The following is a 55181-nucleotide window of genomic DNA, read 5'->3' as shown; positions in this document are numbered from 1 at the left end:
GACCTCGGCGAGGACGGTGCCGGCGAGCTCGGCGCGTGCCGCCAGGATCGGCCCCAGTTTCCGCGTGGCCTTGTCGTAGAGATAGTAGGTGCCCGGATCCTTGTCGCTTCCGGCGAAGAGCAGCAGCTTGCTCTCGTCCGCGCTCGCATCGACAAAGGTGATCAGCGGCTGACCGGGCAGCGCCTTGTTGAGTGCCAGGCCCAGCTTCTTCAGTTCGGGATCGAAGAACTCGGTTTCGCGGCGCTCGGTCACCCATGAAACGCCGACCACGCGCTGCTGCCGGCCGACCCGAATGAGGGAATCGACGTCGACGTCCGGCCGCGCGAGGACCAACTCCCGCTTAAGACTGCCGTCCAGCGCGACCTTGTAGAGCGCAGTCCGGCCATTTGCCGCGGCGAAGCCGTAAGCGACGTTCAACGTCGGATCGACCGCATGGGGATCGAACCCCGTCGACCCGGAGGCCCCCTGTTTGACGGTCGCGAGCGGCAGCCAGTCGCGCTCCGTTCCCCTGGAATATTGGTAGGTCACCGTATTGCCCAACTGACCATCGTCAAGCTGCGCGCGCAGGCCGATGATCCGCACGTTGCCGCGGCCGTCTGAGATATACTCCTGCGCGGTCGCGCGCGGTCGCTCGATCACGCTGCGCTTCATCGTCACGGTGTCGATCCGCTCGACAGCGAGGCCGTTTCGTGTGTTCGCCAGGAGTGTGCCTGTTGTTTCCTGCGGCACGAACTCGCGCGTCATCAGCACGCTGCCGGGTGAGCCGTCGCCGGTCCAGTCGATGATGGTGCCGCCGTTCTGGTTGAGACCCAGTGCGCTGGAGCGCTGGTTCGCGCTCAGCATCTTCATGTCGGAGCCGTCGCTGTTCAGCGCGAGCATCCGGGTGAAGCCGATGAGTTTGGTATCGCGCTGCACCGTGCGCATCGAGCAGACGAGCCGCGTGTTGCTCGTCCAGCCGCAACGTGTGAGCTTTTCCGGATCGCCGGACGCGGCCAGGATCGGCTTCGGCACGATGCCCGTGACCAGATCGGCGACGATCAGCCTGGAGGACCGACCGTCCCCTGCAACGATCAGCGCCGCATGGGCACCGTCCGGGGAAAGGCTGACCTGCTGGATCGTCTCGCGCGCACCGAATTGCATCGCCTGTTTGTTCTGCGCCGCCGCCGGCCACGCAACCACGGCCGCCATGCAGACGACCGCCCACTTCTTTCCCGCCATTCCCGTATTCTCCCCCGGCGATCCAGTCTAACGGGACCGTTCCGCCACGCAAGGGACGCGGCGGGGAAATCCGGGGTCGAGAACCGAGACTACCGGGAGATGATTTCGGTATGGACGCTCAAAATCGCGCCCTGTCGCCTCACCACCGGTGGGTAATCCGACGCGGCACGACAAGAGGTGCAGGAACTGCCCTGAAAGCGTGGCGCGCCCGGGTGGATTCGAACCACCGACCACAAGCTTAGAAGGCTAGTGCTCTATCCGACTGAGCTACGGGCGCCCGGACGGAGGCATAGGCGAAAAGCGCCTGTTCGGGAAGGCTGCGTGGGGCAGCGGAACATCCGGTGGCGACGCCGTGCGCCGCCACCGTGCTCGTCGGATCAGAGCGCCAGGCGCGCGCCGATCGTGAAGTTGTGGAACTGACGCTGGTTGTCGAACTGCGCATCATAGTCGGCGACCAGCGAGAGCGGGCCGTTGCCCGAGATGTTGAGCGACGCGCCGGCGTTGTAGTAATCCTGGTACAACGGCGTCGTGACGAAGTTGAACTGCGACCCGATGCCGGGCTGCTGGAAGCCGGCGACGATGTTACGGCGCTGGTTGCGGAACTCGTACATATACCCGCCGCGGACCTGCGGACGGATGGTGGCGCCGCCCACTTCGAACTTCGTGCCAAGCCGTGCGCCGACGTTCGAGCGGATCGAGACGCGGTTCATGTCGTTCGGCACGACCAGCGCGAACGCCGCACCGTTTGTTTCGGTGAAACCGTCGATCTTCAGATCGGCATAACGAACCTGCGCGAACGGCTCGATTTCAAAGTTGCGGATCTGGAAGCTCAGGCCGGTGGCAGCACCGCCGGTGATGATGCGGCCGCTGGTGCGCGCGAAGGTGGACCCGGAATAGTTGCCGAACGAGAGGTTGCGGTAAAGCTTCCAGTCGAGGTCTGTATAGCTGCCCCAGGCATCGACGTAGAACGGGCCGATGCCGGCGGTGGCGTAAGCGCCGGCAAACCAGCTTTCCAGCGTGCCGTTGGCGGTATTGCCGGGCGCGAGGTCTGCATCGGTGTTGCTGTAGCCGCCGAACAGACCGATCGCGGTCTTCGGCGTCAGGCGGTAATCGGCGCCGCCGAGGAAGTGATACTCATCGGTCTTCGTACGGTAGCGATCCTGCGCCGCGTCAACCGAGCCAAACCGGCTGCCGCCGCTGACCCAGGCGCCGACCTTGCCGGCTTCATCGAGCGTCACGCGGCTTCCGTCGGTGTTGACGGCGTTGCCGCGCAGGTCGCGCGTGTAGCGCAGCACGGTCGATTCCTGCGATTCAAGCGCGCCGTAGGAGATGTCGGGCAGCGACTGGAACGCCGCCGGGGTCAGCGACTGGAGCAGACCGGACTGCGCCGCGGCATTGCCGGTCTGCGCATCGATGCCGTTGAAAATGCCGATCGTGCCGTCGTTCGGCGTGCCGGTGAAGTTGTCGAGCACGGTGCCGACATTCTGCTGGTTCTGGGTCAGGCCCATCGACTGGAACGACGCCAGTTCGGCGGCGAGGCCGTTATAGGTGGTGTTGCCCGAGATCGCGCCGAGTGCGGTCGCGGTGCCGTTCGCCAGGTTGATTGCGTAGAGCGAGGTGACGCCGGTCGTCGGGTTGGTCAGCGTGGCATAGGCCTGGCCCGAGCGGGTGATGTCGAAGCCGACATTGCCGTTGGTCGCGATGCCCGTGCTGGTGCCAACCGAGAACAGCGTGCCGGTGTTTGGACCGACGGTTGCGTTGCCCTGCGTCGCGAGGCGCGCGGTGCCGCCCGACGTGTCGAGCACGTAGAGCGTGGTGGTCGTCGCGCCTGCGACATTGTTGGTGTAGGCGGCGCCGGCGAGCACGGGTGCGGTGCCGAAACGCGCGTCGCCCGCGGCATAGGTGAGCGTGCCGTCGGTGGCGGCGAGCGTGCCATTGGTCTGGTTCAGACGCAGATCGGTGCGGTTGCCGTTGACGTAGCGGATCCGGTCGACGGTCGGGTTGAAGTCGAGACCCGCGGCGGCACCGGTCGGGTTGGCGGCCTGCGTGATGGGCGAACCCACGGCGGCGGCGACGCCGGTGCGGCCGTTGATCGAATAAAGCTGCCCGACATTATCGAGCGCGTAGAGGATGCGCGGGCTGGCCGGGCGATAGTCGAAACCCTGCAACGTGCGGCCGGCGGCGATGCCGGTGATCGCGGTGGTGCGGGTGATCGTGCCCGGGCTGGACGCGTTGACCGAGACGAGGGCGTTGGTGCCGCTGCGCAAGGTCTGGACCGACTGTGCCGAAGCGGCACCCGCCAGGACGGTGACGCCCGCCCCGAAAAGGATCGCGCGCTTAGTGTTCTTGTGCATGATTTTTGCCTCCCTTGACCATCAACCGGTTCCGCGGTCGGGTGAGTTACGGGGGGCAAAGCGTCAATGATGCAAAAGAACTACAAGACCTGCAATAAACTGAAACTGTTGCTTCGACGCATCAGTTTTGTCGTTACTTAGCGGGCAAGAAATGCTTCGAACAGGCGGCGGCCGTCCTGCCCGCCATGCGCCACTTCGACGGCGCGTTCGGGGTGCGGCATCATGCCGAGCACGTTGCCGGATGCGTTGACGATGCCGGCGATGGCGCGGGCCGATCCGTTGACATGGTCGGCGTAACGGAACGCGACGCGCCCTTCGCCCTCGATCCGGTCGAGCGTTTCGGTGTCGGCGGCATAATTGCCGTCATGGTGCGCGACCGGGATGGTGACGGTTTCGCCGGCGGCATAGCCTTTCAGGAACGGACTGTCCGCATCGCCGACGGTCAGCGCGGCGTCGCGGCAGACGAAGCCGAGGCCGGCGTTGCGCATGAGGGCGCCGGGCAGGAGCCCTGCCTCGGTCAGCACCTGGAACCCGTTGCAGACGCCGAGCACGCCGACGCCGCGATCGGCCGCATCGGCGACCGCGCGCATGATCGGGCTGCGCGCGGCCATCGCGCCGGAGCGGAGATAGTCGCCGTAGGAAAAGCCGCCGGGGACGCCGACCAGGTCGATCCCGTCCGGCAGTTCGGTGTCGCGGTGCCAGACCATGACGGGCGCGGTGCCGGTCACGTCGCGCAGCGCCACGGCCAGATCGCGGTCGCAGTTGGACCCGGGGAAGACGATGACGGCGGTCTTCATGGCGTCAGGCCCGCTCGATCCGGTAATTTTCGATCACCGTGTTGGCGAGCAGCTTGCGGCACATCGCGTCAATGTCCGCATCGCTGGTGCCGTCGGCGAGTTCGAGCTCGATCAGCTTGCCGACGCGGACGTCGCCGATACCGGCGAACCCGAGCCCTTCGAGTGCGTGGGCGATGGCGCGTCCCTGCGGATCGAGGACACCGGTCTTGAGCGTGACGTGGATACGGGTTTTCATGGCCTGCCTTCGGGCGGTTTCGCGCGCTCTATGACGGGACGCGCGGTTTGGGGCAAGATGCTTGGCACCGATCGTTGCGATGGATGACGTGGGAAAGGCGGACGGGATGCGCAGACTGGATTGGATGGGGCGGACGGTGGCGCCGCCGCGGTTTGTGTTGTTCGGCGTGCTGGCGGCGGTGGCGGTGCCCGCGGCGACGCTGATGTTCGGATGGCGGCTGGGGATGATGGCGGGGTTCGACGTGGCGGGGGCGGCGTTCCTGCTGTCGGCCGTGCCGCTGTTCGGGATGCGCGCCGGGGGCATGCGCGCGACGGCCAAGGTGAACGACGCGAACCGCGCGGCGCTACTGGCGATCACGCTGCTTGTCATGCTGGTGGTGCTGGTGTCGGTGGCGGCGGAGCTGGCGCAGAAGGGCAGGCCGGACAGTGGGACGGTGTGGCTGATCCTGGGCACGCTGGCGCTGGTCTGGACGTTCAGCAACCTGGTGTTCGCGCTGCATTATGCGCATCTATTCTATTTGGCGGGTGCCGATGGGCGTGATCGGCAGGGGTTGCGCTTTCCGGACACGGAGGAGCCGGATTATGGCGACTTCATGTATTTTTCCTGCACGCTGGGCATGACGTTCCAGACGTCGGACGTGGAGATCGGCGCGCGGGCGATGCGGCGGGTGGTGTTGTTCCACTCGATCGCGGCGTTCGCGTTCAACCTGGGCGTGGTGGCGTTTACGATCAACGTGCTGGGGAGTGGGTAGGGGTTCTTTTTAGCCTCTCTCCCTAGGGAAGGGGCTGGGGTGGGGCTGACCTCTTTACAGCCATAAGGGTGGGGGTGAGGTGCTGTTGCCCCCACCCCAACCCCTCCCCTGAAGGAGAGGGACTAAGAGAGAAGCAGCCCTACTTCTCCTGCTTGCTCGTTCCCGACGTGGCGGGAGCGGCTTCGCCGGCGATGTTGCCCTTGGGGCTCTTGGCGGCCTGCGCTTCGGTCTGGACGGTCGAGGCGCCGCCTTCCGGGGTGCTGGGGGCGGCAGACGTGCCGGCGGCGGGGGCGGCCGCGGGGGCTTCGGCCGGGGCGGCGGGCATCGGCAGCGGGCTGTCGCTGGTCGAGTTCAGATAGGCGATTACGTTGGCGCGGTCCTCGGGTTTGCTGAGGCCGGCGAAGGTCATCTTGGTGCCGGGGGCATAGGCCTTCGGACTGGTCAGCCAGGCGTTGAGGTTCGCCCAGTCCCAGACGCCGGGCTTGCCCTTCAGCGCGTCGGAATAGGGGAAGCCGGCGACGTGGCCGTGCGCCTTGCCGACCGAACCGTAGAGGTTGGGGCCGACGCCGTTGGGTCCGCCCTTCGCATCGGTGTGGCAGGCGGCGCATTTCTTGAAGACTTCGGCGCCCTTTTCGGGGCTAGCCGAGGCGAGATAGAATTCGATCGGCTTTTCGGCGACGGCCGGGCCGGCACCTTCCTCGGCCTCGACGCCTTCGACGACGTAACCCATCTTCTCGGGGCGTTCGGCGTGGAAATATTCACCGGTCACGATCGACAGGCCAAGGGCGGCGATGCCCCCGAAGAGCACCCAGCCCGCGATGGTATTGCCGCGATCGTCCATGCCGTGTGAAACTCCCCTGCGTCGTGCCGTGCCCGATCGTGACCGCGCCGGACCGCCGACCTTTAAGTGGCGAACCGCCGCATCGCAAGCATGCTTGCCGCTTGGCCGCCCGGACCCTAAACGCGGGGGCGCCCATGGAAAACTACCCCGCCCCCGCCCGTGCCCGCGTTGCCGCGATGACCGCCGATGCCGCCGCCGCCCCCGACCGGACGGTCGCATTCCAGGGCGCGCCGGGGGCCAATTCGCATATTGCGGCGATGACGGCGTTTCCGGACGGGCTGCCGCTGCCGTGTTTTTCGTTCGAGGATGCGATCGACGCGGTGCGCGAGGGGCGGGCCGACTGCGCGATGATCCCGATCGAAAATTCGCTGCACGGGCGGGTGGCGGACATCCATTTCCTGCTGCCCGAATCGGGGCTGGTCATCACCGGCGAGCATTTCATGCCGATCCGCTACAGCCTGATGGCGCAGGCTGGCACCACGATCGATGCGGTGCGCGAGGCGGTGAGCCATCCGCAAGCGCTGGGCCAGTGCCGCGACTGGTTGCGCACGCGCGGCATCCGGCCGGTCAGCTATCCCGATACGGCGGGTGCGGCGGCGCTGGTGGCGGAAGAGGGGAAGCCGGGCCAGGCGGCGATCGCGCCCGAGATGGCGGCGGGGCTGTACGGGCTGGAGGTGATCGCGCGCGGGCTGGAGGATGCGGACCACAACATGACGCGGTTCGTGGTGCTGGCGCGGGGGGCGCCCGCGGAGGCGGACCTCGGCGGGCCGTGCATGACGACCCTGGTGTTCGAGGTGCGGAACGTGCCCGCGGCGCTGTACAAGGCGATGGGCGGGTTCGCGACCAACGGGATCAACATGACCAAGCTGGAGAGTTACCAGCGTGGCGGGAGCTTTGCGGCGACCGAATTCTATTGCGACGTCGATGGGCGGCCGGACGATCCGGCGCTGGGGCGGGCGCTGGAGGAACTGGCGTTCCATACCAAGTGGATGCGGGTGCTGGGGACCTATCCTCAGGCGCGGGCCCGGGGGGATTAGGGGCGGTTTGTGGCCAGGGTTCGTGGGACCTTTGATTGGCCCGCGCACCAACCCGTTTGGTTCGAGCCTGTCGAGAACCCTGCGCAAGGCTCTCGACAGGCTCGAACCAAACGGGTTGGGGTAGACTGACCAAAAGCGATCAAAACAGCGTTTAGTCCGCTTGTTCCGCCAGCCAGCGCGCGAACAGGGTGTGCGCCACGGCATAGGGCGGCGGCGCGATAAAGCGGGCGTCGGGTTCGGCGGCGAGGGCGGCGCGGATGTCTTCTCGGGTGGCCCAGAAGGCGTCTTCCAGTTCATGCTGGTCGAGGTGGAGGGCGGCGTCGGCGACGGGGGCGATGCAAGCGACCATGAGTTGCGAGGGGAAGGGCCAGGGCTGGCTGACGAGGTAGCGCACGCTGGTGGCGACGACGCCGGCTTCCTCGGCCAGTTCGCGGGCGACGGCTTCCTCGATCGATTCGCCAACCTCCACGAAGCCGGCGAGTGCGGAGTAGCGACCGGTGGGCCAGCTGCGCTGGCGGCCGACGAGCACGCAGCCGGCATGTTCGGCCAGCATGATCACGACCGGGTCGGTGCGCGGGAAATGTTCGGCGCGGCAGCCGGGGCAGCGGCGGCCCCAGCCGGCGCGGTAGAGCGTGGTGGGCGTGCCGCAGTTCGCGCAGAAGCGGTGGCGGGCGTGCCAGTCGATCAGGCTGCGTGCCGCCGCGTAGGTGGCGGCCTGCGCGGGCTCGAGGTAATCGAGCATGCCGTTCAGCGCGGGGCTGCGCCGTGCGGCGTGGGGGACGGCCGGGGTGAGCGCGACGAAGCGCGGGATGCCGCCGATCAGGCCGAGCAGCGCGAGTTCGGCGTCCCAGGCGGCCTCCGCCAGATGGCCCCAGTCGAGCGCGCCATCGGCGTCGAGCAGCGGATCGAGCCCCTCCATGCGCAGCAGGCAGGCGCGCGGGTCGTTGAGCGCCTTCATGATCGCGGCCGGATCCTGCCGCCAGGCATCGACGCGGTCGAGCGGGGAGCCGGTGAAGCCGGGAACGAGGCTGCCGTCAAGGTGGGAGGGGCGGCGATCGGGGGGAATGTCGGTCATCGCGGCGACTCCATGGCCAAAGTGGCGGCCTTTGCGAACAGGGTGGGCAGGCCGGCGTCGGCGAGGGTGGCGCGCGGCCACCAGACGCCGTCCAGCTCGGGCGCGATATCGCGGATCACGACCGTGCGGAAGACGGTGAGCGTCAGGCGGAAATGCGTGAAGACGTGCGTGACGGTGCCGGGCAGCGCGGTCCAGTCCGCCTGGAGCGGGGGCGGATCGTCGGGCGGCGTGTCGGTCCAGTCGCCGGTCGGCAGCGCACGCATGCCGCCGAGCAGGCCGCGCGCGGGGCGGCGGACGAGCAGGACGGCGTCGCCGCGTTCGATCCACCAGATCGCGCCGTGGCGTTCGGGGCGGGCGGTCTTGGCGGCCTTGACCGGGAAGCGTGCGGGGTCGGCGGTGCGGACCGCGGCGCATCCGATGCGCAGCGGGCAGATCGCGCAGGCCGGGCGGCGCGGGGTGCAGATGGTGGCGCCGAGGTCCATCATCGCCTGCGCGAAATCGCCGGCGCGGGTGTCCGGGGTGATGATGTCGGTGGCGGCGCGGATCGCGGGGCGGGCGGCGGGTAGCGGCTGTTCGATCGCGAACAAGCGGGTGACGACGCGTTCGACATTGCCGTCGACCACCACCGCGCGCCGGCCGAACGCGATCGCGGCGACCGCGGCGGCGGTATAGGCGCCCACGCCGGGTAGTGCGCGGAGAGTAGCTTCGGTATCGGGGAAGCGGCCGCCATGGTCGGCGACGACGGCGCGGGCGCAGGCGAGCAGGTTGCGGGCGCGGGCATAATAGCCGAGCCCGGCCCAGGCGGCCATCAGGTCGGCATCGTCGGCCGCCGCCAGATCGGCCACGGTCGGCCAGCGTGTGGTGAAGCGCAGGAATGCGGCCTTTACCGCGGCGACCGTTGTCTGTTGCAGCATCACCTCCGACAGCCAGACGCGATAGGGAGCGGGCGCGGGCGTGCCGGGGGCCGCGCGCCAGGGGAGCGTGCGGTGATGCGCGTCGTACCAGGCGAGGAGGGTGGCGGAAATATCGACGCCGCTATCGACGGGCGGAACGACGGACATATCGACGGGCATGGGGCCGCTATGGCATGGAGCGGGGGATGACGGAACCAGAGACCAATCCCACGCCGAAAGCCGCGAAGCCGCGTGCCGCCGCCAAACCGAAGCCGCCCGCCGTGCCGGAGCGGAAGCGCGGCGGGGCGGCGCGTGCGGTGGCGGACATGCTGCCCGACGTAGGCCGTGCCGCGTTCCGGCGGTTCGGGTTCGTGCAGTCGTCGGTCGTGACGCGCTGGCCCGAGATCGTCGGCGAACGCTATGCCGGGGTGTCGAGCCCCGAATCGATCCGGTTTCCGCACGGTGCGCGGTCCGAAGGCGTGCTGACCCTCGTCGTCGAGGGTGCGCATGCGGTGATGATGCAGCATGTCGCGCCGGCGATCGTGGAGCGCGTGAACCGGTTCTTCGGATATCCCGCGGTGGCGCGGATCGCGATCCGCCAGGGTGCGGCGGTGCGGCGGCCGGCGCCGGCGAAGCTGCGGCCGGCGGTGGCGGTGTCCACCGAGATCGGCGACAGCCTGCGGGCGATCGCGGATCCGGAGTTGCGCGCGTGCCTCGCCGGGCTGGCCGGTGCGCTGGCAACGTCGAACGGGCCGCCGGTGATGGACATTCCGGTGATGGGAAAGGTGCGGTGAGCATGGAGAGTGGGCGATCTCGGGGACGATCCGCGATGCGCGGGGCGGCGGCCGGGCTGGCGATGCTCGCGGCCGTCGGGGCCGGTGCACTCGCGGCGGGTGCGAGCGCGACTCCCGCGAAACGTGCGGCGACCGACTGGACCCGGACGATCGCGACGACGCCGGCCGGCACCTATGTGATGGGCAATCCGCGCGCGAAGGTGAAGCTGGTCGAGTATCTGTCGCTGACCTGTTCGCACTGCGCGGCGTTCGCGGCGGAGGGGATGCCGGCGTTGAAGCGCGACTATATCGCGCGCGGGCTGGTGAGCCTGGAGGTGCGCAATTCGGTGCGCGACGGGTTCGATTTCGCGGGCGTGCTGCTGAGCCGTTGTGCGGGGCCGGCGGGCTATTTCCCGGCGAGCGAGCGGATTCTGGCGACGCAGGCGGACTGGCTGCCCAAGGCGCAGGTCTATTTCGATACGCAGGTCGGGCGGCCGGCGGACCCCAACGGCGCCGCGACGCTGACCGCGATGGCGCGGGCCGCCGGGTTCGACCGCCAAGCGCAGGCGCGCGGCATGGCTCCGGCGCGGGTCTCGGCGTGCCTGGCGGACCGGAAACAGACCGCGATCGTCGCGGCGATGACCGACGAGGCGTTCAACAAGCGGCGCATCACCGGCACGCCGACATTCCTGATCAACGGCACGATCGTGCCGGCGACGAGCAACTGGGCCACGTTGCAGCCCAGGCTCGCCGCCGCGGTCCGCTGACATTCCCTTTCTTCGGAGAACCAAGATGATGACCCGTACCCTCCTCGCCCTCGGGCTTTCCACGCTGGCGCTGACCGCATGCGGCAGCAAGGACGCCGGCAACAGCGCCGGCAGCGCGACCGCTTCGGTCGAGGCGCCTGCGTCGCCGGTCGCGCCCGTCGCTGCACCGGCCGGTGGCGACTGGACGCAGACCGTGTCCAAGACGGCCGACGGCGGGTTCCGGATGGGCAACCCGGACGCGCCGGTGAAGCTGGTCGAATATGGCGCGCTCAGCTGTTCGCATTGTGCGGTGTTCGAGAAGGAGGGCCTGCCCGAGCTGAAGTCGCAGTTCATCGCGCCGGGCAAGGTGAGCTACGAGTTCCGCAACTACATGCTGAACGTGCTCGACGTGCCGGCCGCGTTGCTGACGCGGTGCCGCGGGGCGGAGCCGTATTTCCAGCTCAGCCAGCAGATGTTCGAGAACCAGATGATGCTGTTCGACGCGGTGAAGGGCATGACCGAGGCGGAGCAGACCCAGATGCAGGCGATGCCGCCGCAGACGCAGTTCCTGGCATGGGGCAAGAAGCTGGGCCTGATCGACTTCTTCCGCGCGCGCGGCATTCCGGAAGCGGCGGCGACCAAGTGCCTGACCGATACCGCCGCGGTCGACGAACTGGGCAAGATGAGCGCGCGCGCGACGAGCGAGTATAATCTGCAGGGCACGCCGACGTTCCTGATCGCGAACAAGCCGGTGCCGAACGTGGCGGATTGGGCTGCTTTGAAGCCGGTGTTGGCTAAGGCTGTTGGCGCCTGAGGGCTTGGGGGGCTTTGCGGGCCCCCCTTTCTGATCTGCTCACTCATACCGCCGTTCGGCCTGAGTAGGGGCTGAGCGGAGGCGAAGACCGGTATCGAAGGCTGGGTGCGGTGCTTCGATGCGCGCCCTCGATACGCGCCGAGGGGCGCTACTCGGTCGCTACTCAGCACGAACGGGTGGGGTGCGGTGGAGGTGTGGGCTTGCCGCCGGACTGACCTTTCTTCTTCCCCCCGTTCGGTTCGAGCTTGTCGAGAACTGCGCCGGGTTCTCGACAAGCTCGAACCGAACGGGGAGGGGGTGGGGGTTTCCTCCACGTCGTCCTGTGCAGATGCGTTGGCGTCTTGGCTGTGCTCGACGGGTCCCTCGACTTCGCTCGGGATGGACGGGTTTGGTGTTTGAGGTTCGGGTGCGGTGCATACCATTGTTCGGGCGGGGCGTTTGACCGGTAACCGAACAGGAGCATCCGTGATGACCGAGCAGCCCAGCATTTCCCTGAACGACGGACGGTCGATGCCGCAGATCGGGTTGGGGACGTATCAGATCCCGGACGAGGACACCGCGGGCGTGGTGCAGGCGGCGATCGATGCGGGGTATCGCGCGGTCGATACCGCCGCGATCTATGGCAACGAAGCGGGTACGGGGGCGGGCGTGCGGGCGCGGGACGAGACGATCTTCGTGACGTCGAAGCTGTGGCGCGACGATTTCGGCTATGACGCGGCGTTGAAGGGGTTCGAGAAGAGCTTCGACCGGCTGGGGCTCGACTGGGTCGACCTCTATCTGCTGCACTGGCCGTTCGTCGAGGAGACGCGGTTCGTCGAGACGTGGAAGGCGCTGGTGCGGTTGCGCGAAGAAGGGCGCGTGAAGTCGATCGGGGTGTCGAACTTCACGATGGATCATCTGGAACGGATCATTCACGACACGGGCGTGGTGCCGGCGGTGAACCAGATCGAGCTGCATCCGAGTTTCCAGCAGGTCGAACTGCGCGCCTATCATGACGAGAACCACATCGTGACGACGAGCTGGAGCCCGCTGGGGCAGGGCGCGGCGCTGGCCGATCCGGCGATCACCGCGATCGCGGCGAAGCACGGCAAGACGCCGGCGCAGGTCGTGCTGCGCTGGCATATCGAGGCGGGGCTGACGGTGATCCCGAAGACCACCAACCCGGCGCGGCTGGCGGAGAATTTCGCGATCTTCGACTTCGCGCTGGATGCCGACGACGAGCGGGCGATCGCGGCGCTGGATCGGCGCGACGGGCGGATCGGGCCGGATCCGACGACGTTTGCCGGATGATGGGTTCGGGCCTGGCGGGGGGTTCTCGACAGGCCCAAACCAAACGGGTGGACTGAGAAAAGGCGTGCCTCAGGCGGTCGCCGTGACCCGGGCCTGCGCCACCTTCAGGTCCTCGACGAAGCGGGCATATTCCTCCTCGGCCTGGACCTTGTCGGGGAGGCGGAGGAGGTAGCTCGGGTGGACGGTGATCCACGCCTCGCCGCCGTCGGGGAGGGTAATCGGCTTGCCGCGGGTACCGGAGATGGTGACGACCTTGCCGAGCAGCGAGCGGGCGGCGGTGACGCCGAGGGCCACCGTGACAGCGGGGCGGACCAGGACGCGTTCCTGGTCGATCCACCAGCGGCAGGCATCGATCTCCGGCGCGCCGGGCTTGGCGTGGATGCGGCGGCGGCCGCGTTCCTCGAACTTGAAATGCTTGACCGCGTTGGTGACGTAGACCTGCGTGCGGTCGATGCCCGCGGCGGCGATCGCGCGGTCGAACAACTGGCCGGCGGGGCCGACGAACGGTCGGCCGGCAATGTCCTCCTGATCGCCCGGCTGTTCGCCGACGAACATGAGCCGCGCATCGACGGGGCCCTCGCCGAACACGGTCTGCGTCGCGGGGCCGTAGAGCGGGCAGCGTGTGCAGCCGGCGGCCTCGCCGGCGAGCGCCTCCCAGGCGGCTCGGGCATTGTCGCCGATGTCGGCATGGGCGGTCTCGATCATACCACTCTCCCTTTTCTGTGCGCCGGCGAGCAGATCGGGGATCAGCGCGGTTTCGGGCATGTTCTTCCAATATTTGCGCGGCATTTCCTTGGTCATCGCGCCGACCTTCACCCGCGCCGGATTGAAGATCGCGGCATAGTAGGTCTTCCACATCTCCTCGAGCGGATCGCCGTCGGGGGCGTCGGTCTTGCGCGCGCCGGGGGCGAAGGCGAGGGCCGTGCCGTCCCAGTGGACCGACAATCCGGGGGTGAGGATCGACCAGTGCATCGTGGCGAAACGGCGCGCGAAAAAGTCCGCATTGATCCGGACGATGTGATTGTCGGGTTCGAACCAGGCGACGTAGCGCGTTTCGCCGCCGTCGACCGCCAGTTCGCGGAACCGGACGAAGGCGCGCATCTTGTGCATGTCGCGCCGGACGTCCTTGGCCATCAGTTCGATGCGCTGGACGAGCGGATCGGCGCGGTCGTCGAGCAGGCCCTGCTGCGCGCGGACGCGGATGAGCAGCGTGTAGAGCAAAGCGAACCGTTCGGGATCGCGGTGGCAGAGCGCGGTGCGGGCGAGATCGACGAACGGGCGGGGGACCGAGAACGCGCCGGGCGCGGCGTCGGGCGAAGCTTCGTCGCCGAACAGATCCGCGGGGCGTTCGCCGACCTGCCAGACGACGTCGTGCGGTGCGACCTGCGCCAGCGCCAAAGTGCGGGCGGCGGCGCGCCACCCGTCGAAATCATCCTCCGATGCCAGGGTCGCGACGCGCATGGGGTGCAAGACGCATGAACGGGCCGCGGGTTGCCGCGACCCGTCAGGTAATGATCAGAAACGCAGGCCGATGCCGCCGAGGATCTGATGACGATCGAGGCTGAGATCGACGCGGTCGGACGATCCGTCCGAGTAGTTCGCGGTCAGCGAGTAGTTGTTGTAGTCGGTGTAGCGATATTCGCCCTTGAGATAGAGGTTGGGCGTCACCGCGGCCTCGAACCCGGCGCCGAGCCGGATACCGTCGACATTGGCCTTGGCGGACTGATTGTCGAGGATGCCTTCGAAATCGACATAGTTCGCCTTGACCCGGGAATTGACGTACGCGGCGCGCGCATAGACCATGACCCGGCTGCTGAGCGCCTGGCCAATGCGGCCGCCGACTTCGACGCTGCGCCCGGCCTTGATGCAGGCTTCGTCGAGGCCGTAAACTTCGGCGCATTCGCGGATCGAGCTGTCTTCGATCCCGGCTTCGACGCCCGCGATCAGCGTGCTGCTGAGCGCGATGTCCCAGCCGAGGCTGCCGCCATAGGTGAAGCCGTCGTCGGGTGCCTGGAGCGCGGCGCTCTCCGCGTTGCCGGCGGCGTCGGTGGACGTGGCCTTCAGGCGCAGGCCGACATGATCCCAGCCGCCGTGGATTTCCATGCGCGGGCCGGCGAACACGTCGGCGGGCGCGTCGTCATAGACGGGCGCGTAGGCGAGCATGGGCGATTGCGGCGCGGGGCTGGCGGGGTAGTCCTGGGCCGCGGCGGGGGCGGCGAGAATGGCGAAGGCGGCGACGGCGATTTGCGATACGTGCATGAGAACCCCGGATGCGATGCGGAACTGCGATCGGGGCGGGTCTAGGGCGTAAGATACTAGGAAAGCGTGAAGTTCCGGGCGGACCGTCGCCGGTTCGGCGTCAGGCGGCGAACAGTTCGAGCTGTTCCTTCTTGGGGACGATGTGCGTCTTTAGATCGGCGCGGTCGGTAAGCGTGACGGGGCGCCAGTCGGTGGCGGAGATGAACGGCCGGACCTTGGCGATCGACACGGTGAGGCGGCCGACATCGTCGAGGCGGAGCGCGCGCCAGCGGCGGCTGACGATGATCGAGTTGACCGCCTTCACGCCCAGGCCGGGGACGCGAAGCAGCAGTTCGCGCGGCGCCAGGTTGACGTCGACCGGGAAGGTTTCGCGGAACTTGAGCGCCCAGGCGAGCTTCGGATCGATATCGAGCGGGAGCATGCCGTCCGCGTCGGTCGCGGCGACGACCTCCTTGGGCTGGAACCCGTAGAAGCGCATCAGCCAGTCGGACTGGTAGAGCCGGTGTTCGCGCATCAGCGGCGGGCGCTTCAGCGGGAGAATGGCGGATGCGTCGGGGATCGGGCTGAACGCGGAATAATAGACGCGGCGCAGGCCGAAGCGGTCGTAGAGCGTCGACGCCTTCGTCACGATATCGCCGTCGTTCGCGCTGTCCGCACCGACGATCATCTGCGTCGATTGACCGGCGGGGGCGAATTTCGGGGCGGCGCGGTACTTTTTGCGCGCGTCGTGGCCGTCCTCGATCGAGGTCTTCATCTCGCGCATCGCGCCGTCGATGCGGTCGGCGGACTTTTCGGGGGCGAGCCGCTTCAGCCCGCCGACGGTCGGCAGTTCGACGTTGATCGAGACGCGGTCGGCGTGGAGCCCGGCCTGCCGGACGAGTTCTGGATCGGCGTCTGGGATCGTCTTGAGGTGGATGTAGCCGCGGAACTGGTGGTCCTCGCGCAGCGAGCGCGCGACTTCGACCAGCTGCTCCATCGTGTAGTTGGGCGTGTTGATGATGCCCGAGGAGAGGAACAGCCCCTCGATATAGTTGCGGCGGTAGAAGGAGAGCGTGAGGTTGACGACCTCCTCCGCCGAGAAGCGCGCGCGGCGGACGTTCGAGCTCTTCCGGTTGATGCAGTAATGACAGTCGAAGATGCAGCTGTTGGTCAGCAGGATCTTGAGCAGCGAGATGCAGCGGCCGTCGGGCGCGTAGGCGTGGCAGATGCCCATGCCTTCGGTCGAGCCGATCCCCTTTTCCTTGCCGGCGCTGGAGCGCTTGGACGTGCCGGACGAAGCGCAGGACGCGTCGTATTTCGCGGCATCGGCGAGGATGGCGAGCTTTCCACGAGTGTCGAGTTGCGCCATTTGTTCAATCTATGTTCTGCTGACCCGAATGTCCAGATGCGACGTCTGGATAGTATCAGGGTTCCTCCGCCGCCTGACGCTTGGCCAGTTCGCGTTCGGCGCGGGCCTGCGCCAGGAATTGCTGGAAACAGCCGGTCTGGCCGTTCGATCCGCCGGTGTTGCAGCTGCCGGGCAGACCCTGGCGGCTGACATTTTCGAGTTCCATCGAGCGGGCGCCCCAGGCCATCGCCGCCGGCGCATCGGCCTTGCGCTTGTCGCGCAGCGGTTTGGGGACGCGGTAACGTTCGCCTTCCGGCATGCGGGCGCAGACGATCACTTCCTCGCCGGTGCTGCGCGGGCAGGGGTCCTTGCCGTAAACGGTGAGCTGCTGGATCCGTTCGGGCGGCGTGCCGCTGACCTTTTCCATGTCCTGCGCGCCCGCGGCGATCGGCGCGGCGGCGGCCAGCAGGACGAGGAAGGCGGGAATCTTCATGCGGGCATCTCCGGAACGGACGCGGCGATCAAGGCGCGCGGCACCATGACCGCGCGATGAACATCATGCATCGGACTTGGCCAGCGTGGACAATGCGTCGCGCGCCGCGTTCTGCAGGACCTCCATGACGGTCGGGTGGTAATAGGCCTGGTCCGCCAGCTCCTGCAGTGTGAGGCCGCAGGCGATACCGAGCGCCACCATGTGGGCGGGATGTTCGGCATCGGGGCCGACGATCGTGGCGCCGATCACGGTGCCGTCATGGTCGGCATAGAGCCGCACGATGCCGTCGCCGGCCGCATCGATATGCACGCGGCCATTGTCGCCGAACGTCGCGCTGCCGATCACGACGTCGCTGGGCAGTTCGTCATAGTCGCAGCCGACCATTGTGATCTGCGGATCGGTATAGGTGATGGTGAGTGGGGGGAGGATCGGGTCGCGGCGCAGGTCGTCGGGCCGCGCGGCGTTGTGCCCGGCGAGCCGGCCGGACCGCGCCGCTTCGTGCAGGACGGGGCGGCAGGCGCGCGCGTCGCCGGCGATGAACACCATACTATCGCCGCAGCGGCCGGTGCCGGCGTCGAAATGCGGCGTGCCATGATCGTCGCGGTCGATGCCGGCCGCGTCGAGGTTCAGCGTGTCGGAAACGGGCGGGCGGCCGGCGGCGGCGAGGACGAGGTCGAACATGGCGTCGCCCGCGTGGTCGCCGTCCCAGGCGAGGCGGATCTTGCCGTCGACGAGGTCCGCGGCGGTCAGGTCGGCGCCGAGCAGGATCGTGAAGTCCTGCGCCAGGCGGTCGCGGGCGATGCGTTCGGCCTCCGGATCGGCGATGCTCGCGATGACGTCGCCCTTGTCGATCATCGTTACGCGCGTGCCGAGCCGGGCAAAGGCGGCGGCGAGTTCGAGGCCGATCACGCCGGCCCCGAGCACCGCGAGCGTGGCGGGGATCGTCGGGATCTCGAAGATCGTGTCGCTGGTGCGGACATGCTCTGCGACCGGTTCGAGGATCTCGGGGAGCGACGGGGCCGATCCGGCGGCGATCACGATGGTGCGGGCGGTGATGTCCGGGCCGCCGTCCACGCTGAGCTGGCCGGGGGCGGTGAAGCGGGCGTGACCGGCGATGCGGCGGTCGGCGGGGATCGCGTCGACATCCTCCATGACGGAAGCGACGAAATAGTCGCGTTCGCGGCGGACGCGATCCATCACGGCGGGGCCGTCGACGGTGACGTCGCCGACCGTGACGCCGAACATCGCGGCCTGGCGGGCGTGGTGTGCAGTTCGGCCGGCGGCGATCAGCGCCTTGGACGGCATGCAGCCGACGCGGGCGCAGGTGGTACCGCCGGGGCCGGATTCGATCAGCACGGCGTGGGCACCTTCTGCGGTGGCCGCCTTGTAGGCTGCGAGGCCGGCGGTGCCCGCGCCGATGATGGCGACGTCGCAGTCGATACGGTGCATGAAATTCTCCTGATTACGCGCTCAACGCGTCAGGTTCACGCTATGTCCGTCAGGCGGGATTATCGGCGGCGAGCAGGGATTGCGCCCGTGCCAGAACGGGATCGCGGCCGGCGCGGAGATCGGCGAGCGATTGGGTGACGGGGACGGCGGGGAAGAGGCCGCGCCCCTCCAGCCGGACGTCGGCGGCGCTGCGGATGTCGAACACCGCGACCCAGAGTTCGCCGCCGTCGGGCAGTTTGGTTTGCGCGGCACCGGTGACCGCGCCCGCCGTCGTGCCGCCGATGACGGGGCCGCGGCCGCTGTCCTGTACCAGTGCGGCGAGGATTTCGGCACCGCTGGCGCTGCGCGGGCCGACCAGGACGGCGAGCGGGCCGGTATAGCTGCGCCGGCCCGCGCCGACGGTGGGGACGTCGAGCGTCTTGCCGCGCGCGACGCGGCGCAGGAGAGTGCGCTTGCGGTCGAACAATGTCCCGGCGACGCGGGCGACGGCGAGCGCCTCGCCCCCTTCGTTTTCGCGCAGGTCGAGGATGAGCGCGGCGGGGGGATCGGCGGCGATCTCGTCCTCGATCCAGCGGTCCTCGCCGCCGGCGAAGACGTCGAAGGCGAGCAGCAGGATGTCGCCGGGCAGGCGGGTGGCGCGGCGTGGCGGTTCGGGCGGGAGCAGCGTGCTGGTCAAAGTGAGCGTGCGGGGGCGGTCGGTGAGGTCGCGGAAGGCAAAGCGCGCGGACTGCCCGGCGCGGGGGTGCCAGTCGTCGTCGACCGGGCGGCCGTCGACACTGTCGATCAGCCAGCCGGGGCGGACACCGGCCGCGGCGGCGGGGCCGTCCGCGCGGACGGAGAGCACGCGCCAGACGCCGGCGGTGGGCCAGGCGGACAGGCCGAACTGCGCACTGTCCGCGCCAGCGTCCGCATCGGCATCGCGGCGGACGGCGGCGGGTGTGCGGATGTAGACATGACTGTCGCCGACCGTGGCGAGCATGGCGGCGAGGATGCGGTAGAGTGCGGCCTCGTCTGTGGCGGCGATCGCTTGCGGGCGGTAGCGTTCGTAGGCGGTGTTCCAGCTTTCGCCCAGACGGTCGCGGTCCCAGTAGCGGCGGTCGACCTCGTCCCAGACGCGGTCGAACAGATCGGCATGCTCGGGGCGCGGGGCGGCGGCCGCGAGCGTCGTGCCGGCAATCAGCGCGAGTGCGGCGCGGCGGGTCAGGGGAGCGTGCATGTGAGCGTCAGGCGGCGGGTGGGGACGGCGAAGCGGATGTCGGGGCAGGCGTCGAGCAGGTCGCGGCCGAAGGTGACGGCGGGGATGGCGCGTTGTGGTGCGGGGGTGCGCGCGGTGACGCGGATGTCGGCGGGGGGGGTGGCCGTGCCGGGGATCGGGGGGAGAGTGTTATCGCCGCGGAAGTCGGCGGTGCGGACCGACAGCGACGCCACGGTGAAGCCGCCGATCGTGACGGGGCGGTCGAGGATCATGGTGCGAACCGGGCGGGGGATGCCAAAGGCGCGCGTTTCGGTGCCGGTGGTCGTGGTGAAGCGGCCCGCGCCGCCGCGGGCGAGGACCGCCGCACCGGCGCCGGTGGCGAGCGTGGAGGCGTGGTTCAGCGTGAAGAGGAGCAGGACCGGGCCGCCGGGGGTGCGGGCGCGGGTAAAGAGGCCGAGATCCTCGCTGCGTTCCATCGTGAAGCTGACGGTTCGGGTGGGCATGGCGGCTGCGGGCGAGGTGAAGTGGAGTTCGGCGAAGGGGAGAAGGTCCGGGGCGATCTCGCCGTCGACGTTCGTGCAGCAGGGGCGCGGGTAGCTCGAGGCGGTGACGTCGACCTTGCGGCCGGCGACCACGAGGCGCGCGCGGGCGACGCGGCCGGGGATGGCGATGCGGCCGACCTGTGCGCCGCCGTCGCGTTCGAACTTGAGGAAGGTCAGGCGGGCGGCGGCGTCGGGGTTGAGTTCGACCACGGCATGTTGGTCGAGCGCTACGCGGAGGCGAAGGGGGACGCCGTCGATCGTGACGGACACGACCGGGTCGGCGCGGTCGAGCGTCAGCGTGCCGGTGGGGGCGGCGAGCAGGAGGGCGGTCAGCGCGGCGATCATGCGGGGACGATGGTCATGGTCGGCATGACGCTGCGCTGAATGCCGCCATCAACGCGCGGAGCCGCCCAGTTCGCGGTTGAGGTAGGCGAGGATCATCGCGGCCCGCTGCGCATCCTCGGTGCGGTCGGCGCCGGCGGCGTGGCCGCCTTCGAGTGCCTCGGAGTAGTAGAAGCGGTCGCCGAGTTGTTCGAGGCGGGCGGCGAACTTGCGGGCGTGGGCGGGGTGGACGCGGTCGTCCTTGGTCGATGTGTAGATGAACGGCGCGGGGTAGCGGACGCCGGGCTTCAACTGCTGCAACGGTGAGTAGCGCTGGATGAACGCCCAGTCGGCGGGGACGTCCGGGTCGCCATATTCGCCCATCCACGATGCGCCGGCCAGCAGGTGCGAGTAACGCTGCATGTCGATCAGCGGCGATCCCATCACGACCGCGCCGTAGAGATCGGGGCGCTGCGTCATGGCGACGCCGACGAGCAGCCCGCCGTTGGAGCGGCCGGATACCGCGATCTTGCGCGGGGCGGACACGCCGGTGCGGATCAGGTCCTCCGCCACGGCGTGGAGATCGTCGAATGCGTTCTGGCGTTTCTCACGCAGGGCGGCCTGGTGCCAGGCGGGGCCATATTCGCCGCCGCCGCGGATGTTGGCGAGGATATAGGCATTGCCCTGTTCCGCCCAGAACAGCCCGACCGGGCCGGCGCGGTAGGGTTGTTCGGTGAGATACGTCGGCGTCTGCGCGGCCTTGAAGCCGCCATAAGCGTGGATCAGCGCGGGGACGGGGCCGGTGGCGCCGGCGCGGCGGACGAGGAAATAGGGGATCTTCGTCCCGTCCTTCGACGTGGCGAAGCGTTGCGTGACCGAAAACTGCTTGGCGTCGAAGCGGGCGGGGAGGGCCTGCACGACGGTCGGTTTCGTGCCGGGCGCGACGGCGTAGAGCGTGGGGGGCAGCGTCATGCCCTCCACCCTGGCGAAGGCGAGGTCCTGCGCGCCCGATGCGGTGTCGAGGTGGACGGTGGCGTTGGCGGGGAGCGGGAGCGCGGTCTGGGTCCAGCCCCCCGCGCCGGGGGTGGCGGGGCGGGTGAGCGCGACGAGCTTGCCCGACACGTCGTCGAGCAGTTTCACCCACAGGACGGACTTGCCGGCGGAGACCTCCTCGATCGCCTGGGCGCGGGTGGGGGCCAGCACCAGTTCGGGCGTGACCGGGCGGTCGGCCAGCACGTCGGCGATGCGGTAGGCGACGAGCGCGCCCTGTGGCTGAGCCCCCCACGCGCTGTTCAGCTTGGCGATCAGGCGGCCGTCGATGACGTCCTGGATGTCGGCGTCGGCGGGAAGGGGGGAGGGGACGAGCCGGCCGTCGGGCGCGACGTGGCTGACCTCGGACCGGTAGAAATCGAGCCCGCGCGTGTAGAGCGGCCAGGCGGTGGTGCCGTCGACGATGGTGGTGACGCCGACCCGCACGTCGGTGGCGCGCCCCTCGCCCACCACGGGTGCGGCGGCGAGCGCGGTGCCGCGGACCCAGCGCTTGACGATCCGCGGATAGCCGGAGGTGGTGAGCGTGCCGGCGCCGTAGTCGGTCGCGACGTACAGGCTGTCGCCCGGGCCCCAGGCGACGTCGCTCTTGGCGGCGGGCAGGGTGAAGCCGCCGGGGACGAAGCGGCCGGCGGCGAGGTCGTATTCCCGCTCCACCCCCGCATCGGTGCCGCCGTCGGCGATCGACACCATGCAGCGGTCGTAGGCCGGCGCGCGGCAGGTGGCGCCGTGCCAGACCCAGCTCTTGCCCTCCGCCCGGCCGAGCGCATCGACATCGATCAGCGTGCGCCACTGCGGCTTGCCCGCGCGGAACGCGGCAAGCGGCGAGATGCGCCACAGGCCGCGCGGGTTCTTGGCATCGCGCCAGAGGTTGAGGACATTGTCGCCGGCGATCTGCGGCGTCGCGATCTGCGCATCGTCCTGCAGCAGCGCGAGCGCGCGGGCGCGGGTGGCGGCGAACCCGGGCGTCGCCTCCAGCACGGTCCGCGTCGCCGCATTCCACCCCCGCACCTGCGCCAGCGCCTGCACCCCCTCGACCTGTTCGGTATAGGCCAACGGATCGGGCGTCGCGGCGAGCAGCAGCAGGGCAAAAGCAATCATGCGGGACCTTTCCGGGGGAGGGGTCAGCGTATCCTGTGATGGGTGTGGGGGGAAGGTGGGTCTTTGCGGATGCTCAATACAAAAAGAGCTGTCGCTGCGGATCGGAGCCTTCCTGGACGTGAAGACTAGTTCAACAATTATCCACTCAACGCCGCCGCCATATAGTCTAACTGAAGTTGATTTATTCGTATATCAACTCCCACACAGCGTTTCTTAATGTAGATACCCATTGATATGAAAATTGCTATTGGCATGAAAAGATAAAACACAAAAATAAAGCATGCACCCGAAACATACGCGAAGTTATCATAAAAGATTGTACAGTAAGCAAAATATATTACGCTTATTGTAAAGAGACATGCCGATAAGTATAGAATGGTACGGTTCGTACGTTGGAAGCTCATCTCAAGTCCGCCAACATCAACTAGAATGCTGCCTGACTCAATTTTTAAGTAGGCCTTGTTTGCTGCCGCTATTGCCACGCCCAGCGTTGTTGCTCGCCTACGAAGGCCGGCAACACCACCGTCTGACACAGCTTGAATTACTGCCAACGCTAGATAAAGTCCGATACCGACCGTTTGCACGTTGGCGAGCTGAGAAAAAGTTAGAGAGTTGAGTTTGATTAGCCACGGTCCAAAATCGGCACTCATGTGAAGCTCTCCAGGGTAGCCTTGCAGAGCGTGATTAACGCGCGGGGGTTGCCGTTGACCACCCTTGCGTCTCGATCAGGTGTGTCGTCGGCTGATCTCCGACGTGCCGTCGAGGTTGATGGTGAGTTGAGTGACAAAGAAATTGAGTCAATCGCTGCACAACTCGCGGTACCGACCGAGGCTTTTTTTATTGATGAATCGCCACCGTTATTACAGACGATAGATTTTCGTACGGCTAATCCACACGTCGGAAAGTTTGAGCAAGGCACGCTAAGCGCAATCGCATTTGTAGAGCGAATTTCGGGCGCACTGGCATCTCTTAATTTAGGCACAAATATTGCCTCAAGTCTCGCACAGATTGAATCGAGCTACACTGATGCAGAGGCAATTAAATTGGCGGAGCTCTGGCGCGAGCGCTGGGGATTTACTAGCGACGATCAACTGGACGCTATAAATGCGAATGCCATTTATGTTAACTTGCGGGAGTTCATAGAAGGCTTGGGCGTCATTGTAATTCATAGGTCGTTTGGAACTGACGAAGCGGCAGGGATCTATACGCACTTTGCTGGCGGTCCTCACGCTATTACAATAAACGCTACAGGAAGCAGCAAGGCTCGAAAACTTTTTACATTAGCTCACGAGTTTTGCCACGTTTTAATACGGGCCGAAGGCGCGTCTAATCCATCAATTCTAACCAATAGAGTCGAGAAATTTTGTAACAAGTTTGCAGCATATTTTCTGGCACCCGATACTGTAATAAATAGAGCAATAAATATTTATCAGTACCCCCGCTCGGCAGATCACGACGTAATCAGGCGTTTCGCCGCGCGATTAGGAATCAGTCAGGAAGCCCTTGTTCGACGGCTGGTTGAGGTTGGTAGTCTTACTGCTGATGATTATGCGAAATGGCGGAGTAAGTTCAATGGAGTAACTCCGCCTGGGGATACTACAGATAATCAGAATGGCGGTAATGTTGATCCATTACAGACTAAGCGAACAATATATGGAAGTTTGTTGCTGTCGTTGCTTGGCCAAGCGCGTGCTCAGGGGCAATTAGACGATCTTGATATCTATCGCCTATCTGGATTGAAGCGGAAGTATCAAGATCAGCTGTTCAAGATCGAATAGGTCATGGCAGCGAAGAAGATACAAACAGAAATTAAATATCTGATAGACACATATGGGTTGCGAGCCGCATTAACAACAACTCAAAACAGTGTCCGTAGCGCGGTTATTAACGCGATAGAGTCTGGAGAAATGTTAATTATCAAGTCAGTCAGCAAAGAACTGAAGGAGAATGATCCTGAAGTGTATGCTGAGATGCAGGCAATTTCGTATAAAAAATATGCTAGTATAGATTTAGGGGCAAACAAAGCAGCTGCTGCGATGGTAGAGGCCCATGGTGGTTCGAAGCTTTTTGGTGTGACACCTCCGCTTGATCGATTTCGTGCGCTTGCGGTCGCCAGATTGCATAAGCTTGTACTGGTAAGCGATGGAAAAGCACTGAAAGATTGCCAAAGTGTAGCTGTCAAATGTCACTTACCCGCCGGTTGTGTTATCGGAATCGCTGCTGTCTAATTCGGATTGAAGCTTGCACTTTGACGGTGGGATAGATCAAAACACCCCCATGACAGAACCTCTCTATGCCGGCGTCGAGCTGGGCGGAACAAAGTGTGTGTGTATCCTGGCGGCCGGGCCGGATCGGGTGGTGGCGACGGAGCGGATCGCGACGGGGGCGCCGGGGGCGACGCTGGGGCGGATCGTCGAGGTGCTGCGCGAGTGGGACGTGGCGACGCGGGCACGGGCGCTGGGGGTCGGGAGTTTCGGGCCGCTGGAACTGGATCCGGATGCCCCGGACTATGGCCATGTCGTGCGGACGCCGAAGCCGGGGTGGTCGGGGGTCGATATCGTCGGGCCGCTGGTCGCCGCGACCGGACTGCCGGTGATGCTGGACACCGACGTGGCGGGGGCTGCGCTGGCCGAGGGGCGCTGGGGGGCGGCGCGTGGGCTGGCGAGCCACGCCTATGTGACGGTCGGCACCGGGATCGGGGTCGGGATCGTCGTCAATGGCCAGACGGTGCGCGGGCTGGGTCATCCGGAGGCGGGGCATCTGCGGATACCGCGGATGGCGGGCGACGACTGGCCGGGGCACTGCCCGTATCACGGGGATTGCGTGGAGGGGCTGGCGGCGGGGCCGGCGATCGCGGCGCGCAGCGGGCGGGCGGCCGAGCTGTTGTCCCCGGACGATCCGGCGTGGGACGGGGTGGTCCATGCGCTGGCGATGATGCTGCACAATCTGGTGCTGACCACCGCGCCGCAGCGCATCCTGCTGGGCGGCGGCGTGCCGGTGGGGCAGCCGCACCTGATCCCGCGGATCCGCGCCGCGCTGGTCGCCAGCCTGGGCGGTTATGCGCATGCGGAGCGGGTGGCGGAGGACATCCAGCGGTTCGTGTCCGGCCCGGAACTGGGCGCGATGGCGGGGCCGATGGGCGCGATCGCACTGGCGAGGCTGGCAATCGCGGACGTCGCCGCCTAGAGCAGGGGTGCGCGACGACAGGCATGAGGAACGGTACGGCATGGACGATGATTTCCGGCAGGCGGCGCTCGATTATCACCGGTATCCGCAGCCGGGGAAATTGTCGGTCGAACCGACCAAGCGGATGGCGAACCAGCGCGACCTTGCGCTGGCCTATTCCCCCGGCGTGGCCGCGGCGTGCGAGGCGATCGTCGCGGACCCGGACCAGGCACGCGAGCTGACGGCGCGCGGCAACCTGGTCGCGGTGATCTCCAACGGCACCGCGGTGCTGGGGCTGGGCAATATCGGGCCGCTGGCGGGCAAGCCGGTGATGGAGGGCAAGGCCGTCCTGTTCAAGAAATTCGCCGGGCTGGACGTGTTCGACATCGAAGTCGACGCGACCGATCCGGACCATTTCGTCGAGGTGGTGGCCGCACTCGAGCCGACGTTCGGCGGCATCAACCTTGAGGATATCAAGGCGCCGGAATGCTTCGCGATCGAGGCGAAGCTGCGCGCGCGGATGAACATTCCGGTGTTCCACGACGACCAGCACGGCACCGCGATCGTGGTGGCCGCGGCGGTGCGCAACGCGCTGCTGCTGCAGGGCAAGCAGATCGAGAATGTCCGGCTGGTGACGTCGGGTGCGGGTGCGGCGGCGCTGGCGTGCGTCGACCTGCTCGTCGCGATGGGGATGCGGATCGAGAACGTCACGATCACCGACATCAAGGGCGTGATCTATGCCGATCGCGAAACCGACATGCTGCCCAACATGGCGCGTTATGCGCACCAGACGGATGCGCGGAACCTGGCGGACGTGATCGCGGGGGCGGACATCTTCCTGGGGCTGTCGGCGCCGCGGGTGTTCAAGCCGGAATGGCTGCCGCTGCTGGCGGACAAGCCGCTGATCCTGGCGATGGCAAACCCGGAGCCGGAGATCCTGCCCGAGCTGATCGCCGAGCATCGGCCCGATGCGATCGTGGCGACCGGGCGGTCGGATTATCCGAACCAGGTCAACAACGTGCTGTGTTTCCCGTATATCTTCCGCGGGGCACTGGATTGCGGGGCGACCGCGATCACGCCGGGGATGGAGATCGCGGCGGTCGAGGCGATCGCGGCGCTGGCCCGTGCGGAACCGGACGAGACGGTGGCGCGTGCCTATGGCGGCCGGTCGCTGCTGTTCGGGCCAGGGCACATCATCCCCGCGCCGTTCGATCCGCGGCTGGCGACGGAGGTCGCGCCCGCGGTGGCGCGGGCGGCGGCGGCGGACGGTGTCGCGACGCGGCCGATCACCGATTTCGAGGCGTATCGCCGCAAGCTGCAGGTGTTCACATACCGGTCGAACCAGCTGATGACGCCGGTGTTCGAACGCGCGCGGACCGAGACGAAGCGGATTGCCTATGCCGAGGCGGAGGACGAGCGGATCCTGCGCGCGGCGCAGATCGTGGTGGACGAGCGGCTGGCGAAGCCCGTGCTGGTCGGCCGGCGCGAGGTGATCGCGGCGCGGATCGCAGCGCTCGGCCTGCGGATCCGCGAGGGCGAGGATATCGAGATCGCCGATCCCGAAGCGGACACCGCACTGTTCGCGCCGCTGGTGCCCGACTATCAGGCGCTGGTCGATCGCAAGGGCGTGACGCCGGCGGCGGCGGAACGGCGGCTGCGCAGCCGGCCGGCGGTGAGCGCCGCGATGCTGCTGAAGGCGGGGCATGTCGATGCCGCGCTGTGCGGCGGCAGCGCCGACTGGTGGCAGCAGACGACGTACGTCCTGCCGATCATCCCGCGCCGGGACGAGGTGACGCGCGTGTCGGCGATGACCGCGCTGATCGTCGGCGAGCGGACGTTGTTCTTCTGCGACACGCACATGAACGTCGATCCGAGCTGCGAGGAGGTCGCCGAGATGGCGGTGCTGGCGGCGCGCGCGGTGCGCGGGTTCGGGATCGTGCCGAAGGGTGCGCTGCTGTCGCACAGCAATTTCGGGGCGGCCAATACGCGCCAGCCGCGGAAGATGCGCGAGGCGCTGAAGCTGATCCGCGCGATGGACCCGGACCTGGAAATCGACGGCGAGATGCACGCCGACACCGCGCTGAGCGCGCCGCTCCGCGAGCGGATCGTGGGGTCGAGCGCGCTGACCGACAGTGCGAATCTGCTGATCTTCCCGACGCTGGACTCGGCCAACATCTCGCTGACGCTGCTGGCGGCGTCGGCCGAAGGGCTGGTGGTCGGGCCGATGCTGCTCGGCATGTCGAAGCCGATCCATGTGCTGACCTCTGCGGCGACGGCGCGGACGGTGGTGAACATGACTGCGCTGGCGGTGGCTGCTGGGTAGTTGGGTTGCGGGTTTCGGGGGTTGCCCCTGAGACCCGCTGAATGTTGAGCGTGACCGCGTCAGGTTGCGCGACTTGTCCCCGCCCCGTTTGGTTCGAGCCTGTCGAGAACTCTGCGCGGAGTTCTCGACAGGCTCGAACCAAACGGATCAGTGGGTGAGCCTATTGATACGGTGAAGCGCTAGGTTGCGCCGATCCGTCCTAGCCAGCGACGTCGCAGCATTCTCCCCGGAGCGCGGCCGTGGAGCGCTGCTGGCGTCTCGGCTGCGCTCCACGGTCCCTCGACTGCGCTCGGGACAAGCGGGTTTAAGGTAGAACGCCGCTCGTTGGTTGGACGGGTGCAGGTCGCTCTGCATCCGTCGACCATATGAGGCCGACATCTCGTTCTTGCGCGCGTTTGTTACGTGAGGGCCCACCTAGGCCCCGGCCTTCGCCGGGGAACAGTCGGCGTTGCGGTCGGGCCTAGTTCCTGATCTTCGCGCAGGCTTCGGCGTTGCCGGCGGTGCAGGCTTCGGCGGTCTTGGCTTTCCAGGCGGCGACGCGGGCGGCGTAGTCGGCTTCGGTTTCTTCGGCGATGCGCTGGACTTCGATCGTCTGCTGGTTCGTGACCGCGACGGCGCCGCGATACTGGGCGGCCTGGGCGGCGCGGTTGGCGGCCTGGGCGCGGAGTTCGGCCAGGACCTTGCCGTTCAGCGTCAGCGCGGTTTCGGCGCCGGGGAGCGTTTCGGTCGCGGCGGCGACTGGCGCCGGGTTCGGAGCCTGTGCGGCGAGCGGGGCGGCGGCGAGGGCCAGCAGGGGGATGAGCAAGGCGCGCATGTCAGGTCTCCGGATCGGTATCGCGACGCCAACGTGGGACGTCGGCAAACGTTCGATCAAATATAGGGGGGTGCGTGAAAACCGGCGGGGCTGGTCGTGAAGATTTCGCAGCCGTCGTCGGTGATGCCGATCGAATGTTCGAACTGCGCCGACAGCGAGCGGTCGCGCGTGACGGCCGTCCAGCCGTCGTCGAGCACCTTCACGTCGCCGCGGCCGATGTTGATCATCGGTTCGATCGTGAAGATCATGCCGGGTTTCAGCTCCGGCCCGGTGCCGGGGCGGCCGAGGTGGACGACCTCCGGCGCGTCGTGGAACACGCGGCCGATGCCGTGACCGCAGAAATCGCGGACGATGCCGTAGCGATGCTTTTCGGCATGGACCTGGATCGCATGACCGATGTCGCCCATCGTGTTGCCGGGCCGTGCGGCTTCGACGCCGGCCATGAGGCATTCGTAAGTGACCTCGACCAGGCGGCGCGCCTTCACCGCGGCGTCGCCAGCGATGTACATGCGACTGCTGTCGCCGTGCCAGCCGTCGAGCAGCGGGGTGACGTCGACATTGATGATGTCGCCGTCCTTCAGCGTCTTCGGCCCCGGAATGCCGTGGCAGACGACGTGGTTGATCGAGATGCAGCTGCTGTGCGTGTAGCCGCGGTAGCCGAGCGTGGCGGGCACCGCGCCGGCCGCGCGACACATGTCGGCCACGATCCGGTCGAGCGCGGCGGTGGTGACGCCGGGCACGACATGCGGCACGAGCGCGTCGAGGATTTCGGCGGCCAGCCGGCCGGCGCGGCGCATGCCGGCGAAACCGTCGGCATCGTACAGCTTGATCGCGCCGTCGCGCGTCACCGGGTCCGTGGCGGTGATGGTCATATATTCCGTCATGGTGCAGGATATAGCGCGACGTTCGCTGCTTTGCGAGCATGCGCGAAGCGGCTATGCCGCCGCCATGACCGAGACACGCATCTGGACCGCCGCCCTCCTCGTCATCGGGGACGAAATCCTGTCGGGGCGGACGCAGGACCGCAACGTGGCGCAGGTGGCGCTGTGGCTGAACCTGCAGGGAATCAGGCTGGTCGAGGTACGGGTGGTGCCCGACGTGGAGGCGGTGATCGTCGATGCGGTCCATGCGCTGACCGCGAAGGCGGATTATCTGTTCACCACCGGTGGCATCGGGCCGACCCACGACGACATCACGGTGGATGCGATCGCGGTGGCGCTGGGCGTGCCGGTGGTGGTGCATCCGCAGGCGCGCGCGGTGCTGGAGGACTATTATGCGAGCCGCGGCGGGCTGAACGAGGCGCGGCTGCGGATGGCGCGGGTGCCGGAGGGTGCGGACCTGATCGAGAACCGGATGTCGGGCGCGCCGGGTATCCGCCACGGCAACATCTTCATCATGGCGGGCGTGCCGCACATCGCGGGGATGATGCTGGAGGCGCTGTCGGGGCAGCTGGAGGGCGGGCGGCCGCTGCTGTCGCGCACCGTCGGCTGCATGGTGCCGGAAAGCGAGATCGCCGACACGCTGCGCGAGACCGAGCGCGACCATGCGGCGTGCCAGATCGGGAGCTATCCCTTCTTCCGCGACGGACGGGTGGGTGCCAACTTCGTGGTGCGGTCGACCGAGCAGGATGCGCTGGATGCGTGCGCGGAGGACCTGGTCGCACGGCTGGCCGAGGTCGGGCATGTGGCGACCGACGGGGGGATCTGAGGTCTCGCGAGCCCCTCCCCTGAAATGGAGGGGGGTTAATGTTTTAACGTTGACGGCCTATGTTTCAGCCATGAACCGGCCTCCCTTCGCATGATCCCGGCGAGCCTGCGCGGGCGGGGGTGGTGGTGGAGCGCGCCCGATACGTGGGTGCCCGAGCCGCATGAGCGATCGATCATGCCCGGGTCGCCGGCGATCCCGGATCATCCGATGCGGGTGCGGCTGGCGTTCGGGGGGATCGCGGCGCTGGCGGGGATCACCGGCGGGCTGGGCAACGGGATCGTCACCGCGAACCTGACCAGCCTGCAGGGCGAGCTGGGGCTGTATCCGGCCGAGGCCGCGTGGTTGCCGACGGTTTATGTCATGACCAACGTGGTCAGCAACCTGCTGCTGGTGAAGTTCCGCCAGCAATATGGGCTGCGGCTGTTCGTGCAGATCTTCCTGGTCGGCTATGTGCTGGCGACCGCGGCGCATCTGGTGGCGCATAGTTTCGCGTCCGCGATCATGGTGCGGGCGTTCAGCGGGGTCGCCGCGGCATCGCTGTCGACGCTGGCGCTGTTGTACATGATGCAGGCGTTCAAGCCGTCGTGGCGGCTGAAGGGGCTGGTGTTCGCGGTGGGCATCCCGCAGCTGGCGACGCCGATGGCGCGGCTGTTCCCGTCCGAACTGCTGGAGGCGGGGCAGTGGCAGACATTCTATGCGTTCGAACTGGGGCTCGCATTGCTGACGCTGGCGGCGGTGCGGTGGTTGCCGTTGCCGCCAAGCGAGCGGTTCAAGGCGTTCGAGCGCGGTGACTTCCTTACCTTTGCACTGATCGCGCCGGGGCTGGCGCTGCTCGCCGCGGTGCTGGGGCTGGGGCGTGTGCTATGGTGGTTCGAGGCGCCGTGGCTGGGTTATGCGCTGTGCGCGGCGGTGGTGTTGCTGACCGTGGGGTTCTGGATCGAGCATCGCCGCGAGAACCCGTTGCTCAACACGCGCTGGCTGGGGAGTGGCGATATCCTGCGGTTCGCGCTGGTCGCGATCCTGACGCGCGTGGTGCTAGCGGAGCAGACGACCGGGGCGGTCGGGTTGCTGACGACGCTGGGGCTGGGCAACGAGCAGATGCGCGGGCTGTTCGTCGTCATCCTGTTCGCGAGCATTGCGGGGACGGTGGTGGGATCGGTGACGCTGAACCCCAATTTCCTGGGCAAGCCGATCCTGATCGCGCTGGCGATGATCGCGTTCGGGGCGTTCATGGACATGGGGGCGACCAACCTGACGCGGCCGCCGCAGCTGTACGTGAGCCAAGCGATCCTGGGGTTCGCGGCCTTGCTGTTCATCGGGCCGGCACTGCTGGTCGGGTTGACGCGCGCGCTGGCGGCGGGGCCGGCATATTTCGTGAGTTTTTCGGTGTTGTTCAGCGTGACGCAGAGCCTGGGCGGGCTGATCGGTGCGGCGCTGATCGGCACGTTCCAGACGGTGCAGACGCGGGTCCATCTGATCCAGTTGGGCAACCAGGTGTCGCTGACCGATCCGATCGTGGCGTCGCGGGTCACCGCGGGTGGCGCAGGGTTGGGGCGGGTGATCGGCGATCCGGCGTTGCGGCAGGCGGAGGGCGTGGCGCTGATCGGGCAATCGCTGACGCGCGAGGCCAATATCCTGGCGTATGACGACGTGTTCCGATTGATCGGCGTGATCGCGCTCGTCACCATGCTATGGGCGTCGATCCACATCACCCGCATCCAGCGGGCCCGCCGCCGGGCCGCGCTGGCTGCGACCACGAGTTGAGCCATGGCCGACGCTGACCCCGAAACGCCGCCCGTCGTCGCGCCCGCCGCTGCACCCGCGCCTGCTGCGTCGCCGCGCCGGTGGCGGCCGCCGGCGAAGAGCCTGGGGAGCCTGGCGCTGATCGCGGTGCTGGTCGTCGCGGGGGTGCTGGCGATCCTGTACGCGTGGCGGCTGCCGCCGTTCGTGTTCGACACGCAGGCCACCGAGAACGCCTATGTGCGGGGGCAGGTGACGGTCGTCAGCCCGCAGGTGTCGGGATATCTGGTGGCGGTGCCGGTGCAGGATTTCCAGCATGTCGCGCGCGGGCAGATGCTGGTGCGGATCGACGACCGGATCTACCGCCAGCGGGTGGAGCAGGCGCAGGCGCAGGTCGCGGGGCAGCAGGCAACTCTGAACAACAGCGCGCAGCAACGCCGATCACGCGAGGCGGCGGTGGCGTCTCAGGATGCCGCGGTGGCGGGCGCGCAGGCGCAGCTGGTGCGTGCGCAGGCCGACATGGCGCGGGTCGAGGATCTGGCGAGCGACGGATCGGTGTCGCTGCGCGAACGCGACCAGACGCGCGCAGCGCTGTTGCAGGCCGAGGCCGCGTTGCAGCAGGCCGAGGCGGCGCGCGCGATCGGGCAGCAGGATGTGCGGTCGGTGGCGGTGGGGCGCGGCGGGCTGGCCGCGGCGGTGGAGGGCGCGGACGCGGCGCTGAACCTGGCGCGGATCGACCTGGCCAACACGATCATCCGCGCACCGCAGGCCGGCACGCTGAGCGAGGTCGGCGGGCGCGTGGGGCAATATGTGACGGCGGGGACGCAGCTGATGTTCCTCGTGCCCGAGCAGATGTGGGTGATCGCGAACTTCAAGGAAGCGCAGACCGCGAAGATGGCGGCGGGGCAGCGTGCGTCGTTCGCGGTCGACGCGCTGGGCGGCGCGCGGCTGACCGGCCGGGTGCAGAACCTGTCGCCCGCGGCGGGGAGCGAGTTCAGCATCATCCGGACCGACACGGCGACCGGCAATTTCGTGAAGGTGCCGCAGCGGATCGCGGTGCGCATCGCGATCGATCCGGGGCAGGCGCTGGCGCGGCGGTTGCGGCCGGGGATGTCGGTGGAAGCCAGAGTGGATACGGGGCGGTGAGGGGTTTGCTGCCCCCTCGCCCCTGCGGGGAGAGGGTTGGGGAGAGGGGGGAGGTCAGCGCGGAGCGTCGGGCGTTTCACCTGGCGTCACCCCCTCTCCCAACCCTCTCCCCGGGGGGGAGAGGGCTTGCGGGCCTCGCGGTTGCGCTTCTCCTTGCTGGGTGTGCTGGGCCGCGGCCGGAGGTGCCTGTTGCGGCTGCGGTGACGGCGCCGGCGGGGTGGCGGACGCAGTTTTCGGGGACGGCGCCGGTGACCGCGGAGTGGTGGCGCGGGTTTGGTGATCCCGTTTTGACTCAGCTGGTCGAGGCGGCGCTGGCGAACAACACCGACCTGGCCGTCGCGGCGACGCGGATCGCGGAGGCGCGGGCGAACCAGCGGTTGGCACGGGCGGCGTTGTCGCCGTCGCTGAACGGGAGTGCGAGTGTCGCCGAGCAGCGGACGTTGACGTCGCTGGGCACCGGCATCGACGGGCTGGTCGGGCAGCCGGGGGTGCAGGTAGCGTATGAGGTCGACCTGTTCGGGCGGCTGGCGACGCTCGATCGGGCGGCGCGGGCGGATCTGCTGGCGGCGCAGGCGTCGCGCGATACGACCGCGCTGTCGGTCGCGGCGACGACGGCGAACGGGTACATCACGCTCCGCGCGCTCGATGCGCGGCTGCAGACGGCGCAGGAGACGCTGGTCGCGCGCGACGAGGCGCTGCGGCTGGCGCAGCGACGCGCGCTGACGGGCTATACCTCGCTGCTGGAACTGCGGCAGGCGGAGGCGGAATATCAGAGCGCGGCGCAGCTGATCCCGCAGGTCGAGCTGTCGATCAGCCGGCAGGAGAATTCCTTAAGCGTGCTGACCGGCGGCGTGCCGGGGGCGATCGCGCGCGGGCGGCCGCTGGCGGCGCTGGTGCCGCCGGCGATCCCGTCCGAACTGCCGTCCGAACTGTTGCGGCGGCGGCCGGATATTGCCGCGGCGGAGTATCGGCTGGCGTCGGCGGACCTGAGCCTGTCGGCGGCGCGGGCGCTGTATTTGCCGCGGCTGAATCTGTCGGGGACGGCGGGGCTGGCGCTGTCGTCGCTGATCGCGGCGCCGGTGACGCTGTTTTCGGTCGGCGGGAGCGTGCTGGGGCCGATCTTCGACGGCGGGCGGGTGCGCGCGGGGGCGGAGGCAGCGACCGCGCGGCGCGATGCGGCGGCGTTCGCCTATCGCGGGACCGCGCTGACCGCGTTTCGCGAGGTGGACGACAGTCTGGCGGGCGTGCGGCGGTCGGGCGAGCAGGCCGAGGCGGTCGGGCTGCAGCGCGAGGCGCTGGCGCAGGCGTTGCGGCTGGCGACCAACCGGTACCGCGCGGGCTATGCGAGCTATATCGAACAGCTTGATGCGCAGCGCGGTTTGCTGACCGCGGACCTGACGCTGATCCAGGCGCGGACGGACCAGCTGACCGCGGTGGTGACGTTGTATCAGGCGCTCGGGGGCGGCTGGGGGCGGTAGTCTCCAGTCCGGGCTCCTGTCCGTCATCCCGGTTTTTGTCGGGACGACGGACAGGTTGCCTAGGCCCTTACTCCGCAGCTTCCATGGCGGGGCTGTGGACGTCGTAGGCATGGCGGGCGGCCTGTTCGACGGCGACGGGGAGTGGCTCGTCTTCGCGCAGCGTGACGAAGCGGCCGGTCTTGCCGTCGAGGCCGAGGATGGTGCCGGCGTGGATGTCGACGAACCAGCCGTGCAGCGCGATTTCACCGCGGGCGATGCCGGCCGCGACGGACGGATGCGTGCGGAGATGGGTCAGCTGCGCCGCGACATTCTCCATCGCGATGGCGCGGACCTTGTCGGCACCCTCGAGGTGGGGATAGCAGTCGGAGACGATCTGCGCGGCGCCGTGGCCGTGCTTGAGCCAGCCCGCGACGATCGGCATCGCGCCGAGCGCTTCCGGATTGGCGAGGCCCTTCATCGCGCCGCAATCGCTGTGGCCGCAGACGATGATGTCGCGCACGCCAAGCGCCACGACCGCATATTCGACGGTGGAGGACACGCCGCCGTTCGTCTGCGAATGCGGCGGCACGATGTTGCCGGCGTTGCGGCAGACGAACAGGTCGCCGGGCTGCGCCTGCATGATGTGTTCCGGCACGACGCGGCTGTCCGCGCAGGAGATCATCAGCGCCTTCGGGCTTTGCCCGTCCGACGCGAGCTTCGCGTAGAGGCTGCTGCGATTCTTATATTCGGTCTTCTCGAAGCCGAAGACGCGACCGATCAGCTCGTTCATGGTTCTGCTCCATCCTGTCGGGGGCGCATGGTGCGGCCCCGTTGACGGTCGAAGTGCCAGACCAGTTTTGCTGCGATAGGGATGGTGCGTAAGTAAGTGTTGCTCGGGTCTCAGCGGTGCGGGAGCGCGATTTCGGCGCGGAGGCCGCCCTCGGGTCGGTTGATGAGCGCGAGCGTCCCTTCCGCGCGGGCAACGGCGCGCGCGACGATGGCGAGGCCGAGCCCGAACCCCTCGGTATTGCGGGCGCGGGCGGGATCGAGCCGTTCGAACGGGCGGAGTACGGTTTCGAGCGCGTCTGGCGGGATGCCGGGGCCGTCATCGTCGACGCGGATCAGGATGCGGCCAGGCTCCACCACCAGCGCCACGACGATCGCGTCGCCATAATGTAGCGCGTTGTCGACGAGGTTGGCGACCGCGCGCTTCATCTCCAGCGGGCGGAGGTGCGCGTCGAAGTGGTCGGGGCCGTCATAGTCGGCGGTGCGGCCGCGGTCGGTGGCGTCGTCCACGAGCGTGGCAAGCATAACGGCGAGGTCGACCCGCTCGGGCGCCTCCGGGTCGCTGTCGCCGCCGAAGAAGGCGAGGAGCGAGGAGAGCATCGCCTCCATTTCGGCGAGGTCGCCGTCCATCGAGGTGCGGAGCGCCGCGTCGGGGACTGCGTCGGTGCGGAGTCGGAGGCGCGCGATGGGGGTGCGCAGGTCGTGGCCGACGGCGGCGAGCGCCTCGGTCCGGTCGTCGATCAGTTGGAGGATGCGGGCCTGCATGTCGTTGAACGCGTGGATGACCTGGCGCACCTCGCGGCTGCCCTGTTCGGGCAGGGTGGTGGGTGCGCCGTGGCCGATCGCATCGGCGGCGTTGGCGAGCATCCGCATGGGGCGGAGCGTGACGCGCAGCACCAGGAAGCCGATGCCGATGAGCGCCAGCGCCGGGAGTAGTGCGATGACGATGCGGGTGAAGGCGAGCGTGGTGCCCGTCAGCAGCTCGTCCGTACTGAAATCGATCCACGTGCCGTCGGGCAGGCGGAGGCCGCCGACCACGACGTTGCTCACCCCCGGCGATTTCAGGCGGAGCCGCAGGTCGGTGTTGGCGAGCACCGGTTCCCAGGCGACGATCTGCAGCCGCATCTCGCGCAGTTCGGCGGGGACGGGGGGCGGGACGGTGCGGGTGGGGCGCCACTGGATGGCGTAGCGATCGGTGGTGAGCTGTTCAGCGATGGCGGGGCGTTGATCGACCGGGCTGTCGGCGAGCAGGCGGCGCGAAATGACGAGATGTTCGGCGACGCGGCGCGCCTCGTCCTCCTGCGCGGACAGTCGGCTGGTGCGTTCGTAGAGGAAGGTGCTGGCGCCGAATTCGACCGCGACGGTGAGCAGCACGATCAGGAAGATCTGGCCGAGCAGGCCGAGCGAGGGGCGGGCGAGCCTCATGCCCAACGCTGCGGGATCATGTCCGGTTCACGACCGCGTTAAACATGTAGCCGGCGCCGCGGACCGTGACGATCGGCGAGGGGACGTCGGTGGTCGACAGTTTCCGTCGAAGCCGGCTGACCAGCACGTCGATGCTGCGATCCGACGCGTCGGCCAGCCGGGTGCGCGACAGTTCGATCAGCCGTTCGCGGCCGATGACGCGTTGCGGATGATCGAGAAACGAGGCGAGCAGGTCGAACTCCGCACCGGTCAGGTCGATGACAGCGCCGGTGGGGGAGCGCAATTCGCGGCGCGGGAAATCGACCGTCCAGCCGGCGAATTCGGCCTTGTTCTCGCCGCCCTCGCCGTGGCGCCGGTCGAGTCCGCCGCGGCGCAGGACGGCGCGGACGCGGGCGAGCAGTTCGCGCGTGCCGAACGGTTTGGGGAGATAGTCGTCCGCGCCGAGTTCGAGGCCGATGACGCGGTCGGTCTCGCTGGTCTTCGCGCTGACGAAAATGATTGGCACGTCGCTTTTCTGGCGGATCTGGCGGCACAGGTCGATGCCGCTGGTGCCGGGCAGCATGATGTCGAGCAGGACGAGATCGACCGGGCCGGCATCGAACGCGATCCACATTTCGGGCGCGGAGGCGGCGGGGCGGACCTGGAACCCGTTTTCGCCGAGCGCGCGGGCGGTGAGCGTGCGGAGGCCGGGGTCGTCTTCGACCAGCAGGATGATGGGGGCGGTCATGCGGTGTGGGTAGGTGCGGGACGGGGGGCGGTCAATGACGGGGCGCGGGGGGTGGCGTGTGGGTGGGGCGGCTGGGCGTCCTCGAGGTACTTCGGGGATCCCACCTTGGTCGTCTCCCCGCGGATGCGGGGATCCAGTTCTGCTTCTTCTGGCGTGGCGTTCAGGACTTAGCTGGGTCCCCGCATCCGCGGGGGTACGGGGTGGGTGGCTCGCGGTGGAACGTCGGTCGCGGTGCGCCGTTCGAGTGGGGAGTTTGAGGAGCCCTGTCATCGCTATCGACGCCGATCTGATGCCGACCCTGCGGAGTGCGGTTCTGGAGTGGGATCGGGCCGATCCGGACGTCGAGGGCGTGTTTCCGGCCGAGAAAATGTCGGCGTTGCGCGACATGGGGGCAACGCGGGCGTTTGCGACCGTCGCGGCGGGCGAAGAGACGGCGGCGCTGGTCGAGGCGTTGCGGCTGGTCGGCGGGGCGGACCTGGGGCTGGGGCGGATCTTCGAGGGGCATGTGAATGCCGCGCAGTTGGTCAATGCGTATGGCGATGCGGCGCAGCGCGCGATGCTGGCGGAGGACCTGGCGGCGGGGATGATCTTCGGCGTGTGGGCGACCGGGCCGGCGCCGGAGATGCAGGCGGTGCCGCAGGACGATGGCTGGCGGCTGGTGGGCGAGAAGAGTTTCGCGACGGGCGCCGGGTTTCTGGATCGCGTGCTGATCACCGTACGTGGGCCCGACGGGACCAAGCGGCTGGTGTTCGTCGACCTGCGCTGGGAGGAGGCGCGGGTCGACCTGAGCGGTTGGACGGTGCGGGGGATGAAGGGGACCGGCAGCGGGGCGTTCGATTTCGACGGAATTGTGGTGCCCGACGCTGCGATGATCGGCGGCGGGGACGTGTACGAGACTGAGCCGCGGTTCAGCGGCGGGGCGTGGCGGTTTACGGCGGTGCAGCTTGGCGGGGTGATCGCGTTGCTGCGGCATTACCGCGATCATCTGGTCGCCGCGAAGAAGGATGGCGACGCGATCCAGCGCGCGCGGTTCGGGGCGTGTGTGGCGGCGGTGCGGTCGGCGGCCTTGTGGGTCGATCGCGCGGCGCAGGCGACCGAGGCTGGTGAGCCGGATGCCGTCGCGCTGGTGCTGATGACGCGTGGCGTTGTGGAGGAGGCCGGGCTGGCGACGATGGAGGCGGCGGCGCGGGCCGTGGGGACGGCGTCGTTCTTCACGGGCAACCGGATCGACCGGATCACGCGCGACCTGGGACTGTACCTGCGCCAGCCGGTGCCGGACCAAGCGCGCGACCGAGCGGCGGGGGCGTGGATCGAGCAGGATTGCTGGGGCAGCGATCGGTGGTGGTAGCGCCGGGGCAGCGGACCTGGGCGCGGCTGGTGCGGCGTGGGCGCGGGCTGGACGTGCGTGCGTTGGCGGCGCTGGGGCCGTGGCTGGTGCTGGCGCCGCATCCGGATGACGAGGCGCTGGGGGCGGGTGGCATGCTTGCGCGGCTGGCGGCGGCGGGGGCGGATCCGCGCATGGCGATCCTGACGGACGGGGCGGCGAGCCATGTCGGGGCACCGCGCTGGGGGCCGCGGCGGCTGGCGGGTGTACGTCGACAGGAAGCGGGGCATGCGGTGCGGGCGCTGAGTGTACGGCCGGCGGTGCATCTCGGCTGGCGCGATGCGGCGCCGCCGGTTGTGGGGGATAAGGTGTTTCGGGCGGGGGTGCGGCGGTTGAGTGCGCTGATCGTGCGACATCGGGTTCGCGCGCTGGCGGTGTGCTGGTCGGGCGAGGCGCATTGTGATCATGAGGCGGCGGCGGCTCTGGCGCGGGCGGTGGTGACCGCGGCGCGGGGGCGGGTGCGGTTGTACGAATATCTGGTGTGGGGCTGGACCGATCCGGCGTTGGGCGCGAAGCTGAACGGGCGGCGGGTGGTGTCGGTGGACGTGGCGGCGGCGCGGCGGGCGCATCGGCGGTCGATCGATTGCCATCGCAGTCAGACGGGGACGCGGGTGCAAGGCGCGGTCGATCCGTTCCGCCTGCCGCGCGCGATGATCGCGCTGACCGCACGGCCGCGGACGGTGTTGCTGGAAGGAGCCGGACATGCGGCGTGAGACGACAATCGACGCGGACTATTTCGAGAAGATGTACCGCGACGACCCCGATCCGTGGAAGTTCGAGACGAGCGAGTATGAGGCGGCGAAGTATGACCGCACGCTGGCCGCCCTGCCGGCGGAGCAATTCGGGCGCGTGCTGGAGGTCGGCTGTTCGATCGGGGTGCTGACCGAGCGGCTGGCGGCGCGGTGCGATGCACTGGTGGCGGTCGACGTGTCGGAGACGGCGCTGGCGCGGGCGGCGGAACGGTGTGCGGACCTGCCGCAGGTCACCTTCGCGAAGATGGCGATGCCGGACGATGTGCCGGAGGGTTCGTTCGATCTCGTGATGCTGTCGGAGGTCGTCTACTACCTCGACAGCCCGGATATCGTGCGGCTGGGGGCGTATCTGCGCGGGGCGACCGCCGCGGGGGCGTATCTGATGCTGGTCCATTGGACTGGGACGACCGATTATCCGAAGCCCGCCGATACCGCGACGGCGGAGTTGCGCGCCGCGCTGGGCGACGCGGTGTCAGCCGTCCATGCCGAGCGCCACGACGCCTACCGGCTCGACCTGTGGCGGCGGGAAGACGTGGCCGACTGAGGTGTCGGTGGCGGACCGCCGTGCGCGGACGATGCGGCGCGCGGTGGCCATCGCGGCTGGGAGCGTCGCGAAGCTGAGCGGCTGACGGTCGTCATGGTCCTGTGGGGCGACCATGACGTGGACCGGGTAGGTTTCGTGGAGCGGCTTGGCCTCGTCCTGCTCGATCCAGGTGCGGAGCGTTTCGGCCATGCCGCCCGATGCGCGGCCCTCGGTGCGGCAGGAGGTGAAGACCCGCACGTCGCGCGCGTGGCGGATGCGGCCGCCGGCGGTGCGGATTGCGGTGAACAGCGCGCGGTCTTCGCCGACCGGGGGTGTCGGTGCGCCGCCGATCCGGCGGTAGAGGCCGAGCGTCAGCGCCATGCTCGCGCCGCCCTCATAGCCATGGCAGGGCCAGGCGTCGTCGGTCGCGGTCGGTGCGCGGAGATAGTCGATCGCGGTGAAGTAGCGCCCGAGCAGGTTCAGCCGGGCGACCGCCGCGGGGCCGAGCGCGGCGCGTTCGGTGCGGAGGGTGAGGGCGAGGCCGGCGACCGCATCGTGACCGGCGTCGATATGCGCGTCGGTCCGCACGATCCAGTCGGGGGCGACGAGCGTGTCCGCATCCGTGCCGAGCAGCAGGTCTTGGTCGTCCGTCAGGAGGTCGGCGGCGGCATCGAGTGCGAGGCGGCGGGCCCAGCCGGCGTGGCGCGCGCCGGGGAGCATCGACACGGCGCGGGCGTCCAGTTCGAAATGCTGCGGGCGGTAGCGGGTGAGGATGGCGACGCTGTCGTCGGTGCAGCCATTGGCGAAGGCGACGACGGTGACGTGGCCGGCATAACGCTGTGCCGCGCGATCGATCGCGTCGAGGCATGCGGCGATGCACTCCGCCTCGTCCCGTAATGGGATGGCGATCGCGACATTCCGGATCGCGTCCCGCTCCGATCTTATCATAGCAAAAGAAATGACCGGCGGCGGGGTTCGTTCCGATCTGCGGAACCGGTCGGCAAAGCGGCAGGTTCTATTGTCAGACTGCCGCAGGACGACAGACCAGACCGTACGGAAACGAGCATCCATGCAGCAGAAAGAAGACTGGCACCTGACCGAGAAGGTGCTCCACGAACTGGGGCGCGGCGATCCGTTCGCCGCCGCGATCCGCGGGACGCGGATGCCGATGATGATCACCGACCCGCGCCAGCCGGACAACCCGATCGTGTTCGCCAACCAGGCGTTCCAGGACCTGACCGGCTATTCGCGCGACGAGATCATCGGGCAGAATTGCCGGTTCCTGCAGGGCCCCGATACGGACCGGGACGCGATCGAGCGGCTGCGCGAGGCGATCCGTGCGGAGACGCCGATCAATGTCGACCTGCTGAACTATCGCCGCGACGGCAGCACCTTCTGGAACGCGCTGTACGTCAGTCCGGTGCGGAGCGAGGAGGGCGAGACGCAATTCTACTTCGCGTCGCTGCTCGACGTGACGGAGCGGGTCGAGGCGCACGCGGCGATCGCGGTGCAGAAGAGCGACATCGAAGCGCAGGTGCAGAGCCGGACCGCGGACCTGGAGGCGGCGCTGGAGACCAAGTCGCTGCTGCTGCACGAGGTGGATCACCGCGTAAAGAACAACCTGACGATGGTCGGGTCGCTGCTGCGGTTGCAGGCGCGCGCCATCCCGGACAAGGCGCTGCGCGTGACGCTGGAGACCATGCTGGAGCGGGTCGATGCGCTGGCGACCGTCCACCGCCGGCTGTACCAGAATCGCGACATCCACCGGTTCGATGCGGGGGCGTTCGCGCAGGACCTGACGAGCGATATCCTGGCGGGCAGCGGGCGCGACGACATCGTGCTGGAGACCGAGGTGGCGTCGTTGCAGATCCGCGCGGCGGATGCGACCGCGCTGGGGCTGATCCTGAACGAGCTGATCGTCAATGCGGTGCGGCATGCGTTCGCGGACGAGCGGGCGGGCACGCTAACGCTGAAGGTGTACCGCGAGGGCGACATGGGTCGGATCATGCTGTGCGACGACGGGCCGGGGTTCGCGATAGAGTCCGTCGGCGAGACGATCGGCCGGACTTTGGTGTCGCGCCTGTCGCGCCAGTTGCGGGCGGAGACGGTGTGGCGGAACGCCAACCCCGGGACGTGCGTATTAGTGTCCTTCCCCGTCGCAGAGTAAGGACGCCAAGGATGCATCATCCCCCGTTGCGTGTCCTGATCGTCGAGGACGAGGCATTGCTCGCCATGGATATCGAAGCGATCGTCGAGGATTGCGGGCATGAAGTGGTGGGCGAGGCATCGAGCCTGACGACCGTGCGGTCGCTGGTCGGGCTGGCGCCGCCGGACGTGGCGTTCGTCGACATCCAGCTGGCCGAAGGGTCGAACGGGCTGGACGTTGCGGCGTTCATCAAGGCGCACTGGAAGGAGACCGCGGTCGTGTTCGTCACCGCGAACCCCAAGAAGGTGCCGGACGATTTCGCGGGCGCCCACGGGATTGTGCCCAAGCCGTTTTCGCGCGCGGGCCTGATGGCGGCGATGCGCTATATCGAGGAAGGGCTTTGCGATCCGCCGCCCAGCACGCAGCCGCCGCGGAGCTTCGTCGCGTCGCCGATCGTGCGGCAGCGGTGGGAAGCGCCCGCGGAGTAGGGGCTTAGCTTTCGTCGGTGCCTGTGATCAGCGTGCGGGCTCGAGCCCCTCGGGCGGCAGGCGGCCACTGCGTTGCAGCCAGGCGAAGACGCGGTTGAGCAGCGGGTTGGACCAGCCATTGTTCGTGCTGAAATCGCAGGTCAGCGTGGCGTGGTGATGGGCGTGATCGCTCGGCCGCATGACGAGGCGGGTCGCCCGGAGCGCGCGCACGATCCACGGCACGTCCTGGCGGTGGAGCGCGCCGTGGAAATATTGCGCGAAGGTGGTGCCGATCGCGAAAGTGATCCCGACCGCGATGACGCCGGCGGGGAGCGGGAGCAGCAGGCAGACGAGGGTCAGCAGCGCGGTGAACGGCAGCGTGGCGAACAGTACGGTCGAGCCGATCAGCCGCACGATGTTGCGCCGCCCCAGCGCATCGGGGCGCGGGTGGTGGTTCTTGAAATCGAACACCAGCCGCTCGAACGGCCCGAGTTGCGCGAAGGTGGCGTCGCGAAGCTTAATATAATGGTCGGACTCGCGCGATCCTTCGTAGAAATAGAGCGTGTCGAGCCCGATCCCCTCGCGGCACGGCTTGTAGTCCATATACATATGGACCGCGCCCGACATCATGTCGGCGAGATACCAGCCGAGCAGCGCGCCCGGCACGATCCACCAGTCCGCCCGCGCAACCATGACGCCGAGGTCGACCGCGAGCAGCACGGCGAGCAGGATGAGGGCGAGGCGGATCTTCATGCGATTCCTAAAATGTTCGCGGTCTACATAGCGGCTAACCCCGTCCGATGCGACCCGTTGGGAACGCGGAGCAGGGGTTTGTCCATGACGATCGTAACGTTCAGCAAACGGCGGGTTTTGGTGGATTACGGCCTGACCGCTCTCAGGCGGCAATCGTCGTAATCGGACGCTCGTTCAGGCGGCGGGTCAGGTGCTCAAGTGGCCGCTTCTGGCGGAGACCGCGGCCGCCACCTAGCCTTGGTTTTGGCGTTCCGGTCGTTTGTTCACAAACAGTGAGCGTGTGATTCCGGAAGATGGATCGAAGCGGCCTATCCTTCGTCTCTCGCTTATAGTGGCCGCCGACTGGCCGCAGGCGGGGGGGTATGATGCGCGGCGGTTACCTGGCGGGCCGCGGTGCCTATATGATCCGGCAGATCACGAAGCGGATTTGGTTTCGCGCGTCGTTGTTCAGCATCGCGGCGATTCTGACGGCGCTGGTCGCGGCGTGGGTGGCGCCGTTCATTCCTTACGAGCTCAGCCTGCGGGTCGGCGGCAAGGCGGTCGACAATATCCTGACCATTATGGCGTCGAGCATGCTGGCCGTCACGACGTTTGCGCTGTCCGCATCGGTTACGGCCTATGGATCGGCGACCAGCACGGTCACGCCGCGTGCGACGCAACTCCTGATTGACGATCGTTTCACGCAGAACGCGTTGTCGACGTTCGTCGGCACGTTCCTGTTCAGCATCGTTGGCATCATCGCGCTGACGACCGGACTATACGGGGCGGAGGGGCGGGTGGTGCTGTTCTTCGCGACGATCCTGATCGTTGCGATCATCGCCATCACGTTGCTGCGCTGGATTCAACATCTGTCCAGTTTCGGGCGGGTCCGCGACACGATCGAGCGGGTCGAGACGGTGGCGCGGCGCGCGATGCAGGCCTGGGCGAAGGCACCGCATCTGGGCGCGCAGCCGCCTGTCGCCGTGCCCGATTCGGCGGTGGCGATCTACAGCGCGGAGATCGGGTATCTTGCCCACATCGACGTGACGGGTCTGGCGCGGCTGGCGGACCGGCAGGATCTGACGATCCACATTGCCGGATTACCGGGGGCGCTCGTCCATGCCGAACGACCGCTGGCCCATGTCGTGGGTGCGTTCGACGACGAGGCTCGCAAGAGCATTAACGCGGCGTTCTCGGTCCTTCAGGATCGCGAGTTCGAACAGGATCCACGCTTCGGGCTGATCGTGCCGACGGAAATTGCGTCGCGCGCGCTTTCCCCCGCGGTCAACGATCCCGGTACGGCCATTCGCGTTCTCGGGTCGGTGCAGCGCGTTCTGTGCGATCTGGTCGATACGGATCGCGGGGAGGACGCCGGGCGTCACGAACGAGTTCATGCGCCGCACTTGGCGATTGCCGATATGTTCGACGATGCCTTCCGGCCGATTGCGCGCGACGGGGCGCAGATCATCGAGGTACAGTTGCGCCTGCAGAAGACACTGGCCGCGCTTGCCGGCCATGCTCCGTCATCGTTCGCGACGATTGCCGCGCATCATGCGAATGCGGCGTTCACCCGCGCCGCGGCGGCATTGGGCAAAGGCGACGACGTTGCGGTTCTTCGTGCCGCAGCCCGACTGGTACGACGAGAGCCCTAGCTGGCTGCGCGGGGCCGGTCGGTCGGCCAGGTTGCCAGCGTTGCGCCGGTCGTGCCGTTCTCGATCCTGACCTCGTCGAGCGAGGTGGCGACGAGGCACACCGGGCGCTGTTCCGCACCGCCCACCTGTTGGCACACGACCGGAGCACCGTCCGGGGCGGCGGCGATATGGCCGATCAGCCGCACACGGAAACCCTGGTCTGCCTGAACCTCCTCGGGTTTAACGCGCAGGACGGTTGTGTAGGGGCTGCCCTCACGGCGGCCCTGTCGGCCGCTTTCCGGGCCGAAGATCTGTCCGACCGCGAGCGTCTGGCCGGGTAGGGTCACCGGCTCTGCGCCGGTCGCCGCAACCGGGTCCTGGTCCGCCGGGCAGGTCTCGCTACTGGTCCAGGGGCGCGCAACCCAGAAGCCCTCCAGCGCTTCGACCCCGTCCGGTGCCCCGCGCGGCCACCAGTCGGCAGGCAGCCAAGCAGACGGCGCGACGTGGATCCGCAGGGCACCGGCCGCGGCATCGTAGGTCCAGCGCATGGCCGCATCGCTGCCCTCGGTTGCCGCGCCATCGCACCCGAACGGAAGCGCGATCGAGAAGGGGCGAGCGATCATGTCCCGTAACGTGGCGGGCATGGCCGTGCCGCGTGCGGTGGCATCCGCGGCGGTAGCGGCCAGCGCGATCAGATCGCCCCGACCCAATGTCCGTCCGGCGTCATTCTGTTGAACAGCCGGCGCCGGGATCGCGACCGGGGCCGGGACGGCAGCGATCGGACGCGGGGTCGTCGCGCGCTGTCCGAGCAGGAACCCGCCGCCGCCGACGACCGCGACCGCGACGATTCCGGCGGTGATGGCGAGGCGGCTATTGCGCGGACTGGGTTCCCTCATGGACACGCCATAGCAAGGTCCGGCAAAGGGTTCACCATGAACGTGACAGGCTGTCCACAATCGCTGAGGATCGTTTTCGGGTGACCATCGCGCAGATCCTCACGCTCGTCGTGCTCGTGTCAGTGGTAGGCGCGCTGATCTGGGACAAAGTGAGGTCCGACGTGGTCGCGTTGACGGGAGCCGCGGTACTGCTGGTGACGGGCGTCGTGCGGCCGGTGGAGGTGCAGGGCGCGTTCGCCAGCCCCGCGATCATCGCGCTCGCCTCGCTGTTCGTCATTGCCTACGCGCTCGAACTGTCGGGACTGCTCGATCGTGGCATCGATCTGGCGGTTCGGATGTGCCGGCGGCTGGGGGCGGCCGGGGTCTGGCTGCTGCTGGCGCTGATCGGGTTCCTGTCCTGTTTCCTCAACAGTACGCCGATCGTGGTGCTCGGCGCGCCGGTCGTCCGCGACGTCGCGACCGCGCTGAAGCTGCCACCGAAACGCTATCTGATGCCGCTGTCCTACATCACCGTGCTGACCGGCTGCTGCACGCTGATCGGCACGTCCACCAACCTGCTGGTCGACGATATGGCGCGTGTCGCGGGCCAGCCGCGGTTCGGGCTGTTCGAGATCACGCCCGTCGGGTTGCCTATCGCGCTGGCCGGCGGGCTCTACCTGTTCCTGTTCAGCGGCCGGCTGATGGGCCGCAGCCTGACGGGGCCGGCCATCGTTCAGCATGCGCCGGATTTCGAGGCGCCGGGCGCGCAGATCGGCGACGCGGACCTGTTTGCGGAGCGTCGGCCGTTCCAGCCGGTGAATGCCGTGCTGGCAGGGATAGTGTTCGTCGGGGCGATCGCGGCGGCGGCGATGGACATTGCGCCGATCGCCGCGTCCGCCTTCGCAGGGGCCGTGCTGCTGATCCTGATGCGCGTCATCACCGCGGATGAGGCTTATGGAGGTTTGCGGCCGCAGATCCTGATCCTCATCGCGGGGATGGTCGTGATCGGCATCGCGATGGAGGAGAGTGGTCTCGCCGCAGTCGCGACGAACACGCTGGTGGCCTCGTTGCACGGTGTTAGCCCACTCGTCGCTCTCGTCGTGCTCTACGGTCTGACGATGGTGCTGACCGAATTGCTGTCGAACGCCACGGTGGCGGTGCTGGTCACGCCGATCGCGGTGGCGCTGGCGGAGAGCCTCGGGGTCAGTCCGCGGCCGTTCCTCGTCGCGGTCATGATGGCGGGCAGTGCCGCCTTTGCCACCCCATTCGGGTATCAGACCAACGTGATCGTCTACCAGATGGGGGGGTATCGCTACATGGACTTCGTCCGGGTCGGCCTGCCGCTCAACCTGCTCACGTTCGCGGTGGCGATTGTTGCGATCGGGGCGTTCTTTCCTTTTTAGGTCGGTCGGCGAAGTCGTCTGGCCGCCGCCGTTCCGGCTGGACGAGCTGACGAGCCGGCGTCACGTCAACATGAGCGGATGTCCGAAGTTGGGAAGTGTCGAACCGTCTCGGAATGGCCGGTTGTGGGTCTCCTGCGTCACGCGCTTGAGCGCAATCGGCCGCTCCAATCTAACGGAGGGGCTGATCGCTAGCTGTTAGGCAGCTGCACCTCCGTCAATGTTTAGCGTGGTGCCCGTAATGTAGCTCGCATCGGGCCCGGCGAGGAAAGCGACTGCACCCGAAATCTCCTCGACCTCGCCGTAGCGGCCGAGCGGAATGAACCCGAGCATTTGCTGGCCGAACTCACTGTCGCCAGGGTTCATGTCGGTGTCGATCGGGCCCGGCTGCACCGTGCTGACCAGAATCTTTAGAGGTGCGAGGTGCGAGGTTCTTCGCCCAGCCACGTGCCAACGCCGCTACGGCCGCCTTGGTCGCGCTGTAGACTGCGGTCGCCGGGAAGGCGAGTTCGCCCGAAACACTCCTATCAGGATGACGAGTATTCGTCACTCGACCACATAGCCTGACCTTGCGGGAGCTCCGGCACTTGGCTTAGACCCAAGCCTTGGAAATCGGTTGTGCAGGTCGGTAACCGAACATCTTTTCAGGAAAACCGGGGCGCTGCCGCGAAGATAATCAGGCAATCAGGATCTCAGCGGAATTGTCGAGCAGTAACAAACGGATATCAGCGCGGGGCATTGTCGTAAAATGAGTGGTTACCCCGGCTTTCTCCGGAGCGCGGACAAAATGGCGCCGTTGATTGCGGCGCATGACTGGAGCGCCTCAACCACCGGGCCATTAGCTGACTGGCCTTCACACCTCCGGTTCGCGACGGCAATCGTTCTGCAGTCCCCTATCCCGATGGCGTTGCTCTGGGGTGCCGAGGGTATCCTGATTTACAACGAGCATTATGCGGTGATCGCCGGCCGGTATCATCCTGCCATCCTTGGCCGTCCGGTTCGGGAAGCATGGCCCGAGGCGGCCGCCTTTAACCAAGACGTCCTGCAAACCTGCCTTGCAGGCCGGTCGCTGACATTTGCCCGCCAGGAAATGACAATCTACCGCGATGGGGCAGCCGAACAGGTCTTTTTTGACCTGAGCTATGCCCCGGTTCTGGACCCGGACGGCACACCCGCGGGCGCGCTGGCAACGGTCATCGAGACAACCGATGCCGTGGTGTTGGAGCAGAGTCTCATCGCGGAGACGCAGACGCTCGAAACGCTCAATCAGACGGGTGCGGCTCTCGCGGCCGAGCTGGACATCGAGCCGCTCGTGCAGATGGTCACCGATGCCGGCGTGAAACTGACCGGCGCGGAATTCGGCGCCTATTTCCACAACCTTCTGGACGAAACCGGGCAGCGCCTGGATATCTTTACGCTATCCGGCGCACCACGGGCCAAGTTCGAGGCGCTGGGGCGTCCTCGAGAGACTGCCATCTTCAAGCCTACATTCCGGAACGAAGGCGTGGTTCGTTCCGACGATATCCTTGTTGATGATCGGTACGGCCGCAATCTGCCTTATGCCGGCATGCCGCCCGGTCATCTGGCAGTCCGCAGCTATCTGGCGGCATCGGTGGTGTCCAGAACGGGCGAGGTGCTGGGCGGCCTGCTGTTCGGTCATTCCGAGCCTGGCCGCTTTACCGAGCGGCATGAGCGGCTGTTGTCCAGCGTCGCTGCGCAGGCGGCGATCGCGATCGACAATGCGCGGCTGTTTTCGGCAGTCCAGGATGTGAACAACACCCTGGAACGGCGGGTGTCGGAGCGGACGGACGAGTTGACCCGCGCGCACGATGCCCTGCGGCAGGCCCAGAAGATGGAAACGCTCGGTCAGCTGACCGGGGGCATCGCCCACGACTTTAACAATCTGCTGACCGTCATCCGGGGATCGGCGAAGCTGCTGATGCGGCCTGGCCTGACCGAGAACCGGCGGGAGCGGTACACCGACGCGATCGCCCAGACTGCGGATCGCGCCGCCAAGCTCACCAGCCAGCTGCTCGCCTTTGCCAGGCGATCATCGTTGACACCGCAGGTGTTCGACGTCGGCGACACCATCCGCCGTCTGCATGACATGATGGAGATGCTTGCCGGTGCCATGATCGAAGTGGACCTGCATCTGTCGGCCGACGCATGCTATGCGAATGCGGACGTGACGCAGTTCGAGACGGCCATAGTCAACATGGCGGTCAACGCGCGATGCGATGAAACAGCAGGGACGGCTGACCATTACCGTTCAACCTTGTGACCGCATCCCGCCGGTCCGCGGGCATGGCGCGCGGATGGGCGAATGGGTTTGTATCTCGATCGTCGACACCGGCTCTGGTATCGCGGCCGATGATCTCGAGCGCATCTTCGAGCCGTTCGTCACCTCGAAGGAGGTGGGACATGGTACTGGTCTCGGCTTGTCACAGGTGTTCGGCTTCGCCAAGCAGTCTGGCGGTGACGTGATCGCGACGAGCGAGGTCGGGGAGGGTGCGAAATTCACCCTCTTTCTTCCCCGCGAAGTTGAGCTGTCGACTTCGGTCGACGGTAGTCTGCCGCTCGATAGGTCATCGTTTGCACCGCTTCGGATCCTGGTCGTCGAAGATAATCCGGAAGTAGGCGGCTTTGCGATGGCGGCGCTTGACGACCTTGGACATCACGCCACCCTGGCGCGGAATGCGGACGAAGCACTGAAACAGTTGCGGGAGAATGCGGACCAGTGCGACGTGGTCTTCTCCGACGTGATGATGCCTGGCATGAACGGGATCGAACTGTCCCATGAAATCAGACGGCATTGGCCGGACATGCCGATCATCCTGACCAGCGGGTACAGCGAGATCCTGTCGAAAGACGGCTCGGGCGAGTTCGAACTGCTGCACAAACCCTACTCAATCGACGCCCTCAGCGCCGCCTTCCAGCGCCTTGCCGCTGTCGTGTAGCCAGAAGGTGGCCACGGGAGCGCGGGCACGGCGGCGAGGAAGGCGGTTGGGTACCCGCGACGCGCACGAACTCCGAATTCGTGTTCCTACCGACGCCAATGAACTTTTGACCGAGCTTCGCATCCGGCTTGGATTGAGTGTGGCCGAAGAGGTGAATAGCCCAGGCGGCACGCTTCAAGCGCCGAGAACTGCCAGGGTGATCGTGAATCGACGTCCTTTCGTAGCTGAACGAATGACCACTTTCGAGTTGCCTTCATTCAGGCTTAATCGACCGCTTCTGGGTTGAAAGCGGTTCCGATAGAGGCGTCGTGGTGGCGGACAGGTTTCCGATCGCCGGTCCCGTGCTAGAAAGAGGCCATGCGCGAAATCTGCAATATCGTGGTGCTGACCGGGGCGGGGTTGTCGGCGGAGTCGGGGATACCGACGTTTCGAACGGTCGGGGGTGTGAACTACTGGGATACGGCGGACGGGACGGCGTACACGATCGAGGAGGTCTGCACGCCCGAGGCGCTCGAGCGCGACGAAGGGCTGGTGCAGCGATTCTATGACGGGCGGCGGGCGGCGCTGGCGGATGTGGCGCCCAATGCGGCGCATCATGCGCTCGCGCGGCTGGCGGCGGAGTGGGACGGCGGGCTGACGATCGTGACGCAGAATGTCGACGATCTGCTGGAGCGCGCGGGCCTGCCGGTGGAGCGGGTGTGGCATATGCACGGGACGCTGCGGTCGGCGCTGTGCCGGGCGTGTGGAGCGCGGACGGCGTGGGACGGGGCGCTGGAGGGCGGGCCGGCCTGTCCGGTGTGCGGGGTCGCGGCGCTCAGGCCGGACATCGTGTTCTTTGGCGAGATGCCGCATCATATGGATGCGATCGAGGCGGCGCTGGCCGATGCGGACCTGTTCGTGTCGATCGGGACGTCGGGGGCGGTCTATCCGGCGGCTGGGTTCGTGCAGACCGCGCGGCATTACGGGGCGCAGACACTGGAGCTGAACCTGGATCCGTCGGCGGGCAGCATCTTCTTCGACGAGACGCGGCTGGGGCGGGCGGGGACGCTGGTGCCGGAGTGGGTCGCGGCGATGCTGGCGGTCGGGGCTTTACGTTAACGGAAAGTTGGGGAACAAGGGGCGGAGAAGAAACGCGACCGATAGGACCCATCCGATGAAGGCCATGCTGTCGATCGCGCCCGGTGGGCCGGAAACGCTGGTGCTGAGCGAGGTGGCGGCGCCGGTCGCGCGGATCGGCGAGCTGCTGGTCGATGTGCGGGCGTGCGCGATCAACTATCCCGACGTGCTGATCATCGAGGACAAGTATCAGATGCGGCCCGAGCGGCCGTTCGCACCGGGGTGCGAGGTGGCGGGCGTCGTCGCCGCGGTGGGGCCGGAGGTCGAGGGCTGGTCGGTGGGCGACCGGGTGGTGGCGACGATCGGGCATGGTGGCCTCGCCGAACAGGTCGCGGTGCCGGCGGCGATGGCCTTTCCGTTGCCGGCGGAGCGGGATTTCGCGGGCGGGGCGGCGCTGCTGCTGACCTATGCCACGACGATCCACGCGCTGCTCGATCGCGGCCGGTTGCGGAGCGGGGAGACGTTGCTGGTGCTGGGGGCCGCCGGTGGCGTCGGGCTGGCGGCGATCGGGCTGGGCAAGGCGCATGGTGCGCGCGTGGTGGCGGCGGTGTCGAGCGAGGCGAAGGCGGACGCGGCGCGGGCGGCGGGGGCGGATGCCGTCGTGGTGTATCCGCGCGCGCCGTTCGACAAGGACCAGTCGAAGGCGGTCGCCGCCATGTTCAAGGCGGCGGTGGGCCCGGGCGGGGCGGACGTGATCTACGATCCGGTCGGTGGCGATTATGCCGAGCCGGCGTTGCGTGCGATCGCGTGGGAAGGGCGGTATCTGGTCGTCGGGTTTCCGGCCGGGATTCCGAAGCTGCCGCTCAACCTGACGCTGCTGAAGAGCTGCGACGTGTGCGGCGTGTTCTGGGGGGCGTTTGCGATGCGCGATCCGGCGGCGAACCGCGCGCATGTCGACACGCTGTTCCGCCTCTGGGCGCAGGGGCGGATCGATCCGGTGGTGACGGAGCGGTTCGCGCTGGCCGATGCGGGCCGCGCGATCGCGAAGCTGGGTTCGCGCGATGCGATCGGGAAGCTGGTGGTGGAGATCGGTTGAGCAGGTGACGTTACGGGTTGGACATGACGGGCGGCATTGCACGGCGGCGGTGCGCGCCCTATCCCGGTGGGTGACGATTGACCGAGGACAAAGCAGCGATGACCACCTTCGACGAGCGCGAGCGCGCAATCGAGACGAAGTTCGCGCGCGACGACGAGATGCAGTTCCGTGTCGTGGCGCGGCGCAACCGCCTGCTAGGCGAATGGGCGGCGGCGCTGATGGGCCTGACCGCGGAGGAGACCGATGCCTATTCCAAGTCGGTGATCCAGGCCGAGTTCGAGGATGCAGGCGACGAGGACGTGGTGCGCAAGTTGCTGGGCGACCTGACCTCGGCCGGCGTCGACATGGACGAGGCGCGGATCCGCGAGGCGTTGAGCGAACGATCGATCGCGGCGCGCCGCCAGTTGATGGAAGCGCAATAATCATGGCGATGACCGAAGCCGATATCACCGCGATGATCGTGGCCGCGATCCCCGATGCGGTGGTGCACATCACCGACCTGGCCGGCGACGGCGACCATTATGCCGCGACCGTGACGGCGGAGAGTTTCCGGGGCCAGAGCCGGATCGCGCAGCAGCGCCGCGTGTACGACGCGCTGGGCGGGCGGATGGGCGGCGTGCTGCACGCGTTGCAACTGAAGACGGGCGTTCCCACCTCCTGATCCTGACATTGCTAGTAGGACTTTAGCCCATGACCGACGACGCCCAGGCCCGTATCGCCACCGCCGTGCAATCCGCCGACGTGCTGCTGTTCATGAAGGGCACGCCGCTGTTCCCGCAATGCGGTTTCTCCAGCCGCGCGATCGCGATCCTCGATCATCTCGGCGTCGAATATGCGACGGTCGACGTGTTGCAGGACCAGGGCATCCGCGCAGGGATCAAGGAGTTTTCGGACTGGCCGACGATTCCGCAGCTGTATGTGAAGGGCGAGTTCGTCGGCGGTTCGGACATCATGATGGAGATGTACGAGGCGGGTGAACTGGCGGAACTGCTGGACGAGAAGAAGGTGGTTCGGGGCTGAGTTCTGCTCCCTCCCCCCTGCCGGGGGGAGGTCGGGGGTGGGGGGCGTGGCTTGGGATGAGGTCATCTCAAGCCACGCCCCCCACCCAACCCTCCCCCCGGTGGGGGGAGGGCTTTTTGGTCGCTCCTTGCCTCCGCCTCTGCCCCTGCCTCAGTCGTAATACCGGCGTAGGCCGGGATCTCGTTCTGGCTTGCGGTTCGGGTTAACCGAAGGGAGATCCCGGCTTTCGCCGGAATGACGGTTTGGGGCTTAGGCTTTGAGCGGGAACTCGCCCGCGCCGCGTACCGGATGAAGGAGCCCGCCATGTCCGCTGTCGCGATCCTGCATCCGCTGGTGCGGCGGCTTACCGCGCCCAATGCTTCGGCTTATACCTTTACCGGGACGCAGACCTATCTGGTCGGGCGCGGCGAGGTGGCCGTGATCGATCCGGGGCCGGCGGATGGTCCCCACGTCGCGGCCATCCTGGCGGCGGCCGCGGGGGAGCGGATCGTGGCGATCGTGTGCACCCATACGCACCGCGACCATAGCCCGGCGGCAGCTTTGTTGAAGGCCGCGACCGGCGCGGCGATTGTCGGGTGTGCGGCACTGGTGCCGGCGGCGGGGGCGGATGGCGGTGTCGATGCCGCTTATGATCTTGAGTATGCGCCGGACCGGGTGCTGGCGGATGGCGACGAGGTTGCCGGCGAGGGCTGGACTTTGCGCGCGCTGGCGACGCCGGGGCATACGTCGAACCATCTCTGCTATGCCTTGCCCGAGGCCGACGCGCTGTTCAGCGGGGACCATGTGATGGGGTGGTCGACGTCGATCGTGTCGCCGCCGGACGGGGACATGGGGGCGTATATGGCCAGCCTGGAGCGGTTGGTCGGGCGCGACGAGCTCGTCTACTGGCCGGGGCATGGCGAGCCGGTCGATCGGCCGCAGCGGCTGGTGCGCGGGATGCTGGGGCACCGCAAACAGCGTGAGGGACAGATCCTGCGGCGGCTGGGCGATACGCCGGCGACCATCGCGGAACTGGTCGCGACGATGTATGCCGGGCTGGACGAAAAGCTGCGCGGTGCGGCGGCGCGGTCGGTGCTGGCGCATCTAGTTGACCTGGAGCGGCGCGGGATGGTGATCGGAGGTGAGACTTGGGCGAGGACGGTCTGAAGGCATCTCCGCGCGGACTGGTTCAGAGCTGGGCGATCGGGATCGCGGTGATCGTACTGGCCGTCGCCGCGGGGCTGATCGGCTATCGCTATTATATCAGCCGCTACGAGGTGCAGACCGACGATGGCGGGCGCGCGGTGGCGGAAGC

General features: G+C 67.7%; 55 protein-coding genes and 1 tRNA gene (2 of these 56 cut by a window edge). 30 read left to right on the top strand and 26 right to left on the bottom strand.

Annotated elements, in window-relative coordinates:
• The 5 genes from IEX50_RS08680 to purS form a co-directional block, all read right to left on the bottom strand.
• Positions 1–1218: the 5' portion of an alpha/beta hydrolase family protein gene (locus IEX50_RS08680; protein ID WP_157174709.1), read on the bottom strand. 774 nt of this gene lie to the left of the window's left edge; only the first 1218 of its 1992 coding nucleotides appear in the window; it begins with the start codon at positions 1216–1218; the stop codon falls past the left edge of the window.
• 200 nt (positions 1219–1418) lie between these two features.
• Positions 1419–1495 (bottom strand) — tRNA-Arg (locus tag IEX50_RS08675).
• Positions 1496–1595: 100 nt separating this feature from the next.
• Positions 1596–3572 carry a DUF4394 domain-containing protein gene (locus IEX50_RS08670; protein ID WP_157174710.1) on the bottom strand — a complete coding sequence of 659 codons (1977 nt, stop codon included), beginning with the start codon at positions 3570–3572 and terminating at the stop codon, positions 1596–1598.
• Positions 3573–3709: 137 nt separating this feature from the next.
• On the bottom strand, positions 3710–4369 hold the full coding sequence (gene purQ / locus IEX50_RS08665; protein WP_157174711.1) for a phosphoribosylformylglycinamidine synthase subunit PurQ: 660 nt from the start codon (positions 4367–4369) through the stop codon (positions 3710–3712).
• A 4-nt stretch (positions 4370–4373) separates the two neighbouring features.
• Positions 4374–4604 (bottom strand): phosphoribosylformylglycinamidine synthase subunit PurS, encoded by a 231-nt coding sequence (purS, locus tag IEX50_RS08660; protein ID WP_157174712.1) that lies wholly within the window; start codon positions 4602–4604, stop codon positions 4374–4376.
• A 106-nt stretch (positions 4605–4710) separates the two neighbouring features.
• Here purS and IEX50_RS08655 point away from each other — a divergent pair, with 106 nt between their 5' ends.
• Positions 4711–5355 (top strand): DUF1345 domain-containing protein, encoded by a 645-nt coding sequence (locus IEX50_RS08655; RefSeq protein ID WP_229673828.1) that lies wholly within the window; start codon positions 4711–4713, stop codon positions 5353–5355.
• Between the two features lie 139 nt (positions 5356–5494).
• Here IEX50_RS08655 and IEX50_RS08650 read toward each other — a convergent pair whose 3' ends face one another.
• Positions 5495–6196, bottom strand: a complete 702-nt coding sequence (locus IEX50_RS08650; RefSeq protein ID WP_157174713.1) for a c-type cytochrome — start codon at positions 6194–6196, stop codon at positions 5495–5497.
• A gap of 134 nt (positions 6197–6330) precedes the next feature.
• Between IEX50_RS08650 and IEX50_RS08645 the strand changes: the two genes are divergently transcribed.
• A complete protein-coding gene (locus IEX50_RS08645) occupies positions 6331–7233 on the top strand; it encodes a prephenate dehydratase (protein ID WP_157174714.1) in 903 nt (300 codons plus the stop codon).
• 151 nt (positions 7234–7384) lie between these two features.
• Here IEX50_RS08645 and nudC read toward each other — a convergent pair whose 3' ends face one another.
• Positions 7385–8308 carry an NAD(+) diphosphatase gene (gene nudC, locus IEX50_RS08640; RefSeq protein WP_157174715.1) on the bottom strand — a complete coding sequence of 308 codons (924 nt, stop codon included), beginning with the start codon at positions 8306–8308 and terminating at the stop codon, positions 7385–7387.
• Positions 8305–9381 carry an A/G-specific adenine glycosylase gene (locus tag IEX50_RS08635; protein ID WP_157174716.1) on the bottom strand — a complete coding sequence of 359 codons (1077 nt, stop codon included), beginning with the start codon at positions 9379–9381 and terminating at the stop codon, positions 8305–8307. Before IEX50_RS08635 ends, nudC begins: the two co-directional genes overlap by 4 nt.
• Positions 9382–9395: 14 nt before the next feature.
• On the opposite strand from IEX50_RS08635, the gene IEX50_RS08630 reads away from it, so the two are divergent.
• The 4 genes from IEX50_RS08630 (at position 9396) to IEX50_RS08615 (ending at position 12824) form a co-directional block, all read left to right on the top strand.
• Positions 9396–9995 (top strand): DUF721 domain-containing protein, encoded by a 600-nt coding sequence (locus IEX50_RS08630; protein ID WP_157174717.1) that lies wholly within the window; start codon positions 9396–9398, stop codon positions 9993–9995.
• Positions 9996–10030: 35 nt separating this feature from the next.
• A complete protein-coding gene (locus tag IEX50_RS08625) occupies positions 10031–10741 on the top strand; it encodes a thioredoxin domain-containing protein (RefSeq protein WP_157174718.1) in 711 nt (236 codons plus the stop codon).
• Between the two features lie 25 nt (positions 10742–10766).
• The gene (locus IEX50_RS08620; RefSeq protein WP_157174719.1) at positions 10767–11534 is read left to right on the top strand and encodes a thioredoxin domain-containing protein; all 768 of its coding nucleotides are present in this window, start codon (positions 10767–10769) and stop codon (positions 11532–11534) included.
• A gap of 468 nt (positions 11535–12002) precedes the next feature.
• Positions 12003–12824: an aldo/keto reductase gene (locus IEX50_RS08615; RefSeq protein WP_157174720.1), complete on the top strand. Its 822-nt coding sequence runs from the start codon at positions 12003–12005 to the stop codon at positions 12822–12824.
• Between the two features lie 69 nt (positions 12825–12893).
• On the opposite strand, the gene IEX50_RS08610 is transcribed toward IEX50_RS08615, so the two are convergent.
• The 9 genes from IEX50_RS08610 to IEX50_RS08570 form a co-directional block, all read right to left on the bottom strand.
• Positions 12894–14285, bottom strand: coding sequence for a UdgX family uracil-DNA binding protein (locus IEX50_RS08610; RefSeq protein WP_157174721.1), 1392 nt, complete (start codon positions 14283–14285; stop codon positions 12894–12896).
• Positions 14286–14339: 54 nt separating this feature from the next.
• Positions 14340–15083, bottom strand: a complete 744-nt coding sequence (locus tag IEX50_RS08605; protein ID WP_157174722.1) for an outer membrane protein — start codon at positions 15081–15083, stop codon at positions 14340–14342.
• Positions 15084–15183: 100 nt separating this feature from the next.
• Entirely contained in the window at positions 15184–16431 is a 1248-nt protein-coding gene (locus IEX50_RS08600; protein WP_157174723.1) for a putative DNA modification/repair radical SAM protein, read from the bottom strand.
• Between the two features lie 55 nt (positions 16432–16486).
• Positions 16487–16903 (bottom strand): hypothetical protein, encoded by a 417-nt coding sequence (locus tag IEX50_RS08595; RefSeq protein WP_157174724.1) that lies wholly within the window; start codon positions 16901–16903, stop codon positions 16487–16489.
• Positions 16904–16966: 63 nt separating this feature from the next.
• The gene (locus tag IEX50_RS08590) at positions 16967–18352 is read right to left on the bottom strand and encodes a dihydrolipoyl dehydrogenase (protein WP_157174725.1); all 1386 of its coding nucleotides are present in this window, start codon (positions 18350–18352) and stop codon (positions 16967–16969) included.
• Positions 18353–18401: 49 nt separating this feature from the next.
• Entirely contained in the window at positions 18402–19568 is a 1167-nt protein-coding gene (locus IEX50_RS08585; RefSeq protein WP_157174726.1) for a S41 family peptidase, read from the bottom strand.
• The gene (locus IEX50_RS08580) at positions 19553–20434 is read right to left on the bottom strand and encodes a hypothetical protein (RefSeq protein WP_157174727.1); all 882 of its coding nucleotides are present in this window, start codon (positions 20432–20434) and stop codon (positions 19553–19555) included. Before IEX50_RS08580 ends, IEX50_RS08585 begins: the two co-directional genes overlap by 16 nt.
• Before the next feature lie 48 nt (positions 20435–20482).
• The gene (locus tag IEX50_RS08575; protein ID WP_157174728.1) at positions 20483–22558 is read right to left on the bottom strand and encodes a prolyl oligopeptidase family serine peptidase; all 2076 of its coding nucleotides are present in this window, start codon (positions 22556–22558) and stop codon (positions 20483–20485) included.
• A gap of 137 nt (positions 22559–22695) precedes the next feature.
• Entirely contained in the window at positions 22696–23208 is a 513-nt protein-coding gene (locus IEX50_RS08570) for a hypothetical protein (RefSeq protein ID WP_157174729.1), read from the bottom strand.
• Between the two features lie 126 nt (positions 23209–23334).
• Between IEX50_RS08570 and IEX50_RS08565 the strand changes: the two genes are divergently transcribed.
• Genes IEX50_RS08565 through IEX50_RS08550 form a run of 4 tightly spaced genes read left to right on the top strand, consistent with a single transcriptional unit; the run spans position 23335 to position 28046 of the window.
• The gene (locus tag IEX50_RS08565) at positions 23335–24336 is read left to right on the top strand and encodes an ImmA/IrrE family metallo-endopeptidase (protein ID WP_188699449.1); all 1002 of its coding nucleotides are present in this window, start codon (positions 23335–23337) and stop codon (positions 24334–24336) included.
• A 3-nt stretch (positions 24337–24339) separates the two neighbouring features.
• The gene (locus IEX50_RS08560) at positions 24340–24786 is read left to right on the top strand and encodes a hypothetical protein (protein WP_157174731.1); all 447 of its coding nucleotides are present in this window, start codon (positions 24340–24342) and stop codon (positions 24784–24786) included.
• Positions 24787–24835: 49 nt separating this feature from the next.
• Entirely contained in the window at positions 24836–25744 is a 909-nt protein-coding gene (locus IEX50_RS08555) for an ROK family protein (protein WP_157174732.1), read from the top strand.
• A gap of 40 nt (positions 25745–25784) precedes the next feature.
• Positions 25785–28046: an NADP-dependent malic enzyme gene (locus IEX50_RS08550; protein ID WP_157174733.1), complete on the top strand. Its 2262-nt coding sequence runs from the start codon at positions 25785–25787 to the stop codon at positions 28044–28046.
• A gap of 460 nt (positions 28047–28506) precedes the next feature.
• Here the strand turns inward: IEX50_RS08550 and IEX50_RS08545 are convergent, their stop codons facing one another.
• Positions 28507–28860, bottom strand: a complete 354-nt coding sequence (locus tag IEX50_RS08545; RefSeq protein ID WP_157174734.1) for a hypothetical protein — start codon at positions 28858–28860, stop codon at positions 28507–28509.
• A gap of 56 nt (positions 28861–28916) precedes the next feature.
• Positions 28917–29744: a type I methionyl aminopeptidase gene (gene map, locus IEX50_RS08540; protein WP_157174735.1), complete on the bottom strand. Its 828-nt coding sequence runs from the start codon at positions 29742–29744 to the stop codon at positions 28917–28919.
• A 64-nt stretch (positions 29745–29808) separates the two neighbouring features.
• Between map and IEX50_RS08535 the strand changes: the two genes are divergently transcribed.
• The 4 genes from IEX50_RS08535 (at position 29809) to IEX50_RS08520 (ending at position 34931) form a co-directional block, all read left to right on the top strand.
• Positions 29809–30567: a competence/damage-inducible protein A gene (locus IEX50_RS08535; protein WP_229673827.1), complete on the top strand. Its 759-nt coding sequence runs from the start codon at positions 29809–29811 to the stop codon at positions 30565–30567.
• 90 nt (positions 30568–30657) lie between these two features.
• Complete coding sequence (locus tag IEX50_RS08530) at positions 30658–32331, top strand: MFS transporter (RefSeq protein ID WP_157174736.1); 1674 nt, start codon at positions 30658–30660, stop codon at positions 32329–32331.
• 3 nt (positions 32332–32334) lie between these two features.
• Entirely contained in the window at positions 32335–33453 is a 1119-nt protein-coding gene (locus IEX50_RS08525) for an HlyD family secretion protein (RefSeq protein ID WP_157174737.1), read from the top strand.
• An 80-nt stretch (positions 33454–33533) separates the two neighbouring features.
• Positions 33534–34931 carry an efflux transporter outer membrane subunit gene (locus IEX50_RS08520; RefSeq protein ID WP_157175773.1) on the top strand — a complete coding sequence of 466 codons (1398 nt, stop codon included), beginning with the start codon at positions 33534–33536 and terminating at the stop codon, positions 34929–34931.
• A gap of 67 nt (positions 34932–34998) precedes the next feature.
• Here the strand turns inward: IEX50_RS08520 and IEX50_RS08515 are convergent, their stop codons facing one another.
• The 3 genes from IEX50_RS08515 to IEX50_RS08505 all read right to left on the bottom strand — a co-directional run bounded on the left by IEX50_RS08515 (position 34999) and on the right by IEX50_RS08505 (position 37848).
• A complete protein-coding gene (locus IEX50_RS08515) occupies positions 34999–35700 on the bottom strand; it encodes a carbonic anhydrase (RefSeq protein ID WP_157174738.1) in 702 nt (233 codons plus the stop codon).
• A gap of 110 nt (positions 35701–35810) precedes the next feature.
• Positions 35811–37121, bottom strand: a complete 1311-nt coding sequence (locus IEX50_RS08510; protein ID WP_157174739.1) for an ATP-binding protein — start codon at positions 37119–37121, stop codon at positions 35811–35813.
• Positions 37122–37137: 16 nt separating this feature from the next.
• Entirely contained in the window at positions 37138–37848 is a 711-nt protein-coding gene (locus IEX50_RS08505; RefSeq protein WP_157174740.1) for a response regulator, read from the bottom strand.
• A gap of 289 nt (positions 37849–38137) precedes the next feature.
• On the opposite strand from IEX50_RS08505, the gene IEX50_RS08500 reads away from it, so the two are divergent.
• From IEX50_RS08500 to IEX50_RS08490, 3 genes are read left to right on the top strand one after another with little or no spacing between them, the layout of a single operon-like run.
• Complete coding sequence (locus tag IEX50_RS08500; RefSeq protein ID WP_157174741.1) at positions 38138–39196, top strand: acyl-CoA dehydrogenase family protein; 1059 nt, start codon at positions 38138–38140, stop codon at positions 39194–39196.
• Positions 39154–39945 (top strand): PIG-L deacetylase family protein, encoded by a 792-nt coding sequence (locus tag IEX50_RS08495; protein WP_229673825.1) that lies wholly within the window; start codon positions 39154–39156, stop codon positions 39943–39945. The genes IEX50_RS08500 and IEX50_RS08495 overlap by 43 nt, the downstream gene beginning before the upstream one ends.
• Positions 39935–40528 carry a class I SAM-dependent methyltransferase gene (locus IEX50_RS08490; protein ID WP_157174742.1) on the top strand — a complete coding sequence of 198 codons (594 nt, stop codon included), beginning with the start codon at positions 39935–39937 and terminating at the stop codon, positions 40526–40528. Before IEX50_RS08495 ends, IEX50_RS08490 begins: the two co-directional genes overlap by 11 nt.
• Here the strand turns inward: IEX50_RS08490 and IEX50_RS08485 are convergent.
• Entirely contained in the window at positions 40457–41455 is a 999-nt protein-coding gene (locus IEX50_RS08485; protein ID WP_157174743.1) for a glycosyltransferase family 2 protein, read from the bottom strand. The two genes, IEX50_RS08490 and IEX50_RS08485, sit on opposite strands and share 72 nt — an antisense overlap.
• A 121-nt stretch (positions 41456–41576) precedes the next feature.
• Here IEX50_RS08485 and IEX50_RS08480 point away from each other — a divergent pair, with 121 nt between their 5' ends.
• Both IEX50_RS08480 and IEX50_RS08475 read left to right on the top strand, forming a co-directional pair.
• Positions 41577–42674: a PAS domain-containing protein gene (locus tag IEX50_RS08480; protein WP_157174744.1), complete on the top strand. Its 1098-nt coding sequence runs from the start codon at positions 41577–41579 to the stop codon at positions 42672–42674.
• Positions 42675–42685: 11 nt separating this feature from the next.
• Positions 42686–43141 (top strand): response regulator, encoded by a 456-nt coding sequence (locus tag IEX50_RS08475; RefSeq protein ID WP_157174745.1) that lies wholly within the window; start codon positions 42686–42688, stop codon positions 43139–43141.
• 27 nt (positions 43142–43168) lie between these two features.
• On the opposite strand, the gene IEX50_RS08470 is transcribed toward IEX50_RS08475, so the two are convergent.
• On the bottom strand, positions 43169–43873 hold the full coding sequence (locus tag IEX50_RS08470) for a fatty acid desaturase CarF family protein (protein ID WP_157174746.1): 705 nt from the start codon (positions 43871–43873) through the stop codon (positions 43169–43171).
• Between the two features lie 365 nt (positions 43874–44238).
• On the opposite strand from IEX50_RS08470, the gene IEX50_RS08465 reads away from it, so the two are divergent.
• On the top strand, positions 44239–45504 hold the full coding sequence (locus IEX50_RS08465) for a DUF2254 domain-containing protein (protein ID WP_157174747.1): 1266 nt from the start codon (positions 44239–44241) through the stop codon (positions 45502–45504).
• Here IEX50_RS08465 and IEX50_RS08460 read toward each other — a convergent pair.
• A complete protein-coding gene (locus IEX50_RS08460; RefSeq protein WP_157174748.1) occupies positions 45501–46379 on the bottom strand; it encodes a hypothetical protein in 879 nt (292 codons plus the stop codon). The two genes, IEX50_RS08465 and IEX50_RS08460, sit on opposite strands and share 4 nt — an antisense overlap.
• A gap of 80 nt (positions 46380–46459) precedes the next feature.
• Between IEX50_RS08460 and IEX50_RS08455 the strand changes: the two genes are divergently transcribed.
• Positions 46460–47761 carry an SLC13 family permease gene (locus tag IEX50_RS08455; protein ID WP_157174749.1) on the top strand — a complete coding sequence of 434 codons (1302 nt, stop codon included), beginning with the start codon at positions 46460–46462 and terminating at the stop codon, positions 47759–47761.
• Positions 47762–47956: 195 nt separating this feature from the next.
• Here the strand turns inward: IEX50_RS08455 and IEX50_RS08450 are convergent, their stop codons facing one another.
• Entirely contained in the window at positions 47957–48205 is a 249-nt protein-coding gene (locus tag IEX50_RS08450) for an SDR family oxidoreductase (protein WP_229673824.1), read from the bottom strand.
• Positions 48206–48545: 340 nt separating this feature from the next.
• Between IEX50_RS08450 and IEX50_RS08445 the strand changes: the two genes are divergently transcribed.
• From IEX50_RS08445 to IEX50_RS08405, 9 genes are all read left to right on the top strand, one after another.
• A complete protein-coding gene (locus IEX50_RS08445; RefSeq protein WP_157174750.1) occupies positions 48546–50039 on the top strand; it encodes a PAS domain-containing sensor histidine kinase in 1494 nt (497 codons plus the stop codon).
• The gene (locus tag IEX50_RS08440) at positions 49996–50715 is read left to right on the top strand and encodes a response regulator (RefSeq protein ID WP_157174751.1); all 720 of its coding nucleotides are present in this window, start codon (positions 49996–49998) and stop codon (positions 50713–50715) included. The genes IEX50_RS08445 and IEX50_RS08440 overlap by 44 nt, the downstream gene beginning before the upstream one ends.
• A gap of 357 nt (positions 50716–51072) precedes the next feature.
• Positions 51073–51813 (top strand): NAD-dependent deacylase, encoded by a 741-nt coding sequence (locus tag IEX50_RS08435; protein ID WP_157174752.1) that lies wholly within the window; start codon positions 51073–51075, stop codon positions 51811–51813.
• Positions 51814–51868: 55 nt separating this feature from the next.
• Positions 51869–52867, top strand: coding sequence for an NADPH:quinone oxidoreductase family protein (locus IEX50_RS08430; protein WP_184075126.1), 999 nt, complete (start codon positions 51869–51871; stop codon positions 52865–52867).
• A gap of 98 nt (positions 52868–52965) precedes the next feature.
• Complete coding sequence (locus IEX50_RS08425) at positions 52966–53289, top strand: DUF1476 domain-containing protein (RefSeq protein WP_157174753.1); 324 nt, start codon at positions 52966–52968, stop codon at positions 53287–53289.
• A 2-nt stretch (positions 53290–53291) separates the two neighbouring features.
• Positions 53292–53528, top strand: coding sequence for a BolA/IbaG family iron-sulfur metabolism protein (locus IEX50_RS08420; protein ID WP_157174754.1), 237 nt, complete (start codon positions 53292–53294; stop codon positions 53526–53528).
• A gap of 29 nt (positions 53529–53557) precedes the next feature.
• The gene (gene grxD, locus IEX50_RS08415; protein WP_157174755.1) at positions 53558–53887 is read left to right on the top strand and encodes a Grx4 family monothiol glutaredoxin; all 330 of its coding nucleotides are present in this window, start codon (positions 53558–53560) and stop codon (positions 53885–53887) included.
• Positions 53888–54190: 303 nt separating this feature from the next.
• Entirely contained in the window at positions 54191–55033 is an 843-nt protein-coding gene (locus tag IEX50_RS08410; protein WP_229673823.1) for an MBL fold metallo-hydrolase, read from the top strand.
• Positions 55015–55181: the 5' end (the start) of a DUF4230 domain-containing protein gene (locus tag IEX50_RS08405; protein ID WP_157174757.1), read on the top strand. The gene runs 553 nt beyond the window's last position; the window shows 167 of its 720 coding nt (coding positions 1–167); the start codon lies at positions 55015–55017; its stop codon lies off the right edge, out of view. Before IEX50_RS08410 ends, IEX50_RS08405 begins: the two co-directional genes overlap by 19 nt.

It is taken from the genome of Sphingomonas prati (assembly GCF_014643515.1).
Taxonomy (GTDB): Bacteria; Pseudomonadota; Alphaproteobacteria; order Sphingomonadales; family Sphingomonadaceae; genus Sphingomonas_R; species Sphingomonas_R prati.
Note: the sequence above shows the minus strand (reverse complement) of the source record. Positions and strands in the feature narration are given on the sequence as shown.

What these genes read in the sequence shown, in the direction of transcription:
- IEX50_RS08670 (WP_157174710.1), bottom strand. Translation starts at nt 3,572, where the DNA reads ATGCACAAGAACACTAAGCGCGCGATCCTTTTCGGGGCGGGCGTCACC.
- purQ (WP_157174711.1), bottom strand. Translation starts at nt 4,369, where the DNA reads ATGAAGACCGCCGTCATCGTCTTCCCCGGGTCCAACTGCGACCGCGAT.
- purS (WP_157174712.1), bottom strand. Translation starts at nt 4,604, where the DNA reads ATGAAAACCCGTATCCACGTCACGCTCAAGACCGGTGTCCTCGATCCG.
- IEX50_RS08655 (WP_229673828.1), top strand. Translation starts at nt 4,711, where the DNA reads ATGCGCAGACTGGATTGGATGGGGCGGACGGTGGCGCCGCCGCGGTTT.
- IEX50_RS08650 (WP_157174713.1), bottom strand. Translation starts at nt 6,196, where the DNA reads ATGGACGATCGCGGCAATACCATCGCGGGCTGGGTGCTCTTCGGGGGC.
- IEX50_RS08645 (WP_157174714.1), top strand. Translation starts at nt 6,331, where the DNA reads ATGGAAAACTACCCCGCCCCCGCCCGTGCCCGCGTTGCCGCGATGACC.
- nudC (WP_157174715.1), bottom strand. Translation starts at nt 8,308, where the DNA reads ATGACCGACATTCCCCCCGATCGCCGCCCCTCCCACCTTGACGGCAGC.
- IEX50_RS08635 (WP_157174716.1), bottom strand. Translation starts at nt 9,381, where the DNA reads ATGCCCGTCGATATGTCCGTCGTTCCGCCCGTCGATAGCGGCGTCGAT.
- IEX50_RS08630 (WP_157174717.1), top strand. Translation starts at nt 9,396, where the DNA reads ATGGAGCGGGGGATGACGGAACCAGAGACCAATCCCACGCCGAAAGCC.
- IEX50_RS08625 (WP_157174718.1), top strand. Translation starts at nt 10,031, where the DNA reads ATGCGCGGGGCGGCGGCCGGGCTGGCGATGCTCGCGGCCGTCGGGGCC.
- IEX50_RS08620 (WP_157174719.1), top strand. Translation starts at nt 10,767, where the DNA reads ATGATGACCCGTACCCTCCTCGCCCTCGGGCTTTCCACGCTGGCGCTG.
- IEX50_RS08615 (WP_157174720.1), top strand. Translation starts at nt 12,003, where the DNA reads ATGACCGAGCAGCCCAGCATTTCCCTGAACGACGGACGGTCGATGCCG.
- IEX50_RS08610 (WP_157174721.1), bottom strand. Translation starts at nt 14,285, where the DNA reads ATGCGCGTCGCGACCCTGGCATCGGAGGATGATTTCGACGGGTGGCGC.
- IEX50_RS08605 (WP_157174722.1), bottom strand. Translation starts at nt 15,083, where the DNA reads ATGCACGTATCGCAAATCGCCGTCGCCGCCTTCGCCATTCTCGCCGCC.
- IEX50_RS08600 (WP_157174723.1), bottom strand. Translation starts at nt 16,431, where the DNA reads ATGGCGCAACTCGACACTCGTGGAAAGCTCGCCATCCTCGCCGATGCC.
- IEX50_RS08595 (WP_157174724.1), bottom strand. Translation starts at nt 16,903, where the DNA reads ATGAAGATTCCCGCCTTCCTCGTCCTGCTGGCCGCCGCCGCGCCGATC.
- IEX50_RS08590 (WP_157174725.1), bottom strand. Translation starts at nt 18,352, where the DNA reads ATGCACCGTATCGACTGCGACGTCGCCATCATCGGCGCGGGCACCGCC.
- IEX50_RS08585 (WP_157174726.1), bottom strand. Translation starts at nt 19,568, where the DNA reads ATGCACGCTCCCCTGACCCGCCGCGCCGCACTCGCGCTGATTGCCGGC.
- IEX50_RS08580 (WP_157174727.1), bottom strand. Translation starts at nt 20,434, where the DNA reads ATGATCGCCGCGCTGACCGCCCTCCTGCTCGCCGCCCCCACCGGCACG.
- IEX50_RS08575 (WP_157174728.1), bottom strand. Translation starts at nt 22,558, where the DNA reads ATGATTGCTTTTGCCCTGCTGCTGCTCGCCGCGACGCCCGATCCGTTG.
- IEX50_RS08570 (WP_157174729.1), bottom strand. Translation starts at nt 23,208, where the DNA reads ATGAGTGCCGATTTTGGACCGTGGCTAATCAAACTCAACTCTCTAACT.
- IEX50_RS08560 (WP_157174731.1), top strand. Translation starts at nt 24,340, where the DNA reads ATGGCAGCGAAGAAGATACAAACAGAAATTAAATATCTGATAGACACA.
- IEX50_RS08555 (WP_157174732.1), top strand. Translation starts at nt 24,836, where the DNA reads ATGACAGAACCTCTCTATGCCGGCGTCGAGCTGGGCGGAACAAAGTGT.
- IEX50_RS08550 (WP_157174733.1), top strand. Translation starts at nt 25,785, where the DNA reads ATGGACGATGATTTCCGGCAGGCGGCGCTCGATTATCACCGGTATCCG.
- IEX50_RS08545 (WP_157174734.1), bottom strand. Translation starts at nt 28,860, where the DNA reads ATGCGCGCCTTGCTCATCCCCCTGCTGGCCCTCGCCGCCGCCCCGCTC.
- map (WP_157174735.1), bottom strand. Translation starts at nt 29,744, where the DNA reads ATGACGGAATATATGACCATCACCGCCACGGACCCGGTGACGCGCGAC.
- IEX50_RS08535 (WP_229673827.1), top strand. Translation starts at nt 29,809, where the DNA reads ATGACCGAGACACGCATCTGGACCGCCGCCCTCCTCGTCATCGGGGAC.
- IEX50_RS08530 (WP_157174736.1), top strand. Translation starts at nt 30,658, where the DNA reads ATGATCCCGGCGAGCCTGCGCGGGCGGGGGTGGTGGTGGAGCGCGCCC.
- IEX50_RS08525 (WP_157174737.1), top strand. Translation starts at nt 32,335, where the DNA reads ATGGCCGACGCTGACCCCGAAACGCCGCCCGTCGTCGCGCCCGCCGCT.
- IEX50_RS08515 (WP_157174738.1), bottom strand. Translation starts at nt 35,700, where the DNA reads ATGAACGAGCTGATCGGTCGCGTCTTCGGCTTCGAGAAGACCGAATAT.
- IEX50_RS08510 (WP_157174739.1), bottom strand. Translation starts at nt 37,121, where the DNA reads ATGAGGCTCGCCCGCCCCTCGCTCGGCCTGCTCGGCCAGATCTTCCTG.
- IEX50_RS08505 (WP_157174740.1), bottom strand. Translation starts at nt 37,848, where the DNA reads ATGACCGCCCCCATCATCCTGCTGGTCGAAGACGACCCCGGCCTCCGC.
- IEX50_RS08500 (WP_157174741.1), top strand. Translation starts at nt 38,138, where the DNA reads ATGCCGACCCTGCGGAGTGCGGTTCTGGAGTGGGATCGGGCCGATCCG.
- IEX50_RS08490 (WP_157174742.1), top strand. Translation starts at nt 39,935, where the DNA reads ATGCGGCGTGAGACGACAATCGACGCGGACTATTTCGAGAAGATGTAC.
- IEX50_RS08485 (WP_157174743.1), bottom strand. Translation starts at nt 41,455, where the DNA reads ATGATAAGATCGGAGCGGGACGCGATCCGGAATGTCGCGATCGCCATC.
- IEX50_RS08480 (WP_157174744.1), top strand. Translation starts at nt 41,577, where the DNA reads ATGCAGCAGAAAGAAGACTGGCACCTGACCGAGAAGGTGCTCCACGAA.
- IEX50_RS08475 (WP_157174745.1), top strand. Translation starts at nt 42,686, where the DNA reads ATGCATCATCCCCCGTTGCGTGTCCTGATCGTCGAGGACGAGGCATTG.
- IEX50_RS08470 (WP_157174746.1), bottom strand. Translation starts at nt 43,873, where the DNA reads ATGAAGATCCGCCTCGCCCTCATCCTGCTCGCCGTGCTGCTCGCGGTC.
- IEX50_RS08465 (WP_157174747.1), top strand. Translation starts at nt 44,239, where the DNA reads ATGCGCGGCGGTTACCTGGCGGGCCGCGGTGCCTATATGATCCGGCAG.
- IEX50_RS08460 (WP_157174748.1), bottom strand. Translation starts at nt 46,379, where the DNA reads ATGAGGGAACCCAGTCCGCGCAATAGCCGCCTCGCCATCACCGCCGGA.
- IEX50_RS08445 (WP_157174750.1), top strand. Translation starts at nt 48,546, where the DNA reads ATGGCGCCGTTGATTGCGGCGCATGACTGGAGCGCCTCAACCACCGGG.
- IEX50_RS08440 (WP_157174751.1), top strand. Translation starts at nt 49,996, where the DNA reads ATGAAACAGCAGGGACGGCTGACCATTACCGTTCAACCTTGTGACCGC.
- IEX50_RS08435 (WP_157174752.1), top strand. Translation starts at nt 51,073, where the DNA reads ATGCGCGAAATCTGCAATATCGTGGTGCTGACCGGGGCGGGGTTGTCG.
- IEX50_RS08430 (WP_184075126.1), top strand. Translation starts at nt 51,869, where the DNA reads ATGAAGGCCATGCTGTCGATCGCGCCCGGTGGGCCGGAAACGCTGGTG.
- IEX50_RS08425 (WP_157174753.1), top strand. Translation starts at nt 52,966, where the DNA reads ATGACCACCTTCGACGAGCGCGAGCGCGCAATCGAGACGAAGTTCGCG.
- IEX50_RS08420 (WP_157174754.1), top strand. Translation starts at nt 53,292, where the DNA reads ATGGCGATGACCGAAGCCGATATCACCGCGATGATCGTGGCCGCGATC.
- grxD (WP_157174755.1), top strand. Translation starts at nt 53,558, where the DNA reads ATGACCGACGACGCCCAGGCCCGTATCGCCACCGCCGTGCAATCCGCC.
- IEX50_RS08410 (WP_229673823.1), top strand. Translation starts at nt 54,191, where the DNA reads ATGTCCGCTGTCGCGATCCTGCATCCGCTGGTGCGGCGGCTTACCGCG.